50 protein-coding genes, 1 tRNA gene and 8 pseudogenes (1 of these 59 running past the window's edge) are annotated in these 57,281 nt (G+C 62.0%); 31 read left to right on the forward strand and 28 right to left on the reverse strand.

What is annotated here, in order from left to right; genetic code table 11:
- Positions 1-21: 21 nt before the first annotated feature.
- The 3 genes and pseudogenes from G7066_RS10320 to G7066_RS10330 all read right to left on the reverse strand — a co-directional run bounded on the left by G7066_RS10320 (position 22) and on the right by G7066_RS10330 (position 2,200).
- Positions 22-168, reverse strand: a complete 147-nt coding sequence (locus G7066_RS10320; protein WP_166330913.1) for a hypothetical protein — start codon at positions 166-168, stop codon at positions 22-24.
- A 1-nt stretch (position 169) separates the two neighbouring features.
- Positions 170-243: transfer RNA gene (locus G7066_RS10325), tRNA-Leu, on the reverse strand.
- Between the two features lie 122 nt (positions 244-365).
- Positions 366-2,200 (reverse strand): annotated as a pseudogene (locus tag G7066_RS10330) (phosphoenolpyruvate carboxykinase (GTP)).
- A gap of 128 nt (positions 2,201-2,328) precedes the next feature.
- On the opposite strand from G7066_RS10330, the pseudogene G7066_RS10335 reads away from it, so the two are divergent.
- A pseudogene (locus G7066_RS10335) lies at positions 2,329-3,800 on the forward strand (helix-turn-helix domain-containing protein).
- Positions 3,801-3,930: 130 nt separating this feature from the next.
- On the opposite strand, the gene G7066_RS10340 reads toward G7066_RS10335, so the two are convergent.
- From G7066_RS10340 to hisS, 6 genes are all read right to left on the reverse strand, one after another.
- The gene (locus G7066_RS10340) at positions 3,931-5,262 is read right to left on the reverse strand and encodes an NAD(P)/FAD-dependent oxidoreductase (RefSeq protein WP_166330915.1); all 1,332 of its coding nucleotides are present in this window, start codon (positions 5,260-5,262) and stop codon (positions 3,931-3,933) included.
- A 195-nt stretch (positions 5,263-5,457) separates the two neighbouring features.
- Positions 5,458-5,940 (reverse strand): DUF501 domain-containing protein, encoded by a 483-nt coding sequence (locus G7066_RS10345; RefSeq protein ID WP_166330917.1) that lies wholly within the window; start codon positions 5,938-5,940, stop codon positions 5,458-5,460.
- Entirely contained in the window at positions 5,937-6,470 is a 534-nt protein-coding gene (locus G7066_RS10350; protein ID WP_244302912.1) for an FtsB family cell division protein, read from the reverse strand. The genes G7066_RS10345 and G7066_RS10350 overlap by 4 nt, the downstream gene beginning before the upstream one ends.
- A gap of 23 nt (positions 6,471-6,493) precedes the next feature.
- Positions 6,494-7,774, reverse strand: coding sequence for a phosphopyruvate hydratase (gene eno / locus G7066_RS10355; RefSeq protein ID WP_166330919.1), 1,281 nt, complete (start codon positions 7,772-7,774; stop codon positions 6,494-6,496).
- 94 nt (positions 7,775-7,868) lie between these two features.
- Positions 7,869-8,303 carry a VOC family protein gene (locus G7066_RS10360; protein ID WP_166330921.1) on the reverse strand — a complete coding sequence of 145 codons (435 nt, stop codon included), beginning with the start codon at positions 8,301-8,303 and terminating at the stop codon, positions 7,869-7,871.
- Between the two features lie 57 nt (positions 8,304-8,360).
- Positions 8,361-9,674 (reverse strand): histidine--tRNA ligase, encoded by a 1,314-nt coding sequence (gene hisS, locus G7066_RS10365; RefSeq protein WP_166330923.1) that lies wholly within the window; start codon positions 9,672-9,674, stop codon positions 8,361-8,363.
- A 176-nt stretch (positions 9,675-9,850) separates the two neighbouring features.
- Here hisS and G7066_RS10370 point away from each other — a divergent pair, with 176 nt between their 5' ends.
- Positions 9,851-10,891, forward strand: a complete 1,041-nt coding sequence (locus G7066_RS10370) for a hypothetical protein (protein WP_166330925.1) — start codon at positions 9,851-9,853, stop codon at positions 10,889-10,891.
- Positions 10,888-11,247 carry a GntR family transcriptional regulator gene (locus G7066_RS10375; RefSeq protein WP_166330927.1) on the forward strand — a complete coding sequence of 120 codons (360 nt, stop codon included), beginning with the start codon at positions 10,888-10,890 and terminating at the stop codon, positions 11,245-11,247. The genes G7066_RS10370 and G7066_RS10375 overlap by 4 nt, the downstream gene beginning before the upstream one ends.
- A gap of 15 nt (positions 11,248-11,262) precedes the next feature.
- Here the strand turns inward: G7066_RS10375 and G7066_RS10380 are convergent, their stop codons facing one another.
- Entirely contained in the window at positions 11,263-12,015 is a 753-nt protein-coding gene (locus G7066_RS10380) for an IclR family transcriptional regulator (protein WP_166330929.1), read from the reverse strand.
- A 112-nt stretch (positions 12,016-12,127) separates the two neighbouring features.
- Between G7066_RS10380 and G7066_RS17035 the strand changes: the two are divergent.
- The 5 genes and pseudogenes from G7066_RS17035 to G7066_RS10400 all read left to right on the forward strand — a co-directional run.
- Positions 12,128-13,108: pseudogene (locus G7066_RS17035) on the forward strand (aminotransferase class V-fold PLP-dependent enzyme); the annotation flags it as partial.
- A gap of 241 nt (positions 13,109-13,349) precedes the next feature.
- Positions 13,350-14,060, forward strand: coding sequence for a dipeptidase PepE (pepE, locus tag G7066_RS10390; RefSeq protein WP_205881426.1), 711 nt, complete (start codon positions 13,350-13,352; stop codon positions 14,058-14,060).
- A gap of 35 nt (positions 14,061-14,095) precedes the next feature.
- Positions 14,096-14,524 carry a DUF1177 family protein gene (locus tag G7066_RS17040; protein WP_205881427.1) on the forward strand — a complete coding sequence of 143 codons (429 nt, stop codon included), beginning with the start codon at positions 14,096-14,098 and terminating at the stop codon, positions 14,522-14,524.
- Between the two features lie 11 nt (positions 14,525-14,535).
- Positions 14,536-15,003 (forward strand): DUF1177 family protein, encoded by a 468-nt coding sequence (locus G7066_RS17045; RefSeq protein WP_205881429.1) that lies wholly within the window; start codon positions 14,536-14,538, stop codon positions 15,001-15,003.
- 81 nt (positions 15,004-15,084) lie between these two features.
- A complete protein-coding gene (locus G7066_RS10400; RefSeq protein ID WP_166330933.1) occupies positions 15,085-16,722 on the forward strand; it encodes an OPT/YSL family transporter in 1,638 nt (545 codons plus the stop codon).
- Positions 16,723-16,735: 13 nt separating this feature from the next.
- Here the strand turns inward: G7066_RS10400 and G7066_RS10405 are convergent, their stop codons facing one another.
- The 3 genes and pseudogenes from G7066_RS10405 to G7066_RS10415 form a co-directional block, all read right to left on the reverse strand.
- Positions 16,736-18,358, reverse strand: coding sequence for a solute symporter family protein (locus G7066_RS10405; RefSeq protein WP_166330935.1), 1,623 nt, complete (start codon positions 18,356-18,358; stop codon positions 16,736-16,738).
- Positions 18,355-18,732, reverse strand: a complete 378-nt coding sequence (locus G7066_RS10410; RefSeq protein WP_166330937.1) for a DUF485 domain-containing protein — start codon at positions 18,730-18,732, stop codon at positions 18,355-18,357. The genes G7066_RS10405 and G7066_RS10410 overlap by 4 nt, the downstream gene beginning before the upstream one ends.
- Positions 18,733-18,777: 45 nt before the next feature.
- Positions 18,778-20,756: pseudogene (locus G7066_RS10415) on the reverse strand (AMP-binding protein).
- 103 nt (positions 20,757-20,859) lie between these two features.
- Between G7066_RS10415 and G7066_RS16235 the strand changes: the two are divergent.
- Positions 20,860-21,270, forward strand: coding sequence for a GAF domain-containing protein (locus tag G7066_RS16235; RefSeq protein ID WP_244302913.1), 411 nt, complete (start codon positions 20,860-20,862; stop codon positions 21,268-21,270).
- Positions 21,267-21,731, forward strand: a complete 465-nt coding sequence (locus G7066_RS16240) for a helix-turn-helix transcriptional regulator (RefSeq protein WP_244302914.1) — start codon at positions 21,267-21,269, stop codon at positions 21,729-21,731. Before G7066_RS16235 ends, G7066_RS16240 begins: the two co-directional genes overlap by 4 nt.
- 4 nt (positions 21,732-21,735) lie before the next feature.
- On the opposite strand, the gene G7066_RS10425 is transcribed toward G7066_RS16240, so the two are convergent.
- Complete coding sequence (locus tag G7066_RS10425; RefSeq protein WP_166330964.1) at positions 21,736-22,398, reverse strand: MazG nucleotide pyrophosphohydrolase domain-containing protein; 663 nt, start codon at positions 22,396-22,398, stop codon at positions 21,736-21,738.
- Positions 22,399-22,623: 225 nt separating this feature from the next.
- Between G7066_RS10425 and G7066_RS10430 the strand changes: the two genes are divergently transcribed.
- Positions 22,624-23,928: a GNAT family N-acetyltransferase gene (locus G7066_RS10430; RefSeq protein ID WP_166330966.1), complete on the forward strand. Its 1,305-nt coding sequence runs from the start codon at positions 22,624-22,626 to the stop codon at positions 23,926-23,928.
- Here G7066_RS10430 and mfd read toward each other — a convergent pair.
- The 3 genes and pseudogenes from mfd to G7066_RS10445 form a co-directional block, all read right to left on the reverse strand.
- Positions 23,921-27,562: a transcription-repair coupling factor gene (gene mfd / locus G7066_RS10435; RefSeq protein ID WP_166330967.1), complete on the reverse strand. Its 3,642-nt coding sequence runs from the start codon at positions 27,560-27,562 to the stop codon at positions 23,921-23,923. The genes G7066_RS10430 and mfd overlap by 8 nt on opposite strands.
- Positions 27,559-28,148: pseudogene (gene pth, locus G7066_RS10440) on the reverse strand (aminoacyl-tRNA hydrolase). Before pth ends, mfd begins: the two are co-directional and overlap by 4 nt.
- Positions 28,149-28,312: 164 nt before the next feature.
- A complete protein-coding gene (locus G7066_RS10445) occupies positions 28,313-28,903 on the reverse strand; it encodes a 50S ribosomal protein L25/general stress protein Ctc (RefSeq protein ID WP_166330968.1) in 591 nt (196 codons plus the stop codon).
- Positions 28,904-29,385: 482 nt separating this feature from the next.
- Between G7066_RS10445 and G7066_RS10450 the strand changes: the two genes are divergently transcribed.
- Positions 29,386-29,610 (forward strand): hypothetical protein, encoded by a 225-nt coding sequence (locus tag G7066_RS10450; protein WP_166330969.1) that lies wholly within the window; start codon positions 29,386-29,388, stop codon positions 29,608-29,610.
- A gap of 28 nt (positions 29,611-29,638) precedes the next feature.
- Here the strand turns inward: G7066_RS10450 and G7066_RS10455 are convergent, their stop codons facing one another.
- The 3 genes from G7066_RS10455 to G7066_RS10465 form a co-directional block, all read right to left on the reverse strand.
- Positions 29,639-30,799: a glycosyltransferase gene (locus G7066_RS10455; RefSeq protein WP_166330970.1), complete on the reverse strand. Its 1,161-nt coding sequence runs from the start codon at positions 30,797-30,799 to the stop codon at positions 29,639-29,641.
- Positions 30,796-31,206 carry a glycosyltransferase gene (locus G7066_RS10460; RefSeq protein WP_166330971.1) on the reverse strand — a complete coding sequence of 137 codons (411 nt, stop codon included), beginning with the start codon at positions 31,204-31,206 and terminating at the stop codon, positions 30,796-30,798. Before G7066_RS10460 ends, G7066_RS10455 begins: the two co-directional genes overlap by 4 nt.
- Before the next feature lie 220 nt (positions 31,207-31,426).
- Positions 31,427-33,028: a HEAT repeat domain-containing protein gene (locus G7066_RS10465; protein ID WP_166330972.1), complete on the reverse strand. Its 1,602-nt coding sequence runs from the start codon at positions 33,026-33,028 to the stop codon at positions 31,427-31,429.
- A 161-nt stretch (positions 33,029-33,189) separates the two neighbouring features.
- Between G7066_RS10465 and G7066_RS10470 the strand changes: the two are divergent.
- The 5 genes and pseudogenes from G7066_RS10470 to G7066_RS10490 all read left to right on the forward strand — a co-directional run.
- Positions 33,190-34,502, forward strand: a pseudogene (locus G7066_RS10470) (nucleobase:cation symporter-2 family protein); the annotation flags it as partial.
- Between the two features lie 95 nt (positions 34,503-34,597).
- Positions 34,598-35,826 (forward strand): annotated as a pseudogene (locus G7066_RS10475) (MFS transporter).
- 195 nt (positions 35,827-36,021) lie between these two features.
- A complete protein-coding gene (locus tag G7066_RS10480) occupies positions 36,022-36,804 on the forward strand; it encodes a DUF4349 domain-containing protein (protein WP_166330973.1) in 783 nt (260 codons plus the stop codon).
- Between the two features lie 4 nt (positions 36,805-36,808).
- Positions 36,809-37,480: a cyclase family protein gene (locus tag G7066_RS10485; protein ID WP_166330974.1), complete on the forward strand. Its 672-nt coding sequence runs from the start codon at positions 36,809-36,811 to the stop codon at positions 37,478-37,480.
- 115 nt (positions 37,481-37,595) lie between these two features.
- Entirely contained in the window at positions 37,596-38,951 is a 1,356-nt protein-coding gene (locus G7066_RS10490) for an aldehyde dehydrogenase family protein (RefSeq protein ID WP_166330975.1), read from the forward strand.
- Positions 38,952-39,013: 62 nt separating this feature from the next.
- Here G7066_RS10490 and G7066_RS10495 read toward each other — a convergent pair whose 3' ends face one another.
- From G7066_RS10495 to G7066_RS10505, 3 genes and pseudogenes are all read right to left on the reverse strand, one after another.
- Positions 39,014-39,403, reverse strand: coding sequence for a type II toxin-antitoxin system VapC family toxin (locus G7066_RS10495; RefSeq protein WP_166330976.1), 390 nt, complete (start codon positions 39,401-39,403; stop codon positions 39,014-39,016).
- On the reverse strand, positions 39,400-39,663 hold the full coding sequence (locus G7066_RS10500; RefSeq protein WP_166330977.1) for a type II toxin-antitoxin system VapB family antitoxin: 264 nt from the start codon (positions 39,661-39,663) through the stop codon (positions 39,400-39,402). Before G7066_RS10500 ends, G7066_RS10495 begins: the two co-directional genes overlap by 4 nt.
- A gap of 187 nt (positions 39,664-39,850) precedes the next feature.
- Positions 39,851-41,757, reverse strand: a pseudogene (locus G7066_RS10505) (FAD-dependent monooxygenase).
- Between the two features lie 131 nt (positions 41,758-41,888).
- Here G7066_RS10505 and G7066_RS10510 point away from each other — a divergent pair.
- The 4 genes from G7066_RS10510 to G7066_RS17935 all read left to right on the forward strand — a co-directional run bounded on the left by G7066_RS10510 (position 41,889) and on the right by G7066_RS17935 (position 44,635).
- Complete coding sequence (locus G7066_RS10510; RefSeq protein WP_166330978.1) at positions 41,889-42,608, forward strand: IclR family transcriptional regulator; 720 nt, start codon at positions 41,889-41,891, stop codon at positions 42,606-42,608.
- 172 nt (positions 42,609-42,780) lie between these two features.
- Positions 42,781-43,176, forward strand: coding sequence for a thiamine pyrophosphate-binding protein (locus tag G7066_RS17925; RefSeq protein ID WP_425280727.1), 396 nt, complete (start codon positions 42,781-42,783; stop codon positions 43,174-43,176).
- Complete coding sequence (locus G7066_RS17930; RefSeq protein WP_166328076.1) at positions 43,173-44,321, forward strand: thiamine pyrophosphate-dependent enzyme; 1,149 nt, start codon at positions 43,173-43,175, stop codon at positions 44,319-44,321. The genes G7066_RS17925 and G7066_RS17930 overlap by 4 nt, the downstream gene beginning before the upstream one ends.
- A complete protein-coding gene (locus G7066_RS17935) occupies positions 44,318-44,635 on the forward strand; it encodes a hypothetical protein (RefSeq protein WP_166328078.1) in 318 nt (105 codons plus the stop codon). Before G7066_RS17930 ends, G7066_RS17935 begins: the two co-directional genes overlap by 4 nt.
- Before the next feature lie 5 nt (positions 44,636-44,640).
- On the opposite strand, the gene G7066_RS10530 is transcribed toward G7066_RS17935, so the two are convergent.
- Both G7066_RS10530 and G7066_RS10535 read right to left on the reverse strand, forming a co-directional pair.
- Positions 44,641-45,042 (reverse strand): DUF1622 domain-containing protein, encoded by a 402-nt coding sequence (locus tag G7066_RS10530; RefSeq protein ID WP_166330979.1) that lies wholly within the window; start codon positions 45,040-45,042, stop codon positions 44,641-44,643.
- A 34-nt stretch (positions 45,043-45,076) separates the two neighbouring features.
- Positions 45,077-45,688 carry a TetR/AcrR family transcriptional regulator gene (locus G7066_RS10535; protein ID WP_166330980.1) on the reverse strand — a complete coding sequence of 204 codons (612 nt, stop codon included), beginning with the start codon at positions 45,686-45,688 and terminating at the stop codon, positions 45,077-45,079.
- A gap of 119 nt (positions 45,689-45,807) precedes the next feature.
- On the opposite strand from G7066_RS10535, the gene G7066_RS10540 reads away from it, so the two are divergent.
- From G7066_RS10540 to G7066_RS10575, 9 genes are all read left to right on the forward strand, one after another.
- Positions 45,808-46,809, forward strand: a complete 1,002-nt coding sequence (locus G7066_RS10540; RefSeq protein WP_166330981.1) for a phosphotransferase enzyme family protein — start codon at positions 45,808-45,810, stop codon at positions 46,807-46,809.
- A 12-nt stretch (positions 46,810-46,821) separates the two neighbouring features.
- Positions 46,822-48,090, forward strand: a complete 1,269-nt coding sequence (locus G7066_RS10545; protein WP_166330982.1) for an aspartate aminotransferase family protein — start codon at positions 46,822-46,824, stop codon at positions 48,088-48,090.
- Between the two features lie 97 nt (positions 48,091-48,187).
- On the forward strand, positions 48,188-49,150 hold the full coding sequence (locus tag G7066_RS10550; RefSeq protein WP_166330983.1) for an AraC-like ligand-binding domain-containing protein: 963 nt from the start codon (positions 48,188-48,190) through the stop codon (positions 49,148-49,150).
- A 183-nt stretch (positions 49,151-49,333) separates the two neighbouring features.
- On the forward strand, positions 49,334-50,176 hold the full coding sequence (locus G7066_RS10555) for a MoaF C-terminal domain-containing protein (protein WP_166330984.1): 843 nt from the start codon (positions 49,334-49,336) through the stop codon (positions 50,174-50,176).
- A gap of 41 nt (positions 50,177-50,217) precedes the next feature.
- Positions 50,218-51,402, forward strand: a complete 1,185-nt coding sequence (locus tag G7066_RS10560; RefSeq protein ID WP_166330985.1) for an ABC transporter substrate-binding protein — start codon at positions 50,218-50,220, stop codon at positions 51,400-51,402.
- Positions 51,403-51,457: 55 nt separating this feature from the next.
- Positions 51,458-52,333 (forward strand): branched-chain amino acid ABC transporter permease, encoded by an 876-nt coding sequence (locus G7066_RS10565; protein ID WP_166289591.1) that lies wholly within the window; start codon positions 51,458-51,460, stop codon positions 52,331-52,333.
- Positions 52,320-53,072, forward strand: coding sequence for a branched-chain amino acid ABC transporter permease (locus G7066_RS16245; RefSeq protein WP_244302916.1), 753 nt, complete (start codon positions 52,320-52,322; stop codon positions 53,070-53,072). Before G7066_RS10565 ends, G7066_RS16245 begins: the two co-directional genes overlap by 14 nt.
- Positions 53,072-54,082: an ABC transporter ATP-binding protein gene (locus G7066_RS16250; RefSeq protein ID WP_244302917.1), complete on the forward strand. Its 1,011-nt coding sequence runs from the start codon at positions 53,072-53,074 to the stop codon at positions 54,080-54,082. Before G7066_RS16245 ends, G7066_RS16250 begins: the two co-directional genes overlap by 1 nt.
- Entirely contained in the window at positions 54,079-54,774 is a 696-nt protein-coding gene (locus tag G7066_RS10575) for an ABC transporter ATP-binding protein (protein ID WP_166330986.1), read from the forward strand. Before G7066_RS16250 ends, G7066_RS10575 begins: the two co-directional genes overlap by 4 nt.
- Before the next feature lie 10 nt (positions 54,775-54,784).
- Here the strand turns inward: G7066_RS10575 and G7066_RS10580 are convergent, their stop codons facing one another.
- The 3 genes from G7066_RS10580 to G7066_RS10590 all read right to left on the reverse strand — a co-directional run bounded on the left by G7066_RS10580 (position 54,785) and on the right by G7066_RS10590 (position 56,917).
- On the reverse strand, positions 54,785-55,453 hold the full coding sequence (locus tag G7066_RS10580; protein ID WP_166330987.1) for a DJ-1/PfpI family protein: 669 nt from the start codon (positions 55,451-55,453) through the stop codon (positions 54,785-54,787).
- A 664-nt stretch (positions 55,454-56,117) separates the two neighbouring features.
- The gene (locus G7066_RS10585) at positions 56,118-56,405 is read right to left on the reverse strand and encodes a hypothetical protein (protein ID WP_166330988.1); all 288 of its coding nucleotides are present in this window, start codon (positions 56,403-56,405) and stop codon (positions 56,118-56,120) included.
- Positions 56,402-56,917, reverse strand: a complete 516-nt coding sequence (locus tag G7066_RS10590) for a 13E12 repeat family protein (protein ID WP_166330989.1) — start codon at positions 56,915-56,917, stop codon at positions 56,402-56,404. Before G7066_RS10590 ends, G7066_RS10585 begins: the two co-directional genes overlap by 4 nt.
- 236 nt (positions 56,918-57,153) lie before the next feature.
- Between G7066_RS10590 and G7066_RS10595 the strand changes: the two genes are divergently transcribed.
- On the forward strand, positions 57,154-57,281 hold the beginning of the coding sequence (locus G7066_RS10595) for an IS110 family RNA-guided transposase (protein WP_425280728.1). Its footprint extends 778 nt past the window's final position; the window shows 128 of its 906 coding nt (coding positions 1-128); it begins with the start codon at positions 57,154-57,156; the stop codon falls past the right edge of the window.

The following is a 57,281-nucleotide window of genomic DNA, read 5'->3' on the forward strand; positions in this document are numbered from 1 at the left end:
GCAAGCAACGACCGAACCTAGTTAGTGCTTCAGATCCCGATCCAACTCTGTTTGCCGCTGTGCTTTTGCCAGTGCGAGCCGTCGACGCCAAGCTCGCACCCTCATAAACACTCCCAGGGTGATCGCAAGAAGGATCGCGACGATCAGCACTATCTTGGCAACAAGCACGTCCCCCCACTGGGATTCGAACCCAGACTGGATCGATTTTAAGTCGACTGCCTCTGCCTGTTGGGCTATGGGGGCCCTATTGATTCTGTCAGATATTCGGACCCACTCGTAACCGATCCCGACAAAATAGTAGGTCCCGTCGTTGGGCAGAACGACGGGACCTACGGCTTGTGTGAGCGCCAGGCGCTCAGGTTGGCTTATTTACTCAGTCGCGCACGCAGTCCTGCAAGCTGCTCACCAAGCGCGGACGGAACACGATCACCGAACTGCGCGAAAAACTCTTCGGTAAGGTCGGCCTCTGCGAGCCAGGAGTCGGCGTGCACCGAGAACAGTTCCTCGAGGTCGGCCTCTGGTACCTCGATGCCATTGAGGTTCAGCTCTCCCGCGGCGGGAACGGTACCAATAGCAGTCTCGCGGCCGGTCACATCACCCTCGACACGGCGGATTACCCAGTCGATGACGCGCGAGTTGTCGCCGAAGCCAGGCCACAGGAAGCGACCATCGGCACCCTTGCGGAACCAGTTGACCTGGAAGATCTTGGGGCCTTGTCGCCAAGAGTCTCACCCATCTTGAGCCAGTGGCCCCAGTAGTCAGCCATGTTGTATCCACAGAACGGCAGCATCGCGAATGGATCACGGCGCAGCTCGCCAACGGTTCCCTCTGCCGCCGCGGTCTGCTCCGAAGAAACCGTGGCACCAACGAACACACCGTGCTCCCAGGAGAGCGACTGGGCCACAAGCGGCACGTTGGTGGCGCGACGTCCACCGAACAGGATCGCGTCAAGTGGCACACCATCCTGTTCGTACCAGTCCTGTGCGAGCGTCGGGGTCTGCTGAATCGGCACGGTGAAGCGCGAGTTCGGGTGAGCAGCAACACGGCCAGACTCGGGAGTCCAGTCATTGCCCTCCCAGTCAATCAGGTGCGAAGGAACCGCATCCGTCTTCCCCTCCCACCACACATCGCCGTCATCGGTCAGCGCAACGTTGGTGTAGATGGTGTTGCCCCACAGGGTCTCCATCGCGACCGGGTTGGTCGTCTCGCCGGTGCCGGGTGCTACGCCAAAGAAGCCTGCCTCGGGGTTGATCGCATAGAGGCGACCGTCTTTGCCGGGGCGCAACCAAGCGATGTCGTCACCGATAGTCTCGACCTTCCAACCAGGAATGGTCGGCTGCAGCATCGCGAGGTTTGTCTTGCCGCAGGCAGACGGGAACGCCGCGGAGAGGTGGTAGGACTTGCCCGACTCGGTGTTGGTGAGCTTCAGCAGCAGCATGTGCTCTGCGAGCCAACCCTCATTGTTGCCCATAACGCTGGCGATGCGCAGCGCAAAGCACTTCTTCGAGAGCAGCGCGTTGCCGCCGTAGCCCGAACCGTAGGACCAAACTTCAAGGGTCTCCGGGAAGTGTGTGATGTACTTCGTGTCGTTGCACGGCCACGCAACATCTTCCTGCCCGTACTCAAGCGGCATACCCACGGAGTGAACCGTGCGTACCCACTCACTGCCTGGAGTGATGCCGTCAAGCGCAGCCTGTCCCATGCGTGTCATGATCCGCATGTTGAGCACAGCGTAGGGAGAATCGGTGATCTCGATGCCGAGCTGCGTGATAGCACCACCGACGGGGCCCATCGAGAAAGGAACAATGTACATGGTGCGACCGCGCATCGCGCCATCGAAGTACGGGTTGAGCTCGGCCTTCATGGCCTCGGGTGCAACCCAGTTATTGGTCGGACCAGCATCGGCCTCGTTTTCTGAGCAGATGAAAGTGCGGTCTTCGACACGCGCCACGTCGGCCGGGTGCGAGCGAGCGAGGAAGCTGCCGGGACGCAGGTCCTTGTTGAGTGGGATGAGAGTACCCGCCTCAACCATCTCGGTGGTGATGCGGTTCCATTCATCTTGCGAACCATCGCACCACACGATTGCGTCGGGCTTCACGAGCTCAGCAACAGTGGTCACCCACTCCAGAATCTCCGGGTTGGTGGTGGTGGCTTCGGCGCGCACGAGATCTGCGATCTCGATGACCTGGTTGGTGCCCATTGACGTTCTCCTCGGGTATGAACCTTGAGTGGTAAGAATCGGTGTCATATCCATTCTCGGCACTCCCGAAGCTGCAAGTTTACCGATTCGGGTGTAAATATTTTAGCTTTTTGACATATAGTCAATTTATGGCACCTGAAGCAACCCCCTCCATTAGCGAGGCAGAAGTTGACCGTCTTTTGCTCGGAAAGCGGCTGCGACACTTCAGAACACGTTCGGGCTTAACTCTCGATCAACTCGGCGAAAAGGTCGGTGTTGTCGCGAGCCAGCTTTCCCTTATCGAAAACGGAAAGCGCGAGCCACGGCTGGGTCTTTTGCAGGGCCTCGCCCGCGAGTTTGGCATTGATCCCTCGGAACTACTGAAACACGAGGCTCCGGATCATCGCAGCGCTCTAGAGATCGAGCTCGAACGCGCGCAGTCAGCCCCGGGTTACGCCCGCTTAGGTCTACCCCACGTGCGTACGCCACGAACACTGAGTGACGACACCCTCGAGGCCATCGTTGGGCTGCATCGCGAATTGGCACGGCGCTCCCGAGCCGCCGCAACGACCTCAGAGGAGGCCCGGCGCGCAAACACCGCCATCCGCCTGCAAATGCAGGAGCGCGACAACCACATCCCCGAAATTGAGTTGCTCGCGTCTGACCTCATGCGGCGCATCGGTCACGGCACGGGAGCTGTCACTCACCGCCAGGTCGCGATGCTGGCGGAAATGCTCGGCTTCACACTCATCTTCGTCGATGACCTCCCGTCAAACACACGAAGTATTACAGATCTTGAGAACGGACGCATTTATTTGCCGCCCGCCTCGATCCCCGGGGCCACGGCCTACGCTCACTCGCGCTGCAGGCCATGGCGCACCGGGTGCTCGGCCATTCCGAACCGGCAAGTTATGCAGAATTTCTCGAACAACGACTCCAGATCAACTACTTTGCGGCGGCCTGTCTGCTGCCGGAGGCACGCGCGGTCGAGTTCTTGCAGCAGGCAAAGCGCAATCGAAATCTCGCGATTGAAGATCTTCGTGACGCTTTCGGGGTCACCCACGAGGCCGCGGCCCACCGCTTCACAAATCTCGCCACCAGGCACCTCGATCTGCGGGTGCACCACTACCGCGCCGATGGTGCTGGTTCGCTCGTCCGCGGCTACGCTAACGACGGGATGCCGTTTCCTGCTGATGATTCAGGCTCGATCGAGGGCGAAGTTCTCTGCCATAAGTGGGGTGGCCGATCCGCGTTCAATCGAACCAACCGCACGAGCGAGTTTTACCAGTACACCGACACCCCATCAGGCACCTTCTGGTCGAGTGTGCAGACGGGCGACGCAGAGCAGGGCCCGTTTGCGATTGCCTGTGGCGTCACGTTCGACGACACACGCTGGTTTCGTGGCCGCGACACTAGCGTGCGCGCGATGTCGACTTGCCCTGACGAGTCCTGCTGCCGCATGGCCCGCCCTGAGCTACTGACTCGCTGGTCCGGCAAGGCTTGGCCGAGCGCGCGCATGCACGCACACGTGCTCACGCCGCTGCCAACGGGCACCTTCCCCGGTGTCGACGACACAGACATGTACGAGTTCCTGTCGCGGCATGCACCCCAGGAGAATTAACCCGCTGTCTGGCCACTCTGTCGACGAAATCATGACTTCTCAGCGGGGTGGGCAGGGCGAGTGATGTGCCTAGAAACACGGAAACCCCCGCTGACCTAGAGGTCTGCGGGGTTCCGTCGTTCAGGATCGATTACGCCTTGGGTCGGCTCGCAAACTCCTCGAAGATGGCGCGGGGCTCTTGCACTGCCTCGATGTTCACGACATCGCGTGCGAGGAAGAAGTGCCCAACCCAGCCACCGAACACGCGCCACTTGCGCTCCCACGTGGGGATCGCGAGGCCGTGGTAGAAGCGGTGAGCGAGCCACGCGAAGTAACCACGCATCGCGAAGTTGCCCGACTGGAACACACCGGTGTTGAGGCCGAGACCGGCGACCGCACCCTGGTTCTTATGGTTGTACTCGCGTGCACCCTCGCCACGGAGGTCCGCAACGATGTTCTTGGCGAGCAGACGACCCTGGCGCACGGCGTGCTGCGCGTTGGGAACGCAGAATCCACCGGGGCCGGGGGTCGCAGAGATATCGGGTACCTGCGAGGTGTCACCCGCGGTCCAAGCACCAGCGAGCTCTTCGCCCTCTTCGGTGGTGATGCGCAGGTTCGGGCTCGCGACCACGTGGCCGCGCGGGCCGATCGGCAGGTCGGTGCCGCGCAGGAACGGACGGGGCATAACACCGGCCGTCCACACGATCAGGTCGGACTCGTAGTTCTCGCCGGTGGAGAGCTCGATCTTGCCGTCGACTGCCGAGGAGAGCTGCGTGTCGAGGTGAATGTTGACGCCGCGACGAGTCTGATCCTTGACGACCCAGTCAGCGGTCTTCTGCGCAACCTCGGGCATGATCCTCCCCATCGCCTCAACGAGGTGGAATACCGTCTCGTCGAAGGTGATTTCGGGGTAACGGCGCAGCAGCGAGGTCGCAAATGACCGCAGCTCAGAGATGGTCTCGATGCCGGCGAAGCCGCCACCGACCACCGTAACGGTGAGGAGACGGGCACGCTCGGCTGATCCAACGGGCAGCGAAGCAGCACGCTCGAAGTTGCCGACCATGCGGTCGCGCACTGCAACGGCCTCTTCGATGGTCTTCATGCCGATCGCGTTGTCGGCGATGCCGGCGATCGGGAAGGTGCGCGATACGGATCCGGTCGTCACGACGATCTGGTCGTACTCGAAGTCGAATGCCTCCCCAACATTGGGGGTGATGGTCGCCGTCTTGGTGGCGTGCGAGATGCCGGTCACCTTGCCAGCGATATTCGCGGTCTTCTTGAGGTGACGGCGGCGCGCTACAACAGCGTGACGCGGCTCGATCGAGCCAGCGGCAACCTCGGGAAGGAACGGCAGGTAGGCCATGTATGGCAACGGATCAACGATCGTCACCTCAGCTTCGCCTGCGCGAAGAAGCTTTTCGAGCTTCCAAGCAGTGTAGAAGCCAGCGTAGCCACCACCAACGATCAGAATCTTCTTCGCCACGAAGCGGTCTCCTTGATGCATATGAGCAGAATTGGTCCCGCGCCTGGAACGGGGACACAGCAATTGATGGACGCAGTTCGCCCAACCCGTTTATTCTAGACCGTTTTGGGGGCCGACCTTGCGCTTTCAGCGGTCCATACCGAAAAAACCGAAAGTTTCAACCAAGTTCCACACAAAAGCCGAGGTTTCTGCGCCCTACAGGCTCCAGCCACTTCGCTCCAGCGCAATATCTCCGATGGGATTCACGCCGGGCCCAGCGGCCAGGGCGTGCCCCATGAGTGCGTGCAGGCACTTGACACGGGTGGGCATTCCGCCAGCGCTCACGCCAGCGAGCTCTGGCACTTCACCCACGGTATCGCGGTCGGCGATGTACTGCTCGTGCGCGCGCTGATACTGCTCACGCATCTCTTCGTCTTCCGCGAGCATCTCGTTGAACTCCGTCATCATGCCCACGGCTTCGAGTCGTGACGCTGCGGCAACGGCCTCCGGGTGACACAGATAGTAAAACGTTGGGAACGGTGATCCGTCGGGAAGTCGAGACGCCGTTGCCACCACCGCGGGGTCACCGTTAGAGGTGCGCGCGGCGATCCCGACCACGCCTCGGGCCTCTCGACCAAGCTGTTCGCTAACGGCCGCGATATCGGCCGGGGTCGGGTCAGCATATGGTGGTCGGCTCATTGTTCGGGATCCTCGTTGGTGGTGTCGGTCGGGGTCTGTTCAGACGCGGGATCTTGCTCAGCGGTCTTGTCAGATTTCAGTTCTTCTGGCGTGGCCTTGGTGGTTGCGGCGGTCAAAAATGAACCGGCAAGACCGTGCGCCCAGTTGCTCTGCATGCGGGAGAGCTTGGCCTCTGTTGTTTCGGTGGATTCGACGGGCAGCACCGTGTCGTCAATGACGTTCAGCTGGGTCTCCCCCGGCAGCACGTAAAACAATCGATCGCGCGCTTGGGATCGCACGTAAACGGGATCTTTCCACTTCGCGCGTTCGGCATCGATGTCGTCAACGGCTTTCTGCCCCTGCTTCACGCTCTCGCGCAGATCAGAGAGTTCCCGCTGCTGCTGCACAAATGTTGACAGGCTCGGGCTCACAATCACCACACCCGCCACAAGCAGCAGCACGACGAGCACGGTGAAGCCGCTGAAGCGCAGACTCGAGAACCAGGTTCCGAAGTCTTCTCTCCAGCGTTTCACCGCGCCGTCGTTACTCATGCGTACTGCCTAGATGCCCTTGCTTACGCAGAGAATCGCGGGAAAGCACTGCGACCGGCGTACTTTGCGGCACCGCCAAGCTCTTCTTCGATGCGGAGCAGCTGGTTGTACTTTGCCACACGATCGGAGCGAGCGGGGGCACCGGTCTTAATCTGACCGCAGTCGGTGGCGACGGCCAGATCGGCAATCGTTACGTCTTCGGTTTCACCGGAGCGGTGCGACATGACCGCCGTGTAGCCTGAGCGCTGCGCGAGCTGCACAGCGTCGAAGGTCTCGGTGAGGGTACCGATCTGGTTCACCTTGACCAGGATGGAGTTCGCAACACCCTTTTCGATGCCGTCAGCGAGGCGGGTCGGGTTGGTTACGAAGAGGTCGTCACCAACGAGCTGAACCCGGCTGCCAAGACGATCGGTGAGGTGCTTCCAGCCATCCCAGTCGCTCTCGTCAAGGGGATCCTCGATCGAGACGAGTGGGTAGCGGTTCAGCAGGTCTTCGTAGTAGGCGGTCATCTCTTCGGCTGAGCGCTTCTGGCCTTCGAAGGTGTAAGCACCGTCTGCGTAGAACTCTGAAGAGGCGACGTCGAGCGCAACGGCCACGTCGCGGCCTGGCTCAAGACCGGCGCGCTTGATCGCCTCAACGATCAGATCCAGCGCCTCAGCGTTGGTTGGCAGATCGGGCGCGAAGCCTCCCTCGTCGCCGAGTCCGGTCGAGAGGCCCTTCTCGTTGAGCAGCGCCTTGAGTGCGTGGTACACCTCAACGCCCCAGCGCAGTCCCTCGGAGAAGGTCTCGGCACCCAGTGGCACCGCCATGAACTCCTGGATATCGACGCCGGTGTCAGCGTGTGCGCCACCGTTGATGATGTTCATGAGCGGCACGGGCAGCGTGCTCGCGTTGGGGCCGCCGAGGTAGCGGTAGAGCGGCAGTTCTGCCGAAGCGGCGGCTGCGTGCGCAACAGCAAGGCTGACTCCGAGGATCGAGTTCGCTCCAACGCGCTGCTTGTTATCGGTCCCGTCGACCTCCATGAGGATCTGATCGATGATGCGCTGATCATCGGCCGCGAAACCCTCTACGGCGGGTGCGAGCTCCTCGAATACCGCATCAACGGCCTTGGTAACACCCTTGCCGAGGTAGCGATCCTTGTCGCCGTCACGCAGCTCGTAAGCTTCGAAAGCGCCGGTGGAGGCACCGGACGGTACCGCCGCCCGCCCAACCGAGTCATCTGTCAGGCCAACCTCGACCTCAACGGTCGGGTTGCCTCGTGAATCAAGAATCTCGCGGGCGATCACTGCGTCGATAAATGCCAAGGTGCGCTCCTAGTAGTTAGTGCCTGTGTGTACTAAACCTGTTGGTCGGCACGACTACATCGCGCCGACCAACAGTTTAGCGGGCACCAAACACTCAGGGCAGTTGCGACTCCCAGACAGCCGGGCCCTGCTCGGATGCCACGGGATCCATGTACAAGAACTCGAGGATGTTGCCGTCGGGATCTTCCATTGTTCGTGAGTACATGAAGCCGTAGTCGGATGGTTCTCTCGGCTCGCTGCCTCCCGCGGCAATGCCAGCGGCCAGGATGCCGTCAACGTCTTCGCGAGACTCGCGAGACATTGCGAGGATCACCTGGGCCGAGGCACGTGGATCCACGAGCGTCTTGTCGGTGAATCCACCAAAGTGCTCGCGCGTGAGCACCATGAAGTAGATGTGCTCGTTCCACACGATGCAGGCCGCGTTCTCATCTGTGAACAGCGGATTGATCTCACACCCTAGGGCTGTGTAGAAGGCTTTGGAACGATCAAGGTCGGTCGTCGTAACATTGACAAAGATTTGTGTGTCCATGGTGGCATGGTGCCACCGCTCGAGGTCTACGTCAACGGGTCACGGTCACCTTCGCAGCTAATCGCTAAGTGGCCGGAACTCTAGCTCGCTAGTGCTCTTGGTCTCGGGGCGCACCGCGGCGAAGCTCGTAAAGCCCTCAGCCGCGACCCTGGCGAGCAGCGTCTTCATGTTCTTCTGTCGCTTTTCAAGTCGCACGCGATGCCCGCGAGCCACAAGCTCACGCTTAAGACTCACCAGGGTCACAAAATCAGCGTCCGGGTCGAACACCAGGGCGACCGCTTCCGGGCCCGTACCCTCGGGCAGGGTCAGCAGATCCACAACCCGCTCAAACCCGATCGAGAAGCCGACCGCGGGCACGTCTTGCCCCAGGAATCGACCCACCATGCCGTCGTAGCGGCCGCCCCCACCGACGGAGCTGCCCGATCCAGGGTGGGCGACCTCAAAGATGGTGCCGGTGTAGTAGCCCATGCCGCGCACGAGTGTTGGGTCAAAGCGAACCGAGACGCCCTCGGGAAGCGCACCTTCGAGAGCGGCTCCGAGCGCGGAGAGGTTTTCTACGCCCTCGTTCGCTGCGCCAGTCGGCAGCACAGCCTCGATCGCCTCGCCGGTGAGCGGGATCCCGCCTGTTCCCGACTCGGTGCCCTCGAGCGCGGGCTCGACGGCCTTGAGCACGGATCCAAGCTTTTCGGCAGCGGCAGCGTCGACTCCGCGCAGCTCTTCAACGACACCCTCGGCACCAATCTTGTCGAGCTTGTCGATGGTAATGAGCGCACCATCATGGGTCTCCGACGCGAAGCCGCAGTGAGCCAACAACCCAAACAAAATACGGCGATCGTTGACGCGTATCACGCAGCCGCTGAGTCCCAGCTCGGCAAGTGCCTGCGAGGTCGCGGTGACAAGCTCGATCTCGGCGAGCAGTCCCGCCTCGCCGATGATGTCGATGTCGGCCTGCACAAACTGACGGTAACGGCCCTTCTGCGGGCGCTCGGCACGCCAAACAGGCCCGATCTGGATCGAACGAAACACCGGTGGTAGCTCGGAGCGGTGGCTCGCGTAAAACCTGGTGAGCGGCACGGTCAGATCGAAGCGTAGACCGAGGTCGGCAAGCTGTTCTGGGTTACCCGATTCAACCGCAGCGGCGAGCGTCTCTGGCTTGATCCCGCGCTTGAGAATCGAGAACGACAGTTTTTCGTTGTCTCCCCCGAGCCCCGCGTGCAACCGCGAGTAGTCCTCTACCGTCGGGGTCTCAATCTCGTCGAAACCGTGTGCACGATACACACCCTTGATAATCCCGAGCGCGTGTTCACGGCGGGCCTTGTCAGCGGGCAGGAAATCGCGCATGCCGCGCGGCGGGTTTACGGGGTTTGCCATGCAGGCCATTCTTTCATGTGCGCGGGCGGGTTTCAGCTACGGACAATCTTGTATCACCACACTGACACAACTTGTGTTACCGTTTTGGTACAAGCATTTAATTGCCCCCGATCTCTCCGCACACGAAAGGTGCTCTGATGGACCTGCTTCACCAAGCGCTTTACATACTTCACCTCATGTTCACAATGTTTCCAATGGAAGTTGCGCTCACGCTCGGTGTCATCTTCTTCGTCATCTCGTGGGTCTACCCACGCAGCCTGGTGGCACTTCCCGGCGGTGAGCATGTCGACCGCAGGCGTCTAGGCACCCTCGTCTGGGCGGGGATCGCAGGACCGCTCTTTGTGGTTGCGGTAGCCACGGTGACAACGACGATTGCCTACAGCTACGGCTTTCCGGACCCAAGCGGTTTCGCCGGCTGGTGGCGCCGCCCAGCTCCGCTCCTTGCCGCCGCGCTTGTTGTGGCCGTTGCAGCCGTGGCGCTTCGCGGTGAAGTTCTCCCCACCCCAACAGAACGAGCGATCTCGCCACGTCGACGCTGGTGGAGTTTCACATCACCCCCGCTCTTGTGGGGCACGGCTTCAATCGCAGCGTTGCTCGCCCTCACGACCACTTGGCAAATCGCCATCGGACGCTCAGCTCCGCCCGGCGCAAACCAGTTTGGAATGGCGCCGGTAGAAAGCGATCTGCCCGTCTTCATGGCACTCTACGGTGATTATGGCTTCATTCCCGGAGCCGGTTGGCCGAACCACCTCCCCACCTTGATCGTGCTCCTACTCACCGCCGCCGTGTTCTCATTCACGCTTGGTGCCGATGCCAACCGAGCAATCTTTGCGCGCTCCACCGCAGTAGAAGTGAGACGCGAGCGTGAAGCTACCGCACGCCTGCTTACCCTCATCACACTCGGCGGCCTCGCCGCGACACTCGGCGCAGTGTGGTCCTTCACCGGCTTCATTGGGGAGATCATAATCATGATGGAGAGTCATGATGGCAGCAACAACTACCTGGGTGGCGACGTTGCACAGGCCGTTGTTGGCACAAGCTACCAGGGGATTGCTCCGTTCATGCACAAAGGCGGCTATCTTGTACAGGGCCTGGGCGTCGCCCTCTTGCTGAGAGTCACAGTGGATACCATGCGTTCGTGGGTCGGAATTCGATCGGATCAGCGACGGCGCGCAAGTGAAGCGCGCGAGGCTGCGGATTCGGGAGTGAACAGATGACTCCCGTCTCAGCAGCACCGCCCCACACAGCCGACAGCATCGCCGACCTGTTCCGTGGCGCAATCCGCTCAGGGCAACTTGGCGATGGCGAACGCCTCCCAACCGTGCGGCAGACAGCCCGCGACTTCGCGGTTGCACCGGGCACGGCTGCCAAGGCATACAAAACGCTTGAGCAGGAGGGCCTCCTCGTCACGCGCACTGCTGCAGGCACGCGGGTGGCTTCGGGAGCATCGCGGGCAGCGGGCCAGACGGTCGAGCGCGCGCGTGCGCTCGCGGAGTCAGCCCAACAAGACGGGGTGAGCATCGACGACGCTATCGCGGTGCTGCGCGCGGTGTGGTCGAACCCAGTTGACTGACTCCACTCAGCCCGCTCAACCCCGCCTACCAAGCAGCCTGCCAATAGCCTGCGCGGTCGCGCGGGTCTGCGCAATCAGCTGGTCAGTCACGTCGAGCGCACCCCGCCTCGAGACCGTGACGGAGCCGAGCGGGTCGTTGCTCAGCTGCACGGGCACCGCGAGCGCCGAGACCTGCTCATCGTACTCGCCCTGGGTGACGCAGTAGCCGTGTTCGCGGATCGCCGCGAACTCCACCTCCAGCGCCTCGGGGTTCATGCTGGTGAGGGAGGTGTACCGCGCGAGCGGTCGCTGGCTGGTGAAATGCTCTCGCATCGCTCTGGGCAGATAGGCGTAGTACGCCTTCGAGATAGCGCCGACATGCGCAGGGAAGAGCTCGCCCGCGATCGGATAGTCACGGTGCGGTCCCTCCGATCCGTCGACGGCGACCACAGCACGCATGTGCGCGTGGTCTGCAACTGCGAACGACGCGGTCAGCCCTGTTTCTTCTGCCAGTCGCTCGATTGCGGGCCGCGTGATGCTCGCGAGTGAGGCGGTGCTCTGCCAGGCACGAGCTAGGTGCAGGACCCCGATCCCGAGCCGGTAGACGGGCCGGTGCTCATCTCTGCGAAGAAACTGCAGTTTCGCGAGGGTGTGGATCGTGCGCTGGGCACTCGATGTCGAGCAGCCGAGCAGCTGCGCGAGTTCGGTCACACCGATCTCCCTGCGATCCGCCCCGAAAATCCGAAGGGCCTCGAGAGCTCGTTCGACGCTGTCGAGCGTTTCAGTCATGCCTCAATTATCCCGTATAGCGGGATAAGTATTGTGTGTGCCTCGGCCATGCCGAATTCTCGTAGGAACACGGCACCCCATCGGAGCCGGATCGAGAAAGTGACGGAATCCAATGACGGACTGGCAGACCCGGCAAACCGCGCACCGAGCGGGAACCGCACTCGGCGACGAGCACCTGTACTTCGACACCGCGGCCGCGGCTCCCCCGTCTGCTGCAGCGGTCGAGGCGGCAGTCGAGTATCTCGGGCAGACCTCCCGCACGGGTCCCTACCTACCAAGCCTCCGCAGCGCGGTCTACACCCGCGTGGAGAAGATCCGCGCCGAGGTCGCCGCCTTCGTGCAGGCCGCGCCAGAGGAGCTCGCCTTCACCCGCAACGGCACCGAGTCAATCTGCCTCGTGGCCAGGGGCCTCCGCTGGCGTGCGGGCGACGAGATCGTCGTGCCCGACACCGAGATGCTGAGCAACATCGCAATCTGGCGGCTGCTCGAACAGGAGGTCGGCGTGCGCGTGGTCACGGTCGAGGGCGGTCACACCGGCGTGCTCGATCCCGCGCGGGTGCGCGACGCCATCACGGATCGCACACGGCTCGTCACGTTCGCCGCACTGTCAAACGTCACCGGGGCCGTGCAGCCGGTGCGCGAGATCTGCGAGGTCGCCGCGCAACACGGGGTGCTGAGCCACGTGAACGCAGCGCAGGCCCTCGGCATGATGCCGGTCGGCTTCGAGGAGTGGCGCTGCGACTTCATCTCGGCCTGCTCGCGGAAGGGGCTGCGCGGGATCGAGGGGTCTGGCATCCTCGCCGTGCGCGAGCACCTGCTCGAGAGCCTCACCCCCACACTCGTCGGCTGGTGGAACGCCAGCGTCGACGAGAGCAGCGGTGAGATCCGTTTCCCGCACTCGGCTCGCCGCTTCGAGGCGGGATCGCCGAACGTTCCGGCGATCCTCGCACTCGGCGCAGCGGTCGAGACCGCGGCAGGGCTCGGCATCGAGGCAATCCACGATCGAGTGCGCGAGCTCACCCGCCACGCCGCGAATCGTCTGCGGAGTATCCCCGGCGCGCAACTCTACGGCCCGGACGATGACTCCAACCGCCTGGGGATCCTCCCTTCAACATCGACGGGATCGACCCGCGCGAACTCACCCTCGCGCTCGAGCGCCGCGGCATCGTCATCGAGGCCGGCCACTTCATGGCCGCGCCGATCCTCGCCGCCTACGGCATCGAGCGCATGGCCAGGGCCTCGCTGCACTATTTCAACACCACCGACGAGATCGACCGCCTGGTTCTGGCGATCGACGCAGAGAGAGGAACCCGCTAATGACCCACGCACTCCTAATGAGCAGCTCCAGGAAGGACGCCCTCGGCTATCTCGAGCACGCGTCCGACCAGCTGCGCACCGTGCTCGACGGCACCAGCCGCCGAGTGCTCTTCATCCCCTACGCGGCCGTCTCCTTCTCGTATGACGCGTATGAGACGCTCGCGGCACCGCCGTTCGAGGCGGTGGACGCCCAGCTAACGTCAATCCATCACCACAACGATCCCGTCGCCGCGGTCCGAGAGGCCGACGTGATCGCGGTCGGCGGCGGCAACAGCTTCGCGCTGCTCTCCCGGCTCTACGGCGCCGGGCTCGTGGACGAGATCCGGCGGCGGATGACCGAGGCCGGCACGCGCTACATCGGCTGGAGCGCCGGCACGAACGTGGCCACGCCCACGATCCGCACGACGAACGACATGCCGATCGTCGAGCCGCCGTCATTCTCTGCCCTCGGGCTCGTGCCATTCCAGATCAACCCCCACTTCATCCCGGGGAAGCCGCAGGGGCACAACGGCGAGAGCCGCGAGGAGCGCCTGGCTGAGTTCACCGTGATCAACCCTGGCGAGGAGGTGCTCGCACTCGTCGAAGGCAGCGCGCTCCACGTCACAGACGGACACGGTGAAATTCTCGGCGAGCGCAAGGCGCTCGTGTTCACGGGTGGTGCCCCCGTGCGCGACATCCGCCCCGGGCAGCGGTTTGAGCTCGGCGAGCTCTCGGGACCGGTCGGCTGATGGCGCTCCGGGAGATTCTCGAGGTCACCGACCTCATGGACGATCCGAGACTCGACGGCGAGCGCATCGCCGCCCTGCTGCGCGGCGCGAACGCACAGGACTGCGAGATCACAATCGAGAGCACGCCCTACGAGTCACCGGAGGACACGAGCCGGGTCTGCGATTTCCTGAAGGTCGTGATTCCGGGCGAGCACGGAGCAGCCTCCGGAGGCGACGCGCCCACCCTCGGCATCATCGGCAGGCTCGGGGCCCAGCAAGCCCAGCCCGGCCGCATCGGCTTTGTCTCCGACGCCGACGGCTCGATCGTCGCCGTCGCGGCTGCTCTCAAGCTCCTCCGACTCGCTGGAGCGGGCGCGAGGCTTGCGGGAGACGTCATTGTCACCACTCACATCGCAACGCACGTGAGCATCATCCCTCGCGAACCCGTCGATTTCATGGGCGCGCCCATCTCTTCGGGCGGATGAACGATTTCGAGGTGGACCCCCGGATGGACGCGATTCTTTCCGTCGACACTTCGAAGGGAAACCGCCTCATCAATCACCGGGGCGTCGCCCTCTCTCCGACGGCGAAGGCCGGCTACCTGCTTCCCGTGGCGCCCGACCTCGTCACGCTCCTCGAGTACGCAACGGGCGAACCGGCCCGCACCTTCCCGCTGGCGCAGCAAGACATCACGCCCTACGAGAACGGGCTGCGGCATTTCAACTCGATCATGCAGCCCACCGTGGCCACCGCGGCGCCCGTCGTCGGCGTCGCGCTCACGGCGAGGGCGACCGTGCCCGGCTCTTCCACGGGCGCGAGCTACGAGACCCCACTGCTCGATGCCACGCGGTTCGCCGTCGAGGTCGCGAAGCAGTTCACCGCTGAGCAGATGTCCTTCTTCGACGAAGAGGAGCACGCGACCCTACTCGCCCGCTATGGCGAAATGACCCCCTTCCAGAGATAACCCGACTCTCCCACCGCGCTCCACCGATTCCCCTTTTCCTAGGGGCGCGGTGAGAGAATCCCCTCAAGAGAGAAGAAAAACATGACCGCACCCACCGATGCGAAAGTTGGCAGTGTCGCCGCAGCGCATCCCCGAGCCTTCGAGCTCGGCACCCTGATCGTCTCCGCCGGGCTCAGTCTGCTTGGCGCCGTGATCGGCGTTCACCTCATCACCACCCTTGGAATTTCCGCGAACACCAGCGTGATTGGCGCGGTGATCGCGATGCTCATCGGCCGCATCTCATTCCTCGGCCTGAGCAAGTTCCGCAGCCCTCAACGGCAGAACATCGTGCAGTCGGCGATCTCCAGCGCGACCTTCGCCGCCGCCAACGGCCTGCTCGCTCCGATCGCAATTCCCTACGCGCTCGGCAAGCCAGAACTCGTCTGGCCGATGCTGATCGGCTGCTCAATCGGCATCCTCATTGACGTCTTCATCCTGTACCGCGCGTTCGGTTCCCGCTTCATGCCCGCGTCCGCCCCCTGGCCTCCCGGCATCGCCGCCGCGGAGACCATCCGCGCGGGCGCACAGGGCGGAAGACGCGCGCTGATCTTGGTCGGCGGTGCCGCCGTCGGCGTTATCGGATCCTTACTCTCCCTACCGATGTCAGCTGCGGGCGTCGCGCTCATCGGCAATATCTGGGCGTTGCTCATGTTCGGGATCGGCCTGCTTCTATCGCAGTACGCGCCCGCACTCTGGAATGTAAACCTCGGCGAAATGTATGTCGCCCACGGCGTCATGATCGGTGCCGGCGTTGTGGCGCTACTCCAGGTGATCTGGATCATCGCGGGGACGCGCACCAAGCGCGTCAAACTCGCTGAGACAGGAAGGATCGAGGCTGTCGCCCACGACGAGTCGCTGCAGTACACAATCAACGGACCCAAGCTCGGGCGGGCGCTGGGGCTCGGCTACGTGCTGTTTGTGCTGGGGGCGCTCCTCATCGCACTCATCGGCGGCGCAATGTCCGAGCTCACGGTATGGGGTCTCATCGGGTTCGTGCTGTTCGCCGGAGTCGCGGCGATCGTGCATGAGCTCATCGTAGGGCTGGCGGCTATGCACGCTGGTTGGTTCCCAGCTTTTGCCGTCACGCTCATTTTCCTCATCTTCGGTCTGATGCTGAACACTCCGATCGTGCCGCTCGTGATGCTCGTCGCATACTGCTCCGCGACGGGGCCCGCCTTCGCCGACATGGGCTACGACTACAAGACCGGCTGGATCCTTCGCCGAGAACAGCGCCCGTGGAAAGCATACGAGCTCGCAGGCCGACGAGAGCAGCTGAAAGCCTCGATCGTCGCGATCGCGATCGCGATCGGCGTCGTGGCCGTCTCCTGGCAGGGCTTATTCGCCGAGGGTAAGCTTCCACCGTCGTCGCAGGTGTTCGCCGACACAATCATGGCCGGTGTCTCCGACCCGCGGATCGCGCTTACAATGGCGCTGTGGGCGATCCCGGGAGCGCTCATCCAATTGCTCGGCGGATCGAAGCGGCAGATGGGCGTGCTGTTCGCCACCGGTCTGCTCGTAGCCACGCCGAACGCTGGCTGGCTGGTGCTAGCGGCGCTTGCCGCCCGGCTGGCGTGGATGAAGTACCGCGGCGAACGCGGCGAGCAGGAACTCGCGCTCGTGGGAGCGGGCATCATCGCAGCCGACTCGATCATGAGCGTCGGCAAGGTGGTGGAGTTCTGATGCCCGCGCCCCGCTAGTGCGCCACCGGCGGCTCCGCACCGAAGCCCGTGAGTTCTCGCACCTCCATCTCGGCCGCGAGCTTCTTCGACTCGATTACGGGATCAGTAACCGACCCCAACCACCCGAGGAAGAATCCGAGCGGGATCGAGACAATGCCGGGGTTCTTCAGTGGGAAGATCGCGAAATCGACGCCGTCGCCAAGCATCGCTGTCTCGTTGCCTGATACGACCGGCGAGAGGGCGATCAGAATGATCGCCGATCCGAGGCCACCAATCATGCTCCACACCGCACCGCGGGTGGTGAACTTGCTCCAGAAGAGCGAGTACAGGATCGTCGGCAAGTTTGCCGAGGCGGCTACCGCAAACGCGAGTGCGACCAGAAAGGCGATGTTCTGCCCCTGTACGCCGATACCGCCGAGGATCGCAACGGCGCCAATCACGAGGGTCGTGATCTTCGCAACCCTTACCTCCTGCTTCGGGGTCGCCTTACCCTTCTTGATCACACTGTTGTAGATGTCGTGGGCGTACGAGGCCGACGCCGTGATGGTGAGTCCCGCCACCACTGCGAGGATCGTGGCGAACGCTACCGCCGAGATGAACCCGAGGAGCAAGGGCCCTCCGAGCACGAGTGCGACAAGGGGCGCCGCTGAGTTCTGTCCGCCAGGGGCAGCGGCGATTGTTTCCGGCCCCACCAGTGCGGCCGCACCAAACCCGAGCACGAGCGTGAACAGGTAAAATATACCGATCAGCCAGATCGCCCACACAACCGATTTGCGGGCTTCCTTTGCCGTCGGCACGGTGTAGAACCGCATCAGCACATGAGGCAGACCCGCCGTGCCGAGCACCAGAGCAAGTGCGAGCGACACGAAGTCGAGGGGGTTCGAGCCGTACTGCAGCCCCGGCGCCAGAATTGCGTCCCCGTTGGCATTCTCGGGGTTTGCAATTGCTGCCTCAAGCAGCGCGTTGAAGCTGAAGCCGTTGAGCGCCAAGACCCAGAAGGTCATCAACCCGGCACCCGCGATCAGCAGCACTGCCTTGATGATCTGCACCCAGGTGGTGCCCTTCATGCCGCCGATCAGCACGTACATGATCATGACCACACCGACCACCGCGATCACAAGCGACTGCGCAGTCTGGTCTTCCAACCCGAGCAGCAACGACACGAGACCGCCTGCACCGGCCATCTGCGCGAGCAGGTAGAAGAACGACACCACGAGCGTTGTCGCGGCGGCGGCCATACGCACAGGACGCTGCTTCAGACGGAACGACAGCACGTCAGCCATCGTGAACTTCGCGGTGTTTCGCATCAGTTCAGCGACGAGCAACAGGGCGACCAGCCACGCTACAAGGAAGCCGATCGAGTAGAGAAAACCGTCGTAGCCATTGATCGCGATCGCACCGCAGATACCGAGGAAGGAGGCCGCCGAGAGGTAATCCCCCGCAATCGCAATGCCGTTTTGAGTGCCGGAGAACGACCGCCCGCCCGCGTAGTAATCGGCCGCGGTGCGATTGTTGCGGCTCGCACGCACCACGATCACCATCGTTACAGCAACGAACGCCAGAAAGATGGAGATGTTGAGCACGGGGTTTTGCTCCGCCGCTTTCGGGGCAAGATGCAGGATCGTTGCGGTGTTCATCGTGCGCCTCCGTCTGTTGCGGGCTCGGGCGCGCCGTCGCGCTCCAGCAGTTCAAGTTTTGCCCGCAGCTCGGTTGAGGCGGGATCCAGGTGCCGGTTCGCAAACCAGACGTACCACATGGTGATTCCGAACGTCGTCACGAACTGTGCCAGGCCGAGCACGAGGCCCACGTTCATGCCAAAAAGCGGCTGCGCCATAAAGTCGTGCGCGTACGCGGCGAGCACCACGTAGCCGAGAAACCACACCATGAACGCTGCGGCGACGGGGAACACAAAACGGCGGAACCGCCGCTTGTACGCCTGAAACTCTGGCCTCGCTTGAAAGGCTTCGTAGTCGATCGGGTGTGTTGGTTCACCCTCTGTGTTGTGTGTCATGTGGCCTCCTTGCCGCACGGGTGGATAGTAAATACTCGTTCGGGGCTAGCCCGAGGTGATGCTGATTTGTGTCGTTGCTGGCGCGCGAACCGTGCGCCCGAGCGCCTCGATCAGCGCATCAATCACACTCGGATCCTCGATGGTTGCCGGAATCTTGTATGGCTCGCCATCGACAATTTGCCGGATAGTTTTGCGCAGGATCTTGCCCGAGCGTGTCTTGGGCAGTCGCTCCACGATCGTGACGTCGCGAAACGCAGCCACGGGCCCAACATGCTCGCGCACCATACTCACGAGTTCGGCGGCGAGCTCTTCACGTTGCACCTGCTCTCCGTGCTTCAACGCAACAAACCCAGCAGCGTGCTGCCCCTTGAGCTCGTCGTGCACCCCGATCACGGCGCACTCGGCGACCGCGGGGTGCCGTGTGAGCACCTCTTCCAACGATCCCGTGGAGAGCCTGTGCCCGGCAACATTGATCACGTCGTCGGTGCGGCCCATGACAAACAGGTAACCGTCCTCGTCGAAGTACCCCGCGTCGCCCGAGGCGTAGTATCCCGGGAACGCGGCGAGATACGAACTGATGAATCGCTCGTGGCCACCCCATACATCAAGCATGGCTCCTGGTGCGAGCGGAAGCCTGATGGCAATGTTCCCCTCGACACCCGGCGCGGTAATGTCGTTGCCCTCCGCGTCGACGATGCTCACGTCAAACCCCGGCATGGGCACGGTCGTGGATCCGGCCTTTGAGGGCAACTGCTCGATGCCGAGCGGGTTCGCGCAGATCGGCCAACCGGTTTCGGTCTGCCACCAATGGTCAACGACCGGCACGCCCAGGCCGTCGTTGATCCAGTGCCAGGTTTCGGGATCCATTCGCTCGCCAGCCAGGTACACCGCTCTGAGCGAAGACACGTCGTGCTGTGCGAGTTCGCGCAGCTCGGGATCCTCACGCTTGATCGCCCGCAGCGCTGTTGGCGCAGTGGAGAGGATCTTTGCGCCATACGACGAAACGATTCGCCAAAACGCGCCGGCATCAGGTGTGCCGACGGGTTTGCCCTCGTAAAGCACGGTGGTGCCGCCCGCGAGCAGCGGCCCGTACACGATGAAGGAGTGGCCAACGACCCAACCCACGTCGGAGGCGGTAAAGATGGTGTCTCCTGGCCCAAAGTCGTAGATGCCGCGCATGGCCCACGACAGCCCCACTGCGTATCCGCCGCTGTCTCGCACAACACCCTTCGGGTTTCCGGTGGTGCCAGAGGTGTAGAGAATGTAGAGCGGGTGATCTGCAGGCAGCGCCACAGGATCAGCCGGGGCCACACCGCGTTCCGCGTCATCCCAGTCGATCCAGCGCGCGGTCGAGTCCCCCACGTAATCGGCCGCCGACCCCGGAACGGCATCGCGATCCCGAACGATCACCGTCTGCACGCCAGACGCCGCGCCTCCGCAGATTTCAAGCGCCCGCCGCACGAGCGGCAGATACTCCACCGCACGATTCGGTTCAAGACCGCCCGACGCCGTCACTATGACCTTGGGCCTCGCGTCCTGGATTCTGATAGCAAGCTCGTTCGCCGCGAATCCCCAAACACAACCGAGTGGATCGCGCCTATGCGCGCACAAGCGAGCATGGCGGTAACCGCCTCGGGTGTCATCGGCAGGTAGATGAGCACACGATCACCAGCTTCGACCCCCTGAGCCAGGAGAGCCCCGGCGAAGCGCGCAACACGCTCGCGAAGCTCGGAGTAGCTGATGCTGGCACGGGTGCCGGTCATCGCGGAGTCGTAGATGAGCGCCGTGTTGTCACCGCGTCCCGCGTCAATGTGTCGGTCAAGCGCGTTTGCCGAGACGTTCAGTTCGCCACCCGGAAACCAGCGCCACTCCGTCAGGCTGCGCTCCTCGAGAGCAACCTGTGGCGGCACGACCCACTCGACGGCCTCTGCAGCCTCGAGCCAGAAGCCCGCGCGATCGTCTTGACTTCGATCCCAAACCTCGCGGTATCTCCCCGCAGCAGAGGGGCGTGCGTGATCCAACATGCATTTCTCCTTTGAAATACCGATCGACATCAGTGTCAATGACTTGCGTTTCAAAGTTAGAGATTTCGGCTACCATCGTGATACCCCGAAAGTAGGTATTGCAATGAAGCAAGACACAATGACGGCAGAACAATTGAGTCTCGACACCGCTGTGCAGTCGTTCGCGCAGGCCACGGGATTTGACGTTACGTTTGGCGGGTTTGAACACCGAGGAGTGGCAACGGTCACCTCGCTCTTTGGCAACCAGACCCAGAGCCTGAGCGGCCTTGAGGTTGCACTCGGGCTCGGACTGGGTGGCCGGGCAATGCACGAGTGCCGCCCACGCCTCACCTCCGATTACGCCCGGTCTTCAAAGATCACCCACCACTACGACACGCAGGTGCTCACCGAGGGAATCCGCATGCTGTTCGCGGTGCCCGTGATCGTCGATGGCTGCGTTCGTGCCGTGCTCTACGGCGGGTCGCGTACTGCCTCAGCCCGGGAAATGCCCTCGTCAACGCGGCATCGACGGTGACTGGGCTGTTTGCACGAGATATCCGCGTTCACGACGAAGTGAACCGTCGTCTCGCCACAATGCCCAAGCGAGTCATCGAGCACCGTGAGATACCAGCTGGGACTCTCGAGGAATTGCGAGAGAGCTACGCCGAGCTGCGAGGCATTTCGGCGGAGGTGTCTGATCCAGCCCTGCGTGCAAAGCTTGCTGCGCTAGAGGATCGCTTGGCACGTTTGAGCAAGGGCGCGGGATCGACACACTCTGCGGGTGCGACACCATCGACGGGTGTGCAGCTCTCTCCACGAGAACTCGATGTACTGGCGCACGTGGCCCTCGGCGGCAGCAACATCGAGATCGGGCAGACGCTCGGGCTCACCGAGGCCACGATTAAGAGCTACCTGAAAACGGCGACCACCAAACTGGGGTGCTCAAATCGGCACGCGGCGGTTGCCGCGGCCCGTAAGGCAGGCCTACTGCCGTAGCGTGCTATTTCGACTCAACCGCGAGCTTTGCTAGCCGATCAACGGCGCGTCGGAGAGCACGATCAGGGTCGATCCCCGTCGCGTTCGCCCGCGAAACCAGCGCCAGCATCGCATCACCGAGTTGATCTTCCGCGTCTGAGTCAAGATCAGATGCCGCACCCACTGTCGGTTCGATGAGATTTGCTCGTTTGAGCCGTTCGACCACCTTCGCCGCGCGAGCAAGCGTCGGCATGCCCGCGGGTATCCCCTCCAATGGGCTGCGGGATCCCCTCGCCTCACCCGCAGCGTCCTCCTTCAGGCGTTCCCACTCCGCGTGCAGTTCTTCAACTGTCATGTAGCCACGGTCGCCAAAAACGTGCGGATGCCTCGCGATAAGTTTCTCGTTCAGGGCATCAGCAACGCTTCGCAGGTCGTAGCCCTCGCCGTCGCGCTCCGCAATCGCAGCGTGAAAAAGCACCTGATAGAGCACATCACCGAGCTCTGACCGCACCTCACTGGCCGGTAGTTCGCGTTCAACCGCGTCGACGAACTCCGCTGTTTCCTCTACGAGAAACGGCATGAGCGACTCGTGGGTTTGCACCTCGTGCCAAGCACATCCTCCGGGCGAGATCATCGTGCGCACAGTCTCGTAGGCCTGCATAACATGCCGGGCGTCATCGTTTGCCATGCCGTAAGCCTAATCAGTCAACCTACCCCAGACGCCGATTCAGGGGTCATTCATCCCGCTAGATTGCGGTTGCTACCAGTATCCCAACACAGTTATCTATATCGAGAGCGACTTTGCCGTGCTGGACCCCGCCGCGGAGTGGCAGCTGGTGTGCCGCCTCTCCGATTAGTTTCGGCATCAAATCGCTACGAGGCTATCGCGGCGTATGCGCTGCGATAGCCTCGTTTGCATGAGCGAGCAATCTGGCAGCGTGACAGCGGATTTGGGTCGGGAGCCTTGGACCCCAAGGACTGGTCTCGCCAGGCGCTGGCGCAGCACCCGCTCCGCACTGAGCGCCTCACAATTCGCCCGCTTGAGGCTTCCGACGCCGACGACGTCTGGCGGTATCAAAAGGATGCCGAGATCCTGCGGTATATCCCCTGGCCCGAACGGACACGCGCCGAGGCTCGCGAGCACACCGAGCGCAGGGCATCGTCGGGTGAGTTACTAAAGCAGGATGGCGACCACGTGTTCCTGGCGGTGGAGCTCGCTGCCGGGCCCGAGGCAGGTCGGGTCATCGGAGATCTGATGCTTCGGGTCTCAAACACCGTCAAGGCAGAGATTGAAGTGGGGTGGGTCTTTGCAAGCGACCAGCAGGGCAAAGGCTACGCCGCTGAGGCCTCCGCCGAGGCAATCCGACTCGCCTTCGAGCAGCTCGAAGCGCACCGAGTGGTGGCGCACCTCGACGACCGAAACACGGCCTCCGCGGCCCTGTGTACCCGCCTCGGTATGCGCCACGAGGGCACCGCGTTTGCGCAGGAGTGGGAGCCAGACGGGTGGGTGAACCTTGAGCTCTACGCCTTGGACCACGAAGAGTGGTCTTGCCTCGACTCGGGATCACCGCAGCCACGCGCGGCTTCACCGACTCCGGTGCCGCCAACCGTTGCCAGCGAGGGCGCGCCCTCGCCGTTTCTTCTCCCCTACGATTTCGCGGGGAACCGCACGCTCCCTCTGCATACCGAGCGGCTAGAACTGCGCGCCTATCGCGAATCCGACGGTGCTGAACTCTGGGCCCTCATGAGCGACCCGGCGATAACGCACTATCTGAGCACCTATCCCCGCAATCTCACAGAGACTTCTGCCCTGGCACACAAAAACGCGCACTGCCTCACCCTGGACCGAGAGGGCGATGCCGTGAAAGCCGTCATCGCAGCAGACGGTGTGTTCGCGGGACAGATAAAACTGCAGGTGGCCTCGGTTGAGCTGCACGTTCTCGAGGTCGGGTGGACCGTTGCCCCGTCGTTTCAAGGCCGTGGCTTCGCCCGTGAGGCGGCCACCGCGCTGCTCGACGTCGCCTTCGAGAAAATTGGCGCTCACCGCGTCATTGCCAACCTAGACCCTTGCAACCGCCCCTCAGCCGCTCTCGCGACACGACTGGGCATGCGACCTGAACAGGTCAGCCGCCTGGACTGGCCCGAGGCGAACAACCGCTGGGTAGATAACGCGGTCTACGCAATCACCGCCGCGGAGTGGCGAGCACGGGTCAAGTAACCGCTGGCGCATCCTCTTCTAGCAGCGTGGCAAGCACCCGACCGGTCCAGGCAGCCACGTCGCCCTCGTCGCCAACGTGGCGCTGACCAACACCGGCGAGCGGGCTACGAGACGAGGCGGTGCCGCCCGGCAGCGGAATCTGCAGGCTCTGGCTCGCCTCGGTGTAACGCGAGCCGGGATACATGCGATTCATACGCATCTTTCGTGAGTCGAGCAGCTTTACCGGTTCGAGGCGCAGCGCGGGGCCCGCGGCGACCACCTTGGTGAGTCCGAGTCGGGATGCCCGGCGACGCAGCGCCGATACCGCGGCGAGCCGCTGCACCTCTTCGGGCGGTTCTCCATAGCGGTCGGTGAGTTCCTCGAGCACCAGGGCAACGTGGTCTTCGGGGGCTTGCGGGTGCGACGCCGCCGAGAACTTCTGATAGGCCTCGAGCCGCAGCCGCTCACTCTCAACGTATTCCTCGGGAATGTGAGCGTCCACCGGCAGTTCAAGCACCAATTCGGTGTTGCTCTGCACATCTTCGCCTTTGAACGTGCTCACGGCCTCACCGATCATGCGCAAGTAAAGGTCAAACCCAACACCCGCGATATGGCCTGATTGTTCGCCTCCGAGCAGATTGCCTGCACCGCGTAGCTCGAGGTCTTTGAGAGCGACCTGCATTCCAGCGCCGAGCTCGTTGTTGGTGGCGAGCGTCTCGAGGCGTTCGTGAGCGTGCTCGGTGAGGGGCTTGTCGGGGTCGTAGAGGAAGTAGGCGTAGGCGCGCTCTCGGCTTCGCCCGACACGGCCGCGCAGCTGATGGAGCTGGCTCAGGCCGTACTTGTCGGCAGCGTCAATGATGATGGTGTTTGCATTTGCAATATCGAGGCCGGTCTCAATGATGGTGGTCGAGACGAGCACGTCGTACTTGCGCTCCCAGAAGTCTTGCACCACCTGTTCGAGTTGGTGTTCACTGAGTTTGCCGTGGGCAACCGCGACACGTGCCTCAGGCACGAGTTCCGCGATCTGGGCAGCGACCCTTGAGATCGAGGAGACCCTGTTGTGGACGAAGAACACTTGCCCCTCGCGCAGCATTTCACGCCGGATCGCGGCTCCGATCTGCTTGTCGCTTCGGGGGCCCACAAAGGTCAGAATTGGGTGCCGGTCTTCCGGTGCCGTGGCGAGCGTCGACATCTCGCGAATGCCGGTCACCGCCATCTCGAGCGTACGCGGGATCGGCGTCGCGCTCATCGCAAGAATGTCGACGTTTGTCTTCAGCTTCTTGAGCTTGTCTTTGTGCTCGACCCCAAAACGCTGCTCTTCGTCAATGATGACCAGGCCGAGGTCTTTGTAGAGAACGTTCTCGGACAGCAGCCGGTGTGTGCCGATCACAACGTCGACGGTGCCAGCGGCGAGCCCCTCAATGGTTTCTTTCGATTCTTTGTCGGTCTGGAAACGGCTGAGTGGCCTGAGCTGCACCGGGAACCCAGCGAAGCGATCCTGGAATGTTTCGAGGTGCTGATTGACCAGCAGCGTGGTTGGCACGAGCATGGCAACCTGTTTGCCGTCTTGCACCGCTTTGAAGGCCGCGCGCACGGCCACCTCGGTCTTACCGAACCCGACGTCTCCCGCGACGAGCCGGTCCATGGGGATCGGCTTCTCCATGTCACGCTTCACCTCGTCAATGGTGGTGAGCTGGTCGAGAGTCTCGGCGAAAGGGAAGGCTTCTTCAAGCTCATGCTGCCACGGTGTGTCAGACGAGAAGGCAAAGCCTTTTGAGGCCACTCGGGCGGAGTACAGTTTGACCAGCTCCACCGCGATGTCTCGCACGGCCTTGCGCGCCTTCTTTTTGGCGTTGGCCCAGTCGTTGCCGCCCATTTTCGAGAGCGCGGGGGCTTCGCCGCCAACGTAGCGCGAGAGTTGATCAAGCTGATCAGTCGGCACGTACAGCTTGTCTTTCGGCATACCCCGTTTAGTTGACGCGTACTCGAGCACCAGGTACTCACGCAAAGCCTTTGTCGCGTCGCGACCGATCCCGGTTGGCACCATACGCTGGGTCAATTCTACAAATCGCCCGATGCCGTGGGTCTCGTGCACAACGTAATCGCCAGCGACGAGCTTCAGCGGATCCACCACATTCTTGCCGCGACGCTTTGCAAGTTTCTGTCCAGTTGCTGCCTGACTCGAAACGGCGCGGCCGAAGAACTCTGCCTCCGAAACCAACAGTAGTTTCGCTTCGTCGCTCTCGAAACCGCTCGAAGCAGTACCGGGAACCAAGTAGACCACACCGTCTTCGAGCACTTCTGGCAACTCGGCGACCAGCCGAGCCGCGGCTCCCGCCTCAGAAAGCACATCCCTGGCTCGTTCAACCAGGCCGATCCCCCGTGCAGTAACAATGGCGTGCCAACCAGCAGCAAGCCTCTCGCTCAGCAGACTAATCGTAGCTCCGGTAGCTTCCACGCTTGAGGGTTTCAGAACGGGGCCGCCGTTCACATTGATGGTGACGAAGTCGACGTAGTTCACGTGCTCCTCGGTGTCAGCTGACTCACCCTCGTCACGCACGAAACTCGACACTGACCACCAGGGTCGCCCATTTGAGGCTTTACGCAGCTGCGACATCGACAGCATTCCGCTGTCGTCGACCGGGATAGGCGCATCCGCGCCAGCCGTCGCTGCGCTCCAGGCAGCCTCCAGAAACTCGCGGTTTGTTTCTGACAGGCTGACGGCTCGGCTAGCAACCCGCTCGGGTGATGCCACCAACACGGCACCACCCTCGGGAAGCAGCGACGTAAGTGGTTCAAGCCCTGGCACGAGCTGCGGCAGCAAACTCTCCATGCCTTCAACGGGCATTCCCTGGCTCATCTTTTCAAGCAGTGTGCTCAGCGCCGGGTAGCGAGGCAACATCTCAGCGGCACGCTCGCGCACTTCAGGAGTCAACAGCAACTCCCGAGCAGGCCACAGTTCAAGTTCGGTGAGCGGATCCCCTGCACTGCGCTGGTCAGCGACCGCAAAGCGTCGAATCTGGTCCACTTCGTCGCCGAAGAAGTCGACACGAGCGGCATGATCTTCAGTCGGCGGGAAGACGTCGAGAATGCCACCGCGCACCGCAAATTCGCCGCGACGTGTCACCATGTCAACTCGGGTGTAAGCGAGCTCAACCAGATCACGCGCAACAGTTTCGAGCGGATCGGAGGCTTCACCGGCTCGCAACACAATGGAGCGGGCTTCAACCGCGTGGGGCGACACCGGCTGCAGCGCGGCGCGCACTGAGGCGACCAGGATAAGCGGCCCCTCTTCTGCGTGGTCAACCGACTCGCGCAGAACCCGCAGGGCTGCGGCGCGGCGCCCTACAGTCTCGGCGCTGGGGCTGAGCCGCTCGTGCGGAAGGGTTTCCCAGGCAGGGAACTCAACTGTGGTTGCCTCGGGTATGAGCGAAGCCAACGCGCTGCGCAACGAATCGGCCTCACGACTGGTCGCAGCGATCACGAGGAGTGGCCCACGATCCCCACCTTCTCTGCGCCTGCGCACAAGGCCCGCAATGAGCGGTGCGCGAAGCCCGTCTGTGACGGCAAATTCTGCGTCACGCTCACTAGCGTCGAGCGCTCGGCTAAAGGACTCGGAGGTTTCAAGAAGTCGATCTACACCCCGCAGTGTCATTTTGCGCTCCGTCCGTGGAAGCGCTGCTGGGCCGCAAGCAGTCCCGCTGTAGTGAGTGCCTCGGTCGCATCGGCAGCGTCTTCGAGCAGCACCGCGAGTGCGGCGCGCTCAGATGTGCCGAAAGGGCGCAACACGTAGTCTGCCGGGTCTTGCTGCCCGGGTGGTCGACCAATGCCGACTCGTACGCGCAAAAACTCTGGGGTGCCAAGTGCCTTGGCGATGTCCCGCAGGCCATTGTGGCCGCTGTGTCCACCCCCTGCTTCAGTTTGATGCTATCGAAAGGAAGGTCGAGTTCGTCATGGATCACGACAACCCGCTCCGGTGGCACCCCGAAGTAGCGCGCGAGCGCTGATACCGGGCCACCAGACGTGTTCATGTAGCCGTTTGATTTGGCAAGGATCAGCTTCGGGCCGCCGGGAACCAAACGCCCCTCTGCGACCCGGGAGTTTGTGCGGTGAGAGGAGAACCGAGCGCTCATGCGCTCAGCAAGCACGTCAATCACCATCTGGCCGACGTTGTGTCTGGTCGCTTCATACTTCGCGCCGGGGTTACCAAGGCCGACAATCAGCCAGTTGTCACTCACCATGCGATCTTCTGCTTCCTTCTTCTTGCGCCAGAACATGTGATCCCTCCGTAATTATGATCGCAGGAGCCACCGACATTGACGATGCACAACCTCTTCAAACAGACAAACGGCCCGTCGTGTCGGCGTTGAAGCGCCAACCCGACGGGCCAGAAAGTGTTCGAGAACTACTCGGCGGCTGCCTCTGCAGCGGCCTCTGCCTCTTCGTCTGCGGAAGAGCCGCGCGGTACAACAACGTGCACAACAAGCTGATCAGCATCGTCGAGCAGCACAGCACCCTTGGGCAGCTCGATGTCGCCAGCGAGCACCTGTGTACCCTCTTCAGCGCCCTCGATGTTGACAACAACGTTCTCTGGGATAGAGGTAGCGGGAGCGCTCAGGCGCAGCGTGTTGAGCTCAAGCAGCGCGTTGGTGCCAGAGAATGACTCGCCCTCAACGTGAACGGGAACCTCAACGTCAACGAGCTCGCCCTTCTTCACAACGATCAGGTCGAGGTGCTCGATGATCTGGCGAACCGGATCCTTCTGCACGTCCTTCACGAGCACGAGCTCCTTGCGGCCCTCGATATCGAGCTCGATGATCGCGTTTGCCTGGCGGATGATGAGGCTCAGCGGGTGAGTCTCAACCGAAACGTGAACGGGATCGGTGCCGTGGCCATAAACAACTGCGGGGGTGCGGCCTGCTGCGCGCAGCTTGCGAGCAACACCCTTACCGAAAGCATCGCGGTTGGTAGCTGCCAACTTGTTGGTCTGGCTCATATTTGAATCTCCTTGACGGGCTCTCGCCCAATGAGGGCGGCACAGCCGCCAGGATTGGTGTCTCGCACTTGCGTAGAAACGCAGCAAGATGGCCCGCTGAGGCGTTCCGTCCCGCGTCGATAACGGGCTCGAAGGCCCCTCGCCGAAGTACAGCTATTCATCTTACACGAGATACTGAAGAGTTCGAGAACATCGTCGGTGGAACAACTTACGGAGTTTGTCGCGGCTTCTCCTGAGCTCGGCGTCGAGAGCGGCTTGATGGATTCGATTGGGTGCGCATCACCGAGACACAGTTGTTTGGATTGCCGGTACGCGCGAGGTACCTCGCTATCGATCCAGGTCTTGAGCACGGTGTGATGGTGGATCTCGCCAGCCGTGTTGATCCTCCGCCATTGGCAAACGGTGCTCCCCGTTGGGCATCAACCTTGAGCTCAACACGGACCCGACAGACCAGGCCGTGACAAGCAACCTCCCGACAACCCGTGAGGAAGCGAAATAGCGATGGCACAGTTCCAGACTTCTTCTACGCACTTGCGCAACGGCGCGAGCAACGCCTCCATGCCGTGCAAGAAGTAACGGCTCTATACAGCGCCCGCTTCGGCGAGGCTGCCGATGCTCGGCCGCTCGACATCACCCTGTTGCAGACGCTGAGCCAACTCATCAAGCGCTTCTCGGGTTCGCTGCGGCATTTCAAGCATCGCCCGTAAGCCGAGCCCGATCTCCGCGGCGGAGACCTCATTGGGGCAAGAGCCAAACCAAATCCGAGTCGTTCAAGAGCTTCAGCCCCGCAAACTGATCCGTGGAAAAAGGCAGCACGATCAACGGCACTCCAAAGTGGAGCGCCTCCGTGACACTATTGTTGCCCCCGTGCGTGACGGCGAGCGCGGCGGACTCCAGCAATGTGACCTGGGGCAAGAACTCTTCGATAAGCCAGTGTGAGGGCAACTCTCCCAGCATTGCAAGATCGGCCGAGCCGTAAGCAATGGCCGCCCGCACGTTCGCTTCCTTCAACGCAGTCACGACCTTGGCGAGCACATCTGCTCTCACCGAGAGAAAGCTTCCAAAACTGACGTACACAAAGGGCTCGTCGCTGGCCGACAGCCACTGAGTCACACGTGAATCCTTGCGGTCCGCGCGCACAGAGGAGCCAATAAAGGTGTGCGGCGGCAATAGGGCCAGGCGATCCCGCGACACCAGCTCTTTCGGGTAGTTAAACACCAGAAAATCTCCGTGTTCGGCAAAGGCGTCGTTTGATAGCGGCTTGCCGGGCGCGAGTTCTTCGAGCACGCGGTTCCATTCCGCGGTGAACGTTTGACTCGTTGCTTCTGTGAGTTTGCGTAGACCTTCGAGCTCCGCTGGGGTCGGTGAGAACGCGTTCGGCCACGCCGGTGGCAGTCCGTACACTTCCCCGGTTGCGGGAAGTGGGAGCGCAGTCGGGTGACCCAGTACGACGTCAACGTGCCGGATGTCTGCTGCCACAAGGGCCAGACGGGCACTGAACGCGAGGTGGTCAACAATGATGGTGTCTGGTTGCAGAGCTTCCACAATGGCCAGAACCTTCCGAGCGGTGGCAAGAGGCTCCCACATGAGATCGTTCATGCGGGCTTTCGCCTGGAAGGTCAGCGTCTCAATCATGCCCTCACGGGTTGCGGCAAAGAAGCCGCGCAACGCTTCGTCCTCACCGCGTGGCTGTTCCTCGGCGCGAATCACACCGGGGTTTGATCCTTGGCTCAGCTGAAGACCAACGTGCTCAAACCCGAAAGATTCAACGATTGCCTGGGTGACGGATCCTGTCGCCACCACCACTCGCTCGTCTCGATCTCGCCAGCGGCTGCCGAGAGCCGCAAGAGGGTACAGGTGCGAGGCATAGTCGGGGCTGATAATCAAAAGCGTCATGAGAAAACGTCCAGTTCTTGTTGAAGCGTCATGCTGTCGTGATGGGTGCCTGAGTACACTCCGACGAGAGCCTTGGCCATGGCTTCGACGGTGTAGCCCTGCTCTACAACACTGCGAGAACGTTGGGCGCGCTCATCGGTGCGCTCATCGGCGGCGCGGTCAAGGGCTTCACCAATCGCGTCACGGAGTTTCGAGGGCACCCAAGTGGAGGTGAGAAAGCCGGTGTGTCCGTGTTCAACATAGGTTGCCGGGCCTCCGCCGTCAGGGGCAACGACCAGCAATCCGGCCGCCATGGCTTCGAGCACCGCAAGGCCAAATTCTTCTTTGAGGCTGCCGCACACATAGACGCCGTTCGGGGCAACAAACCCAGGGAGTCCAAAGCGGGCGGCCGCGATCCAACGCGACACGACCCCGTTGGGTCGATGCCCCGACAGCACGAGCCCCCGGCCATGCGCTGTTCCGGCTCAATGATCTGGTGGATCCGATCCAGCTGGTCTTGCTCGTCAATTGAAGGGCGTAGCAAGTTTCCCCCGATCAGAAGCAGGTTCGCGCGCTCGCGCAGTTCTGATCCGGCCCATGCTTCTACGATGCTGGCGGTTCCCTTGACCCGATGGAACCGACCGACACTCAACAGCAGTGGCAACCCACGCCGCTCGGGCGGGAGCCCTGCAACAGTTCACGAAGCTCGCTGAGCGCGGAGCTTGGAGTGCCGCCCTCGGAGAAGCGCCGCGCCTCGTTCACAGCCTCATCCGTCAGGGACAGATCGATTCCCTCTGGAACAGTGGTGTGTTTACCTGGCGCCTTCGCTACGTCGATGCCCATGAGATCCCGCATGTCGAACTGCAGGTTTGGCCTAGGGAAATAGACGGTGTGAGCCGAACTCGCCACGAGCCGTTGCAAGAGGTTCACTCTGAACCAAAAGTGCTCGGTTTCGTCAACGGATCCAAAGTTTTCCCGGGTCAAGCGGCCCGAGAGATCCATGGTGTTGATGAGCACGTGAGGGTCGGGAGCCGAGGTAAAGACGACAGGAATGTTACTCGCACGAGCGACTTCAAGCGCCGCCAAGCTGCCCACATCGGCCATGCGAAGGTGGATTACGTCCACCCGGCCCGCGGCCCGAATCATGCGAGCAATGCCTCTGCGCGCGGTCACCCTCAGCGGCCAGGCGTTTGCAGCCTGTACAGGATCTTGCAGCAGCGGGATGCGTGCATAGACGTGACCAGCAAGGCCCTTCCGCAACACTTCAAGGTTCTGCGCCGCCTCATGAATGTCACCTCTTGAGAGCGTCAGCACGCGCGTCACAGGAACCCGCTCGACTCCCCCGAGGCTCACCTCATCTCCCAGGCGATCCGAGGTGCCAACGAGCGCGTCCCCCAGCCTCACCAACAGCGTCGCGATTCCGCCATTGTCTCCGTTCCCAGCGTTGCTCAGCTCGGGATCAATGTCTGCGTGGAGAAACAGTTGCGCTATGGTCAGTCCTCCTCCAATCTTGGTGCCAGCAGGATCGACCGCGCCGCCCCCATCTGATGCGTTCGAGGCGATCACTGCGGCTTTGATATCTGCAAGCGCAAGCTTGGCCACCTCAGCGAGAACTCCGTCGAGTTGCGTGAGCTGTTCAAGCAGCGCACACTCTGTGGGCGCAGGCACTTGGTCTCCGAGCGCGGAGACCGCCGCCACACGCGCGAGAAGGCCTTCCCCAACGTCACCTGCAATGCGCGCAAGCTGAACCGCCACTGCGGAGCCCGGCACCAAACCGAGTGTTTCCACGAGTCGAAACCGCTGTGCTGGGTCAACGACCTCGGCCAGGGCGCTCTCAAGTCGGGCAGCGACTGTAGCTGGGGCCGCTTTCGCCCACTCCTCGAGGGTGCGTTGAGAAAGCATGCCAGTGAATCCGCCGGTAACCACCATATATATGAGAGGCCCGACAGCTTCAATGCGAGGCGCTCGAGATCCAAGTGCCCAGACTGAGTGCTCACGCACAAACCCCTGCTCGTGAGTGAGCATGCCCATCAATGCTTCGTCGACCTCTGGGTCAGGAATGCACGCAAGGGCATGGATCGCAGCAATCGCCATCACCTGATCGCTGGATTCGACCGTCTGCAACAGCACTGGAATGTCACTTACGCTTCCAGAGCGGGCCGCCGTCGCTGCGAGTTCGTCTGCGGAGCGAAGCGCTTCTAACAACCGATCGGCCTTGCGAACAGCTTCGAGACGGTTGCGAACGCGCATATTTGATGGTCCTCCGAGAATCTGTACGTTTCAACAGGACGCCTAAAGCGTATACCGTTTGAGGCGGTCGCAAACTGAAACTCTGCAACATTCAAGCCGAACAGAGCAGAAAAGTTACAACGTCCCTAGGAACCAAAGCACCCAGCCGCTAGTGTTCAGTTGTGAGTACTGCGCTGCGAGATCCACGCACCCCACGTCCCGAAGACGAGCGACTTCCTATCGGACGCACCCTGGGCTATGGCCTACAGCACGTGCTCACGATGTACGGTGGGATCATCGCGCCTCCACTCATCGTTGGCAGCGCGGCTGGGCTAAGTTCAGCAGAAATCGGAGCGCTCATTGCGAGCTGTCTCTTTGTCGGTGGACTCGCCACAATCTTGCAGACCGTGGGCATCCCGTTCTTTGGCAGCCAGCTCCCGCTCGTGCAGGGCACCTCGTTTGCTGCAGTCGCCACGATGGTCGCGATTCTCGAGAGCGATGGCGGTGATATCCAGCGTGTATTCGGAGCAGTGCTCGTGGCCTCGATCGTGGGGTTCTTGATCGCTCCAGTCTTCGCCCGAATCATTCGCTTTTTTCCGCCCGTGGTGACCGGCGTGGTCATCACCATGATCGGGATCGCCCTCCTTCCCGTCGCCGCGAACTGGGCGATGGGCGGCAATGCATCCGCAAAAGAGTATGGAAGCCCGGTCAACATTGGCCTCGCGATGGCCACTCTTTGCTCTGCTCTGCTGCTCACCAGATTTGGATCGGTGGCAGTTCGACGACTGGCCATTCTGCTCAGTATGGCCTTCGGGACCCTCCTCGCGGCCCTTCTCGGCACTGCCGATTTCTCGAGAGTCGGGCAGGGGTCGTTCTTCGCGTTCCCCCAGCCACTGGCCTTTGGCTGGCCGGCGTTTGAAATCGGAAGCATCATTTCCATGATCGTGGTGGTGCTCGTGATTCTTACGGAAACCACTGCTGACATTGTTGCGCTCGGCCAGATCGTCGGCACCAAGGTCAGCAAACGCCGGATCGCTGACGGCTTGCGAGCAGACATGGCCGCCAGCATCTTGGCCCGTTCCTCAACACATTTACGCAAAGCGCATTCGCTCAAAACGTCGGTCTCACCGCCATTACCGGCGTAAAGAGCAGGTTCGTTGTGACGGCAGGCGGCGGGATCCTGGTAGTTCTGGGACTGTTCCCCATTCTCGGTCAGGTGGTGGCCGCCCTGCCGACCCCGGTGTTGGGTGGGGCCGGGATCGTGCTCTTCGGTACCGTTGCCGCATCGGGCATACGCACGCTGAGCAAGATCGGTTACGAAGGAAACTTCAACCTGATCATCGTGTCTGTCTCAATTGCCGTTGGCAGTCTGCCAGTGGTTCGGCCAGACTTCTACGATGGGTTCCCGACTTGGTTCGCGACGATCTTCGATTCAGGCATCAGTTCAGCAGCACTGGCGGCTGTGGCGCTCAACCTCTTTTTCAATGAGCTCAGACTCACCCGCGCAAAGTCGAGAAACACGTCGGGCTCCCCCGCAGACATCTCCAGATAATCCGCGCGTCGGGCCGCCCGCGCCCATATACTCGTCTGATGGGTATTTATCGTGAGCTGGGGCGAAATCCAGGCGTCTTTCGCGTACTTGTCTCGCAGCTGACCGCCCGTTTTCCCTTCGGGATGCTCTCGATCATTCTGCTGCTGCACATTCAACTCGCGTACGGAGACTACACCTCTGCCGGCATCGTGCTCGCAACACAGAGTGCAGGCCAGGCGATTTCGGGTCCAGTTGCCAGCAGGCTCATGGGCCGCTGGGGCATGCGCCCAGTTCTGACACTCACTGCGATCCTCTGTTCAGGGTTGCTTGTCACCATTGCAGTGGTGCACCTCCCCTCGTCATCGTCGCGGGTTTGGCCTTTCTCGTTGGCCTGACAACACCGCCCGTCACCCCCGCAGTGCGCACGCTCTACCCGAAGCTCGTACCGGGCAATCAGCTCACTGCCCTCTTCTCACTCGACGCTGCCGCGCAAGAGCTCATCTGGGTCGTTGGCCCAGTCGTTGCGGTGCTCGTTTCTTCGCAGTTTGGCACCGTAGTAGGCCTTTGTGTCGCTGCGGCATTCATGCTGCTTGGTGGTGCCTGGTTCATTCTGAGCCCGTCAGTCGGCTCAGTAAAGATTCCCCGCTCGCGGCGAGGCCTCGGCGCGATTCTGCGGCGCCCAACCGTTATCATCTCCACAACCATCGGGTTCTTCTTTGTTGCGTCATTCGCGGCGATTGAGGCGGGGATCGTCTCGGCGTTCACCCCTGCGGGTGAAGGTGCTGGGCACGGGAGCATTGAGTCCGGGATCGTGCTCGCACTGTTTGCAGGCGGCTCCCTTGTGGGCGGATTACTCTTCGGTCACCGCCCTCTGCGCCCTTGGTCACTCCTACTCAGAATTTCCATCGTTCTGATCGGTACCGTCCTGTGCCTCGTCAGTTTGAACATCTGGTGGCTCAGCGCCGTGCTGTTTTTGGGCGGGATCGGCACGGCCCCCACTTTCGCTGCCGTTTCAAGCATGGTCAGCTCGACGGTGAAGTTCTCTGAGACCGCCGAAGCATTTGGTTGGATCGGAACCGGTCAGCTCGTAGGAGTTGCGGTTGGATCAGCGTTTGCCGGTGTCGCCATCGACGCAGCCGGAGCACACGGCGCGATCCTTGTCTCCGCCGGACTCTTACTCGTCTGCGTGATTGTTGCGGCCTGCACTATGCGCTGGGTGCCGGATCTCAAAGACGGTCACATCGAACCGCTGCCCGAGACCGGAACACTTTCGATCCCGCTCCCCTAACGATTACACGTCATTTGGGGTGCGGGTCAGTGCCCCCAAATACAATGAGGCCATGAAACGACACGGCTCCATCCTCGCGCTCATCGCCGCATGTTTACTCGTTCTGCCACTCTCTGCGTGTGCCATGCCTCCCGGCACCGTGAGTGACACAGGGCCACAAATCCCGCGCCGGGGGCTGCGGCGGAGCCTGGCGCGTTGTCGGATGCTTCACCGAAGATGACAGACGCCGCCACTGAATCGGGCCAGTCAATCATTCAGAACGGCGACCTCACGATTGTGGTGTCCGATCCAACGAAGGCTGCAGACAAGGTGACCACCGTCGCAGAAAAGCTTGGCGGTTACGTCGAGTCTCAGACAGTTTCGAAGGCGACAGGAAGCGAACCCGCTTCAGCTACGCTGAGCGTGCGGGTGCCGTCGGCGAAAGTCGATGAGGCGTTTGACGCACTCGCGGAGGTCGGAGACGTCACCTCACAGAACCGCAGTGCGACCGATGTGACGGCAGAACACGTTGATCTTAAGGCCCGTGTAGCCGCTCTCGAAGACTCGGTAACACGCCTCAAAGAACTCATGTCGGGTGCGGCAACAACCGGGGAGCTGATCGAGGCAGAAACAGCACTCTCGCAGCGACAGCAAGAACTTGATGGACTCAAGGCCCAGCTGAAGGCACTCGAGGGCCAGGTCGACGAGGCAAGCATTTGGGTGAACCTCACAACAGAAAGTGTGATCCCGGGCGGCCCCTCAAACTTCTGGGACGGGCTGCTTGCGGGCATTGCGTCGCTCGGTACTGCAGGCGCGGGGGCGCTGGTGGTGCTCGGGATCCTGATTCCTTGGCTTGTGCTCGGTGGCGTCATCGCGCTAATTGTGATCGCGATCGTGCGATCGAGGCACCGGGCAAAGGCGCGTCGCAGTGCGGCCCAGCCGACCGCGCCCCTGCAAGAACCGCTCGAAACCACCCCGACAGCAAATGAGGCACCCTAGAACAATGCGTGTCATCGACCTTAGCCACCCTGTCACAACTGGCATGCCGGTGTACCCGGGCGACCCCGAAGTCAGCATCACTCCGGCGCTCAGCGTCGCCGAAGACACCGTCGCAGTTGCGCATCTTGTGCTCGGCTCTCACTCTGGCACGCACCTCGACGCGCCATCGCACTCAATCGAGGGCGGGCGAACGGTCGATAACATTCCGCTCGAACTCCTGCAGGGAGAGGCTCTCATTCTGCGAACGCGCGTCGGCGCGAACCACTGCATTACGGTCGCCGACCTTGACGCAGAACTGCCGGAGCGCCTCCCAACCATCGTCTGCATCGCTACTGGCTGGGATCAGCATTTCGCAGACCAGCAGGCCATCAATCACCCTTTTATTTCGCTTGAACTCGCGGCAGAGCTGTGGGAACGCGGAGGCCGGGTGCTCGGGATTGATGCACTCAGCCCGGACGCGAGCAGCGATCCTAACAGCGCAACTCTGCCGGTTCACGAGCTCTGGCTTGGCCGCGACGGGATTATTGTCGAAAACCTCACCCGGCTCACCGAACTCCCAGCAAAGGTGGAGGTGGTCCTCGCCCCACTGCGACTCGCGGGTGTTGACGGCTCGCCGATCCGCGCTATGGCGAGGATCACAACGGATTTCGCAGATTCATCGCCACTCGACGGCTGATATGGGCTGCTCCCCTCCAGAAATACACGGGATCCGGACGCTAGTGCTGTGACCGCTGGTGTGGGAGACTTGCTATACCCACCACCAGACGAAGTCACTAAGGAGTGAGTCATTTATGGGCACGTTTGCCGTAATTAACCCGGCCACGGGCGAGACCGTTGCCGAGTACCCTGACGCTACAGCGGCGGAGATCGAGGACGCGCTTGCCTCGGCTCAGAAGGCTTACAAGGAGTGGTCGCGCACCACGACCGTTGCACAGCGTGCAGCACTCGCGCAGCGCGCCGCTGAGCTCTTTGACGAGCGTAAAGATGAGCTCGGCGCGATCATCAACCGCGAAATGGGCAAGCCGCTCGATCAGTCGATCGGCGAGGCAGAGTTCTCGGGCGCTATCACCGCAGCCTTCGCGAACAACGCTGAGAAGTGGCTTGCAGACGAGCAGCTTGAGGTAGAAGACGGGCTGAAGAGCTTCTTCCGCTACCAGGGCACCGGCGTGATCCTCGGCATCATGCCGTGGAACTACCCCTACTACCAGGTCGCTCGCTTCGCAGTACCGAACCTGATTCTGGGCAACACCGTCGTGCTGAAGCACGCCGCGCAGTGCCCCGAGTCGGCTCTCGCGCTCGAGAAGCTGTTCCTCGACGCAGGCTTCCCGAAGGGTGCCTACGTCAACGTGTTTGCAACACACGATCAGATCTCCGACATCATCGCCGACGACCGCATCCAGGGAATCTCGCTCACCGGCTCCGAGCGCGCTGGTGCGATCGTCGCAGAGAAGGCTGGCCGTGCTCTTAAGAAGTGTGTGCTTGAGCTCGGAGGCTCCGACGTCTTCCTCGTGCTCGACACCAACGATCTCGACCACGCGGTTGAGCACGCAGTTGGCGGCCGCATGGAGAACACAGGCCAGGCTTGCAACGGTTCGAAGCGCATCGTTGTTATGGACAAGTACTTCGACGAGTTCTCAAAGAAGTTCACCGCGGCGATCGCTGGCCAGTCGTACGCAGACGGTGACTTCGGTCCCATGTCGTCGGCTGCCGCCACGAAGACCCTCGCGGGTCAGGTGCAGGGTGCGCTCGACCAGGGCGCCGAGGTGCTCGTGGGCAACAACACCCCCGAGGGCAACCTCTACACCCCGAGCGTGATCACAAACATCACCCCGGCAATGGACGTCTACAGCCAGGAGCTGTTCGGGCCCGTAGCGCAGCTCTACAAGGTTTCGAGCGATGCTGAGGCTATCGAGCTTGCAAACTCCTCGCCATACGGCCTCGGTTCCGTCATCATTTGTGACGACCTGGAGCGCGCCGAGCAGGTCGGCAACCAGCTCGACGTGGGCATGGTCTTCATTGGTGGCGCAGGCCTCGAGGGTGCTGACGTGCCCTTCGGTGGCGTGAAGAAGTCGGGCTACGGTCGCGAGCTCGGCAAGGTTGGCATGCTTGAGTTTGCCAACAAGAAGCTCTTCCGCTTCGCTGGCTAAGCACTAATAACTAAGTGGGGCCCGGGATCTAGTTGGATCTCGGGCCCCAGTCGTCCCCAGCTTTATTTGTGAACAACCATCACATCGGTGTGCACGAAGTCATCGCCAACGAAGAGCAAGGGTTCTCCCTGGGCTTTGGCAAGAGCATAGGAATAGGCGTCACCCAAGTTCAGTTTCGCCCGATGTCCGCTGCCTCGTCCAAATTGTTGATACGCAGCGGCTGCGAACTTCGCTTGTTTAGTGTCAAACGGAATAATTTGCACACTGAAAACCCGCAATAAATCGTCCACGAGACTCTGCTGCTCTTGGGTACGCGCCAAGACTGCACAGGTTTCCACGTAGCTCGCGGCAGACATACTTGGCGCAGGTTCTGCGACCAACACTTCCACAAGAGCTTCGAATCCCGGCTCCTGACGAAGCACTGCTACAACCACTGACGTGTCAATAATCACGCAGGAAGCCCCGTCTTTGGATCATAAAGTTCTTGCTCCGCACGACGGGAACTCGCAATGGCTTCCGGCGTGAAGATACTCTGAGCCCGCGCAAGCAATGCTCTAATCGCTGGCCCACGCGTGCCCCAGTCATCGGTTTCAAGTTCGTGGAGACGGCGTTCCACGGCGTCATCGACGGCAGCGGTCTGACTCATGCCAGTGAGCGCGGCCAAGCGTCTCACCTTCGCGTGCGTCATTTCATTCTTGATGTTCAAGGACATACCCTGATTCTACCTTTTGGATCCATTGCGGTCTACCCTCGAAATAAGCGCCAGGATCTACCGTCAGCGTGGACACGCTTTCGTCCACTCTGGCGTTCCATGACAGTATCGGGTCATGAAACAACAGATCTGTGCATAACCCACAGGCAATGCTGCCTGTGGGCGAAGCGGCCAACCCCTTTGAGCCTTAGCGCTCCAGGAACGTCTGAGCAAAGAAGTCAGACAACTCCTGAGTCGCCGACAGCGGGAAGATGCCCGCGACGTAGTGGTCGGGGCGAACGACCACAACGGCACCGTCGCGACTCACACCGCGTTGCTCGAAGATGTCGTCATCAGCCTTTGCAGCGTAGATCTTTTCGTAGTCAACGAGCTGGAACGGGCCCGACAGCGGCAGGAACACCTTCGACACTTTCGAGATATCAACGGAGTGGTGATCCTGCTGGTACACGGCCTTCACATCGAACACTGAATCAACGTCGGCACCGAGCGGTGTGAAGCGTTGCAGCGGCGAGTCCTTCGAACCGAGCATCCACTCGGCCCACTGATCCAGCGCCTCGCCACCCACATCTGCGAAGGCGTAGACACGATAGCGACCGTCTGCGCGGTGGTGGTGCCCAATGTGCACGTCGACCGCGTCAGAAACACGGGTTGTAATAACAGACTTGAAGCGCTTGCCGATCGGGAAGCCCGTTGCCAACTCCTGGTGAGCACCCGGTCGCGTCAGCATCGACTCCGTGTACTCAGTCATGAACCCGGCTGGGAACTCCGCCGTCTGCACGTAGAACTCTTCCAGCTGCTTGGGCGAGTCAAACTCCTCGGGCTTGCGCGCCATGAGTCCCGACCACTCGCGGTCGAAATCGATGAGGTTCTGCGCGGTCACGCGGCGCTCGTCCGAGTAGGTCCGCAGCAGTGACTCCGGACTGCGCCCCTCAAGCACATACCCGAGCTTCCAGCCGAGATTCCAACCGTCCTGCATTGACACGTTCATGCCCTGACCCGCCTTGGCACTGTGCGTGTGGCAGGCGTCGCCCATCAAAAAGACGCGTGGTTTGCCATCGGGCGACGTTGCGGCATCGTCGAAACGGTTGGTGACACGATGGGCCACCTCGTACACACTGTGCCAGGGCACGTTGCGCACATCGAGGGTGTAGGGGTGCAGGATCGCGTTCGCCTGCTGAATGACCTCTTCGAGCGAGGTCTCACGCACCTTGCCACCGTCGTTCTCATCAACCTCACCAAGATCGACATAGATGCGGCAGAGGTGGTTGCCCTCGCGCGGGATGTGGAGGATACTGCCCGCCTCAGAGTGAATGATGCACTTCTTGCGAATATCGGGGAAATCTGTGACCGAGAGCACATCCATGACACCCCACGCGTGGAAGGACTGGTCTCCCTCGAGCGCACCCCCGATTGAGTGACGCACGGCTGAGCGAGCACCGTCAGCGCCGATCACATACTTCGCCCGCACGGTGATCTCTCCGGCGTCGCCGCCCCCCGCGGCACGCTCGGTGTTGATGCCAGCGCCACTGTAACCGGAGACCCGACGCAGTGTCACCTCGACGGGATACTCCCCTCGCCCGTCACGTTGAGCCCAACAAACTCGTAACCGTAGTCAACCTCGCCGCGCGCGGGTGAGTATCGCGCGTACTGCGCGAAGTAATCGATCACACGTGCCTGGTTCACAATCAGGTGAGGGAACTCACTAATCCCCGTCGGATCATCGGGTGTAACAGAACTGCGCACGATGTTTTCGGGCTGCGCGGGATCGGGGCTCCAGAAACAGGTCTCGGTGATCTGGTAAGCCTCTTTGATGATCTCTTCTGCGAAGCCAAATGCCTGGAACGTTTCCACACTGCGCGCCTGGATCCCGTCGGCCTGCCCCAGCACGAGACGACCGTCGCGGCGCTCAACAACGCGCGTTACAACGCTCGGAAACTGTGCCAACTGGGCCGCGGCCACAATACCTGCCGGACCCGAACCGACGATGAGCACGTCAATCTCTGCGGGTAGGTCGCTCGGACGGTCAAGGCCTACGCCAGCGGCCGGTTCGATTCGGGGATCAGTTGACACGTATCCGTGGTGGTGGAACTGCATTGTTACTCCTTCACGCGGGGAATGTTGTTCACTATCTGAATAGCAAGTCTGAATATCGCACACTCAGCATAAACGGCGGCGCGCGATCCCACAACACCCATTCTGCTCCTGGTATCGGGAAGAATAGTGACATGACCGAATCTCGCGCTGAGGGACAAGCCACCGCTGGCTCCCAGACGCTGTCCCGCGGACTCCAGGCCCTGGAACTACTCGCCGATGCGGAATCACCCATCTCAATCAGCGAGTTCGCAGAACGACTCGGGGTACATCGCTCAAACGCCTACAGGATCCTGCGCACCCTCGAGCAGCACCGCTTCGTTATTCGCGACAGCGCAGGTCTCATTCGCCTCGGCCCCAAAGTCACCGCACTCGCCCGTGGAGTTGCACCCGCGCTGCACACCGCCGCAATGCCCGCCGTCACTGAACTCGCCTATACAGTTGGCATGACGGCATTCCTCACCGTGCTCGATGCCAACGAGGTTGTCACACTCATGACCGTCGAACCGACCAACGTCGAGGCGACCATCGCACGCGACCCAGGCGTCAGCCACACGGTCGACCGCGGTGCTCCCGGGCGAGCCATCGAATCTTCACTGAGCGCCATCGAGCGCGAAACTCTGCTTGGCAGCCCTGAGTTCAGTGAAGCCGTGCTCAATACAAAACAGCAGGGCTACGCTGTAAGCCGCCACGAGGTGGTGAACGGTGTCAGCAGCGTGGCAGTCCCGATCCGCATTCCGGGCGAACCACCCGCGGCAATCGCGATCGTGCACTTCAACCTGCCGGATCCGCTCGACGAGGTCGTCGCCAAACTCAAAAACGCAGCCGAGCGGATCGCGCAAAACTACCGCTGATATCTTTCACGTCAGTGACACGCTACCCGTAAGATGTAATCGTCCAGCACGGTCGGCTCTCGCCCGATCTGGCCGGCAAAGGCGCTCGAAAAAGGGGCGCTGCTGCTTGGGTAGTGAAACCCAGCGAGACATACACGGATCCAAACCACTCTCATTCAATCAAGGACCTGTGATGTCAGCACCATCAACCAGCACCCTCACCCACGCCGTCGCTCAAGCGCTTGCCCGGCACACCACGCACAGCTTCGGGCTCATGGGCAACGGCAACGCTCACCTTATCGAGCACTTCGCCGAGGTGGGCATTTCGTACACTGCCGTGCGCCACGAGGCCGGCACCGTTGCCGCAGCGGACGCCTTCACTCGCGTTTCGGGCCAGCTCGCCATTGCGACAACCACTTACGGCGCCGGATTCACCAACACGCTGACCGCCCTCGCCGAGGCGGCCCAAGCCCGCACTCCCATGCTGGTGGTGGTCGGTGAGGCACCCAGCGACGGCCCTCGCCCTGGGACGTTGACCAAGAGCTGCTCGCCGCGGCCATCGGGGTGCGCACCCACATGCTCTCTGTGACCAACATCGATCGCACGGTGGATCGTGCTGTGTCGTACGCGCTGCGCAGGCGGCGCCCGGTGGTGCTCGGCATCCCCTACGACCTCGTTTCCGCCGAGGTCGTGACCCCCGTCGTTACAACGGGTGCGATCAGCACGGCGGGATCAGGCGATGCCGGCACACAGGGCGGGATCGACCTCAACGACCCGGCCACCATGGCGGCGCTCAGCGCCTCGGTCGCAGATATTCCGAACCCGGTAGCACCTGCTGCCACGGCAACTCCTCGCACCCCACGCCCGTCTGGTGTGGCGGGCCACCAACTGAAATCCGCAATCACTGCACTCAAGGAGGCCGAGCGCCCGCTGATCCTCGCGGGTCGCGGTGCCCACATTTCCGGCGCGGCCGCTGAGTTGAATGAACTCGCAGACACCCTCGGTGCAGTCACCGCCACAACGGCCCTCGCGCGCGGCATCTTCTCTGCCGAGCAGTACGATCTGGGGATCACCGGCGGTTTTGGTCAGGATCGCGCAATGGCCGTGATCACAGAGGCTGACGTTGTGGTTGTTGTCGGTGCCAGCCTCAACCAGTTCACCATGCGCTTCGGTGAGCTATTTGGGCCGGGAACGACCGTCATTCGCATCGACGACGACCAGGTGAACCCACCGAAATCAAAAACTCCGATCACCCATCTTCTGCTGCAGGGTGACGCGAAGGAGCTGCTGGGGTCGCTACTCGACCCGCTCACCGAATCAGACGTGGCGTCCAGCGGCTGGCGCGAGCGCGTAGCCGGCCTGGAACCCGGAGGCGCCCTGCGCACACGCAGCGACGGACTCGAGCAGCACCCGGACGGCCTCTGCACTGACGGCCGGCTCGATCCACGCAGTGTCGCCACCCGCATCGGCGAGCTTCTGCCTGCGGATCGCCACGTGACGACCGATGGCGGACACTTCATCGGCTGGGCCAACATGTACTGGCCGGTCACATCACCCGAGCGCATGATCATGGTCGGCACCGCCTATCAGACCATCGGGCTCGGGTTTCCAACGGTTGCGGGCGTTGCTGCCGCGGCAGCCGGGACAACCGTCGTGTTGAGCACGGGCGACGGTGGCGGGCTTATGGCGCTCGCGGATCTCGAAACCGCGATCCGCACGGCCCCAGCTGCGTGATCGTCGTCTGGAACGACGGCGCCTACGGAGCCGAGGTACACCTCTACGGCGCGATGGGGCTCGACGAGACCCCCATGCTGATCCCCGACGTCGATTTTGCGGGCATGGCATCGGCGCTCGGCGCTCTCGGCATCACCGTGCGATCGCTTGCGGATCTCGACGCGCTCGAAGAGTGGGTGAGCTCAGGATCAAGCGGCACGATCCTGCTCGACTGCCGTGTCTCTCGCAGTGTTGTGGCCGAGTACCAGCGCGAGATTCAACGCGTCAACGGGGTCGAGGTCACCCTCGTCGAGACTGAATCCCCCGCCGACTAAATCTCCTACTGCGCCGAGCGGGTGTCTTCGGTGATGGCGCCCGCCAATACCTGACCACCGCTCGTGAGAAGCGCGCGACGCCAAGGCAGCACCCCGTCGATCTCGATCTGGATCGACATGCTGAGGATCGTTCGGATCACAACGATGAGGCCCAGCACAGCTGCAACCTCAAGGCTCGGGGCCGAGAGTGTGTGGATAATGTCGGCTGCGACGAAGATTTCAAGACCAAGCAGGATCGAACCTCCGATCGAGGTGCGGAGAGTCTGGTAGGCCGCCTTGCCGCCCTTCCCACGACTCAGCGCGCGCACAGCAAGCACGGCCGCGATCCCGAACCCGACGACCACAACGACGACCCCGATAATTTCAATCACCGAGACAACGCCCGCAGACAGCTCTTCAGTCTCCATGGCCCCAGCGTACCGCGAAGCTCGCGGCGATAAATCAGGCGGCCAGGCCTCGCAGCAGGATTCCGAAGGCAGCGTGTGCCTGGTGGGGATCTTGCTGGCCCGCCGATACTCCCGCTGCAGCCTCGCGCAGTGCACCCACGAGGAGCAGCGCGACCGCAGCCACGTCGATCGCCGGGTCCACTTGGCCACTGCGCTGTGCAGCAGTCAGCGTCTCCCGGATCATGGCCGCACTTGCTCCCGAGCCGATGCCACGTTCGACCCCCGAGACAATCAACGTTGGGCCGGACACGTTGTAGAAGTGACCGATATTCGGGTCCGCAGCCAGCCGAAACATCTCACGAGCGTGGGCCGCAAGCTGTGCCTGCCAGTCTTCTGCCGCCGAAACCTCAGCGCGGGTGCGCTCCGCGAGTTCACTGCCGAGCCGGGCATAGGCAGCACGCAATAGTTCGTCTCTGCCACCGGGAAAGTGAGCGTAGATGGTGCCCCGGGAGATGCCAGAAACGGCCGATACCCGCTCGATAGTGGTGTCGGCGAGGCCAACATCTCGAATCACAACGAGCGCCGCGTCAACGAGCTCGGTTTGGGTGCGCTGTCGTCTGCGATCGCGCAGGCTGAGGGGCGCAGCACTCTCAATGCCGATGGTCATGCACCTCAGTCTAAGTGCAACAGCACAAAACTTACACCGCAAGTTCAAATACTATACTTTGAGTATAGATTTTGCCCGCGATGCGTGTTAGCGTATGTGCATCGACCGAAAGGAATGGCATGGTCAACGTAGATCTCGCAGCCGCCGAGGAGCTCGCCCGAGAGGCGCTCACCACGTACGGCATCACCGCTGATACGCCCCTCCAGCTCCTCAAAAACCGTGAGAACTTCGTGTTTTCCCTCAGCAGCAACGGCAGCCAGTACGTGCTGCGCGTGCACCGCCAGGGATACCACTCAGACGCCGAGCTCGGCTGCGAACTCGACTTCGTGCGTGCGCTGCACCGCGAAGGCGTTGCGGTTCCCGGGTTCTGTGAGGCACCCGATGGCCGCGGATTCTGCACCGTCGGGCACAACCACCCGGCCGGAGTACACCAGGTCGACCTTCAGTTACTGATCCCCAACCAGGGCAACTTCGGCGACGAGCGCACTGCCGTCGATGGCACAGCCACTATCGACGCGGCTGATTTCGCCGAGCTCGGTGGACTGATTGCGCAGGTGCACGAAGCAACGGATCGCTCAGGGTATCGAATGGCCGTGCCGCGCGATGACTGGGATCTCGACGGCCTCGTCGGAGAAGCGCCCGCCTGGGGCGATCCGCTGCAACTTGCCGAGCTCGCCGGTGAGGATCGTCAGATCGTTCAGTCGGGCATCGCCCGGATTCGCGAGGTGCTGGGCGACTACGGCAGCCCCACGCATCGTTTTGGCCCAATCCACGCGGATCTGACACCCGAGAACGTGCTGCGCACCGAAGCGGGCCTCGTGCTCATCGATTTTGACGACTTCGCGGCGGGCTGGCACCTTTTTGACCTCGCAACCGCGCTGCACTTTTTTGTGCCGCACCCCCGCTACGCAGAGTACAAGAAAGCCCTCTTCGCTGGCTACGAGGCCATTCGCCCCCTCGACGCCGCCGACCACGAGGTCTTCCCGGCAATCCTGCTCGCCCGTAGCCTCACCTACCTGGGCTGGGCCTCGGATCGCCGCGGCGAGCCCACCGCAGAGTGGCTTGCCTCAGACGTACTGCCATACACCGTGCGCCTCGCTCGTGAACTTCTTGCCAACTAAAGGACGCTGCACATGACCTCCAATGCCGAACTGATCGCACGTCGCAACACCACGATCGGCCCCTACTCCCCGCTCTTCTATACTGAGCCCCTACAGATGGTGTCGGCCAAGGGGGTGTGGCTCACCGAGGCGAACGGCGACCGCTACCTTGACGGATACAACAACGTACCTCACGTCGGCCACAGCAACGACCGGGTTGTTCGCGCCCTGTGCAAGCAGGCGGCGACCCTCAACATCAATACGCGCTATCTCAACTCGCGCATCGTTGACTATTCTGAGCGGCTACTCAGCACGTTTGGGCACGGTCTCGATCGGGTGTTCTACGGCAACTCGGGGTCTGAGGCGAATGAACTTGCGCTCAGGATCGCGAGACAGCACACCGGCGCGACCGGCCTGATCGTCTCCGACTACAGCTATCACGGCACCACCATCTCGCTCGCAGAGATGACCACGGGACTCAAAACCCGCGAGCCGCTCGGCGCTCACGTGCGCACGCTCAGGATCCCGGACCTCGACCGCGATCCGCGCCCCGAGGCGGAGGTGCTCGCCGACACCCTGGCCGAGCTTGACACGGCCATTGAGTCGCTACAGGAGGCCGGTTTTGGCGTCTCGGCCTGCCTCTTCGACCCGCTATTCTCGACAGAGGGCATGCCGCGGTTACCCGAGGGGCTGGTGCCAGCAATTGTTTCCCGCGTGCGTGCTGCCGGCGGTCTCGTGATCGCTGACGAAGTGCAGAGTGGGTTTGGCCGCACCGGCACCCACCTGTGGGGGCACGATCACGCCGGCATGATCCCGGATCTCGTGACGATGGGCAAGCCGATGGGCAACGGGCACCCCATGTCTGCGGTAGTCACGAGCGAGGCCATGCTCGACGAGTTTGGCTCGCACAATGAGTTTTTCAACACCTTCGCCGGTAATCCGGTCTCGGCAGCGGTCGGAGAAGCCGTGCTGCTTGAGATGGAGGAAGAACAGCTCATGCAGCGAGCAGCCACCCTGGGCGAGCGCGCCCTCGTGTCGTTCCGTGAGTTCGCGGATCGCCACGACTTCGTGCGCACGGCGAAGGGCTCCGGACTGTTTCTTGGCCTTGATTTTGCGATTGACGGCGAGCCCGCTCCTCAACTTGCCAAGCAGGTAGTTGAGGCCATGAAGAAGCGCAAAGTGCTGATTTCACGGATCGGTCGAAACGAGAGTGTGTTGAAGGTTCGTCCACCCCTCGCGTTCGGCCCGCAAGAGCTTCCCCTGTTGCTTGAGGCGCTCGACGGCGCACTCTCAGAGGTTTAGGTGTAGTCTCTCGGCAAAGGTGTGGGCTTATTACGAGCACAATTCTTGACCATCACCGCACAGTCGCGGTGAAGGATCACAATTCGAGGTGATACGCATGCAAACAGCACAGTCTCAAAACCTTTCACGATTGACCGCTCCCCCTGCGCAGGCCGACAGCCTCGCCGCGTTCCGCAGCCAGGTCTCTGCGTCGTTTGTACCGCTGCGCATCAGCACTGAGCGGCCGGAACCGTTTGCAGCCCGCATGTCGTCCGCAGACGCCGACAGTGTGGTCTTCACCGAGGTAGTGGCGCGCCCCCACCTCGTTGAGCGCACACCCGAGACGATTGCGAGCGGCGGCAGCGGCTACTACAAGGTGAGTCTGTTGCTGTCGGGCAGCAGCATCCTTGTTCAAGACGGCAAAGAACTCATCATGCGGCCCGGAGACCTGTCAATCTACGACACCTCGCGCCCCTACTCGCTGTTGTTCGGCGAGGAGTTTCGCAACCTCATCATGATGTTTCCAAAGGACCGGCTGGAGCTACCGATCCCGTTCACAGAGCAGCTCACCGCCGTATCACTCGGACAGCAGCACAACGGGCTGGCGCAGATCCTGACCGCATTTTTGTCGCAGTTTCCCGCTCAACTCACGGCGCTCGACACCCGCGTGCGCACGAAACTCGCGCATACCAGCCTTGATTTGCTGGGCACCATGCTGTCGAGCATCCTCGATGCTGACCCGGTGCAGCGCGACCCGCATCAGGTGCTGCTGCAGAAAATCTACTCCTACGTCGACCAGAACCTTTCGTCGCCGACGCTATCGCCGGGCAGCATCGCGGCCGCACACTACATTTCAACGCGGCACCTGCACGCGCTCTTCCGTCAGGCAGACACGACCGTCTCAACCTGGATTCGCGAGCGACGACTCGATCGCTGCCGCACCGACCTGCTGGATCCGGTGCTCGCAGACCGCGCGATTTCATCGATCGCCGCCCGCTGGGGTTTCACCGACGCGGCGCACTTTAGTCGTGTGTTCAAGGCGGCCTACGGCGTCTCACCAAGCGAGATTCGACGCACATAAGTAACCCTTCCGTAACACTGATTGACGAGCAGGGCACGATCCTTGTCTCAGACGGAACTGAGCACTCCACTCGGGCGCACAACTCCTTACAGTGAGGAGTGACGCTCAAGCACCGACGCTTGCCACATAAGATTCTTCGGAGTTCGGGTGTCATACCTTCAAACTCCGAGAGGATCTGGGCCAATGACGACCCTGAACATTGACACCCCTACAGCCGAGGCCATCGCAGCTGACACTGTTGCTGCGGACCCCAACGAGTGGCGCAGTTACGACGAGTTCGCTGCCGGCATTGACACCTTCCGCCTTCCCAACGTTGATCTGGCAGGCACGACGCTCTCACTCACACTCGATGATGGCACTCGGATCGACCTGGCCTTCGACGCCGACACCGTTCGCTGGAGCGCACGCGGCAGCATTTCTACCGATGGTGAACTCAGCGATCCCTACGACGCCGTGCGTGTGCGAGGCGACGTTGTGTTCGTCAATCTGCCGATCGAGTCGCGAGAGCGCGAAGCCATCACGATCGTGTATTCAGATTCGACGCACCGTGCGCTCGTCTCGCGCTCCGAGATCGCTGAGGTCGCAGTTGAGGGCGAGCCCCAGGTCGGCCAGACCTTCTGGTCGGGTGTCACCGACCGTGGCGAGGCCACGGGCGAAGTACCTGGCCCTTCCCGCGACCTGATCGGCAAGCGGAACCTCTACCGCTACAGCCCACACCACCTCTACGAGCACGTCTACATCTCAAGCGAGCGGTACGCCTGGCAGTGTGTGCAGGGTGTGCAACGCGGGCACGGCGACATGGACATGTCGACCGTATGGAAGTTTGCGGACGGTCTCTACCTGTTCTGCTTCCGCGAGTTCCGCATCGCCGTCGCGAGCGTCTGGCTGCATGACCTCGGATATCAGCTCATGACCACGGGCATCTTCCTCGGGATCAACGGCGACGGTCATGCCGAGCACTCGCGCGCTGGCGGCCACATCTATCCCATCGGGTCCGTCGACTACCCCGACGTGCAGCCGGTCTAAGACCCCAACCTTTTACCTTGAACCATCTGAGAGGCAACACCATGAAAAAACGAATTGTTAGCTTCGCCGCGATGGCCGCGGTCGCGGCTCTCGCGCTCTCCGGCTGTGCCGGTAGTGATGACGGTGGCGGCGAGGGCGCCCCCATCAAGATCGGCTCCGTGAACACACTGAGCGGCGCGGCGACGTTCCCCGAGGCGTCAGCCGCGGCGAAGGCAGTGTTTGATCGTGTGAACGCCAAGGGCGGCGTAAACGGTCACAAGATCGAGTACAACACCGTCGACGACAAGGGCGATCCCGCATCGGCAACCGCCGCAGCACGCGAGCTCGTTGGCAGCGACGAGGTTGTCGCCCTTGTGGGCGGTGCCTCGCTCATCGAGTGCGAGATCAACAAGGACTATTACAAGCAGGAGGGAGTCTACTCGATTCCCGGCATCGGCGTTGACACCGGCTGCTTTGACTCGCCCAACATCGCACCGGTCAACATCGGCCCGTTCAACGACATGACACTCACGCTGTTGAATGGCTCGGAGAACCTCAAACTCGACAACATCTGCGTGCTGCTCGAGATCGCAGGATCAACCAAACCCGCGTACATGGCAGGCGTTGATCGCTGGACCAAGATCACAGGCAAGAAGCCGCTGCTCATCGATGACACTGTTCCCTACGGCGGCTCGGACTACACGCCGTACATCGTGAAGGCGAAGGAGGCGGGCTGCAAGGCCATCGCCGTCAACGCGATCGAGCCCGACGCTATCGGCCAGGTCAAGGCCGCGCAGGCGCAAGGCTGGGACGACGTCACGTTCTTATTCTTGACAAGCGTTTACAGCGACAACTTCGCGAAGGCCCTCGACTGGACCGGTGCCGGCGCGCACATTCCCGCCGAGTTCTACCCCTTCACCGAGGACAGCGACATCAACGCCGACTGGAAGTCGCTGATGGAGGAGAACAAGATTCCGCTGACCTCGTTCAGCCAGGGCGGATACCTCGCGGCAACGAACTTCTTGAAGGTCGTTGAAGGCATGAAGGGTGACATCACACGGGAGACCGTCGCGAAGGCTCTGAAAGACATGGAGCCGATCGACAACGATATGGTCGCAAGCCCCTACCAGTTCTCGAAGGTCGCGGCTCAAGAGTTCGAGCCCGGCGCATGGCCCGTTGTGCTGAAGTCGGGCACAAACGCCTGGAAGAAGTCCACTGAAGACTGGCTGATGGTTCCGTCGAAGTAACTAGGATCACCATGCGTTCACCTATTCATATTCACTCTCGCAGAAGGGCACCGCTGTGAGCGGCGGCGCCCTTCTGCAGGGCGCTCTCGCCGGGCTCGCGGCGGGCGGACTCTACGCGGTTCTCGCTGTCACGCTCACGCTGATGTCTCGGCTCGTGCGCGTCGTCAACTTCGCACAGGCCGCAACCGGCATGTTCGCGGCCTTCTCTGCCGTCTGGTTTGCGAGTGAGCTCGGGCTGCCAACCTGGCTCGCCACCATTATTGGTGTGCTGGTCGGGGCGCTGCTCAGCGGCATTATCGGGTGGATCGCAGCAACCTGGCTCGCTGAGGCGACGGTCACGCTGCGTTCCGCGATGACCGTGGCGCCTCTGCTCCTGCTGATCTCGCTGTCGTTCATTATCTTTGGCAATAAACCGCAGCCGTTTGCTCCGGTGCTCTCGGGCCCGGCGTTTAAGGTTGCTGGTGTTGTAGTGAGCTGGGTGACCGTCGTGATGGTGGTTCTTGCGATCCTCGTGGCCGTTGCCTGTTCACTACTCTTGCGCCGCACCACGATCGGCACCAAACTTCGTGCCCTCTCGGAGCGCCCCACCACCGCCGAGCTGATCGGCATCGCGGCAAAGCCCCTCTCAATTGGGGTGTGGGCCGTCACCGGCGCGATCTCAGCGATCACCATCATGGTCATCGCCCCCTCGCAGTCAAACGACGCCATCAGTCTGTCGATGCTCATCATCCCAGCTTCGGCGGCCGCACTGCTCGGCGGCTTCAAACGACTCGACCTGGCTGTTGTCGGCGGTCTCGCACTCGGCATGATCACGGGCATTGTCGCCCAGATTCCCGATGTTTCGTTCATCCGCAATTTCATCCCGTTCTTCTTCATTGTCATCTTGCTGCTGTGGTCACAGCGTAAGGAGGTGTGGGATGCTGCTCGCTAATCGTCGTCTTCGCGCGACGCTCCCCATCATTATCGCGGTTGTTGGGCTCGGACTCGGTTGGGCCCTCAGCGTTGGGCTCTCGGGCTACTACGTCTTCCTTGGCATCAGTGCCATCACCGCGATCATTGCGGTCCTCGGCCTGGGAGTGGTGACGGGATCCGCCGGGATCATCGCGCTCTCTCAGCTGACCTTCGCTGCCATCGGCGCGTGGGTTGTTTCTTGGATGAGCTACAACGAAATGCCCGGTGGATTCGCCGTCTGGCTACTCGCGGGTGGCATCGCAGGAGGGCTCGCAGGGATCCTGATCGGATTGCCAGCGCTGCGCTTGCGAGGCGTGAACCTCGCCGTTGTGACGCTCGGCTTCGCGGCCGCGTTTGACGTGATGCTCGTGCAGATCCAGTTCCCCGGTTCGGTTGACGGTGTTGCCGTCGAGCGCCCCGCCCTCTTCTCGAGTGACCGCGAATACTTCTTCTTTGCCCTCATCGTGCTGGTGATCTGCGCCCTCGTGGTGTCGTGGCTGCAGCGCAGCCGCATCGGCAGCAGCTGGAAGGCCGTGGCGTTCTCCGAGCGCGGCACCGCTGCGGTTGGCCAGAGTGTCAGCATGGCGAAACTCTCGGCGTTTGCGGTGAGTGCGGCGCTCGGTGGGGTTTCGGGCGGCCTGCTCGCGGGTCAGGTGCAGCTGCCCTTTGCGTCAAGCTTCTCCCCCTTCAGTCGCTTGCGCTCTACATCCTCGCGGTGATGAGCGGGGCCTACCTGATCGACATGGCCATCTTTGGTGGAGTCCTTTGGGTGCTCGTTCCCGAACTCCTCAAGAAGTGGGGTGTGCCGCAGGACTGGGGTTTTGTGGTGTTCGGTTTGCTCGGGATCCAGGCCCTCACCAGTGGCTCGAACCTCGGTGAGGGCATCCGCGGCATCTTCCGTGCGCGCACGAAGAAGCGCAAAGAAGCCGAGTCTGCGCTTATCGCCGGTGACGTTGGCACGAGTGTGCTCGATGTGTTTGCTGTGCCCGAGGCCGCCGAGCCCGTTCCCGCCGATGCTCCGCCGGTGCTTGAGGTGTCGGGCCTGGGTGTGCAGTTTGGTGCGCTCAAAGCGCTCGACGATGTCTCACTGCGGGTGCGCCCGCGATCCATTATGGGCTTGATCGGGCCGAACGGTGCCGGCAAGTCGACCTTCGTGGACGCGGTTAGCGGGTTCTTGCCGCAGCACACCGGCAAGGTGTTGCTCGAGGGTGAAGACATCACCCGGAAGACCCCCGCCGCGCGGGCTCGCCACGGGCTGCGCCGCACGTTCCAGCAGGATCGTGTGCCGCCGCAGCTCACTGTCGAGTCGTACGTGCGCTTCGTGACGCGCACCCGCATTGACTACGACGAACTGAGCGATGCGCTCACGTTCTTGGGGTGCCCGTCTCCTGAAGAGCGGCTCAGCAACGTTGATGTTGGCACGCGCCGCCTTATTGAGGTCGCCGCAGCCGTGTTGGCGGGCCCCAAGGTGCTGATCCTCGACGAGCCAGCCGCCGGGCTGTCGCACGAGGAGCATCTGCTGTTTGGGCAGCGGCTCTCGCGGATCCCGTCGCGCTTCAACACCGCCATCGTCATCATCGAGCACGATCTCGACCTCGTGCGCACGGTGTGCACCGAGATCACCGTGCTCGACTTTGGCAGGGTGCTCGCGCAGGGGCCGCAGCAGGAAGTACTCGACAACCCGGCCGTGATCGCGGCCTACATGGGAGACGCGGAGATGAGCTCATGAGTGGACTGCAGCTTTCAGGCGTGAGTGTGAGCCGCGGAGCGGGACCCGTTATTTCGGAGGTGAGCCTTTCTCTTGAGGAGGGCAAAATTCTCGCTCTCGTCGGGCCAAACGGCGCCGGTAAAACGAGCTTGTTGGAATCGGTGTCGCGTGTGATCCCTCACACTGCCGGTGATGTGCTGCTCGACGGCCAATCAATCTCGAAGTGGGGTCGTGTGCAGCGATCCCGCGCCGGCATTGCGCACATTGAGCAGGGCCGAGCCATCTTTCCTTCACTCACGGTGCGTGAGAACATCATGCTGACCGCCCGGACGGAACCGGTTTTGCGGGAGGTGCTCGCTTCGTTCCCCGAGTTGGAAAAGCGGATCGACTCGCAGGCGGTGCTGCTCTCCGGTGGTGAGCAGCAGATGGTGGTGCTCGCGCGGGCGTTCGCGTCAAAGCCGCGCTTTCTGCTGATCGACGAGATGTCGCTGGGGCTCGCGCCCGTAGTGTTTATGCGCATTTTGCCGGTGATTCAGAGCATCGCCGCATCGGGTGTTGGTGTGCTGTTGGTCGAGCAATTCACGCACCTCGCACTCGGCATCGCCGACGAGGCCATGGTCGTGTCGAGCGGGCACGTGAGTTACCCGCAGGGACCGGCCAAGGCGCTCGAAGACGACGCCGAGTTGCTGCGACAGGCGTATCTGGGAGGGTAGTTGGGCTCGCTCAGGCCTTCTGCCAGGCGTTGGTGGCTTCCATGAGCTCGTAGAAGTGCATCTCCTCCCCCGTGAGATTGAGTTGTTCCCAAGCGTTGGTGATCCTCTCAGGGTAGAGACCAGTGAGCCGCATCACCTCGGCGGTGAACGCAACAGGATGAATACCACTTGCGGTTGTGATGCCCTGGTCGGTGACCACCGGTGCTGCGACGTAGTTGTCGCCGCCCGCGTAACCTGACATGTCGAGGTAGACCGCTGCGTTCGACGTGTGCTTTCGGTTGTCGAGTAGGCCGCCGCGCGCCATCAGATACGTTGCCCCGCAGATTGCTGCAACGGGAACGGAACGGTCCAGGAGCTTCGCCACCGTTTCGAGCAGACGCTCGTGACCTGCGTCGTAGCGATTACCTCCGGGGATGACCAGGGCGGCGAGGGGTTGGTCTGCGTTGCCGTCGGTGTTGTCAGTGCTGTCGGCCAGGAGTACAAGCTCGGCGAGGTCCGCCGTGGGTCGCACGGGCAGCCCGCCCAGCGATTTCACCTCGTCAAGTCCATCACCGACAAACATGAGCTTGAAGCGCCCGGGTTTGGCTTCTTCGGCCTGCGCAATTTGTGTGGTGAGGTAGGCGTACTCCCAGTCCGCCATGGTCTCGGTTACGTACAGGGCGATGGTGCTGGGTTGCATGGGTGGCTCCTTTTGTTGGGGTTTTGCTTGGCTTGACGTGGTTTGGCTTGACCTGGTTTGGTTTAGCTCTCAGAACGGCTCATCACTAGATGAAACGGCCGCTGTAAACATGACGCGGCTCGGAGGCGAGCTCTTTCGGACTCGCCCTGTCGGCGATATCCAGGTGAGCTCCCCCTCTTTTTGATGGGTGACTTGCCACCCCGAGTTGTGTTTCAGAACGTGGTGACCGCGGCACAGGTGCGCGAGATTATAGGTTGCGGTTGGGCCACCGAGCGCGGCGTCAACAGTGTGATCGAGGTCGCACCGCGACGCAGGAACCTGACAGCCCGGGAATCGGCAGCGCTGATCCCGAACTCGAAGAAGCCTTCGCATTTGCTCGGAGGGGCGGTAGCGGTTTACCGACAAGATTTGGGCGGTGTCTTCTTGAACCGCATTGCCCGTGGCGGAGGTTTGCCCCACGTTCACAACATCCCAGAAATCTGCCGAGCCGAGAAGCCATCTGGCCGAATCATAGTCGACTGGTCCGTAGCCTTCGAGCACCGGAGGAAAGGCTCCATTGGCTTGCCCCGGCGGCCCTTAAGCGCGGACTCATGAACCACAAGTTGCACTTGCGCCTTCACGGCTCCAGCCGCCGCAAACTCTTCGCCCGACTTCCCTCGGAGTACTAGATCAGCCAAAATGTCGGCACGAAGTTCATCTCGCGATCTCTGCGCTGATGCATGCTCCGATATCGCCTCAGAAGAAGCGCTAGCCCCTCAAGCGCGCGGCTCATCCGTGTGAGCCGGTCGTAGATCGCATACGCCTCGGCTGCGGGAAGATGCGCGATCAGATCTGCCATGCCGTCGTCGTGCTCGCGCACGCTCACCCGACATCGTTTGCGCGCCTCTGCATGGCGCTCATCCAGCGAAACCTCGGTGAACTGCTCAGCCAACCGCCGTGCGATTGACTTCAACCGAGAGGGGTCTCCTCAACGGCAAAAGCAAGAACCGCGTTCTCGTAGTCAGCGCGACGCCCTACAGTGCTCGAATCGTCACCCGACCCAATCACGTTTCCTGCGTCGAGAATGACCTCGGCGTGACGGTAAGAAATATGAGCATCTGCTAGCGCTTCGCTCACCCTCGGGTACGCACGATGCAAAAGTTCAGCCTGGCTCAGCTGTCGGTCTACCCCACGCTCGCCAACCCCAAGCACCATTGCGACTTCTGCGCGAACCGCGCGATACGCAAGTTCCCCGCTCTTTCCAGACGGGGTATCGGCACCCAACCCGTCACTCTCAGCAACGGCAAGTTGATACACCTCGGAGAGGATCGCGGTCCGCTCCGCCTCAAGCTCGCGCAATGTTTGTTCGGTCGTCTCAAGACGGTTCATCAGAACACCGAGTGCAAGAACGTAAGGGCTCTGCTCGTCGAAAACTCGACGCACAGACCCCAAAGATCCCATTCCCTGATTCGTGTTGCTGGACATGCCCCAAGCTTCCCAGGGACCTCTGACGTTGATACTGGTAATGCCCCGTTCCAGGGCTGACTCGCCCACTGACTGGCCCCGTGCCTTCAATTTGATCTGTCGTCCAGGAGCGGGGGTTACAGGACCCAGCCAGGCGAGCATGACCTCATAGGAGCCTGGTCAAGAGGCCTCTTCAACGTCCTGTCTGCCCGCCCGGCCGGTTGCCTCCCAACAGAAACCGGAAAGGCAGAACCATCATGACAAACATTGCTGAACCCTGCGACATCTACGCCGGGGTCGATACCCACGCCGACACACACCACGCGGCCGTGATCGATCAGAACGGGAAACACCTCGCAGACGCGCAGTTCCCCACCACGCCCGC

This window comes from Leucobacter coleopterorum, from assembly GCF_011382985.1.
Lineage (GTDB): Bacteria > Actinomycetota > Actinomycetes > Actinomycetales > Microbacteriaceae > Leucobacter > Leucobacter coleopterorum.

What these genes read in the sequence shown, in the direction of transcription:
- G7066_RS10345 (WP_166330917.1), bottom strand. Translation starts at nt 5,940, where the DNA reads ATGAGCCGACCACCATATGCTGACCCGACCCCGGCCGATATCGCGGCC.
- G7066_RS10350 (WP_244302912.1), bottom strand. Translation starts at nt 6,470, where the DNA reads ATGAGTAACGACGGCGCGGTGAAACGCTGGAGAGAAGACTTCGGAACC.
- G7066_RS10360 (WP_166330921.1), bottom strand. Translation starts at nt 8,303, where the DNA reads ATGGACACACAAATCTTTGTCAATGTTACGACGACCGACCTTGATCGT.
- hisS (WP_166330923.1), bottom strand. Translation starts at nt 9,674, where the DNA reads ATGGCAAACCCCGTAAACCCGCCGCGCGGCATGCGCGATTTCCTGCCC.
- G7066_RS10370 (WP_166330925.1), top strand. Translation starts at nt 9,851, where the DNA reads ATGTTCACAATGTTTCCAATGGAAGTTGCGCTCACGCTCGGTGTCATC.
- G7066_RS10375 (WP_166330927.1), top strand. Translation starts at nt 10,888, where the DNA reads ATGACTCCCGTCTCAGCAGCACCGCCCCACACAGCCGACAGCATCGCC.
- G7066_RS10380 (WP_166330929.1), bottom strand. Translation starts at nt 12,015, where the DNA reads ATGACTGAAACGCTCGACAGCGTCGAACGAGCTCTCGAGGCCCTTCGG.
- pepE (WP_205881426.1), top strand. Translation starts at nt 13,350, where the DNA reads ATGAGCAGCTCCAGGAAGGACGCCCTCGGCTATCTCGAGCACGCGTCC.
- G7066_RS17040 (WP_205881427.1), top strand. Translation starts at nt 14,096, where the DNA reads ATGGACGATCCGAGACTCGACGGCGAGCGCATCGCCGCCCTGCTGCGC.
- G7066_RS10400 (WP_166330933.1), top strand. Translation starts at nt 15,085, where the DNA reads ATGACCGCACCCACCGATGCGAAAGTTGGCAGTGTCGCCGCAGCGCAT.
- G7066_RS10405 (WP_166330935.1), bottom strand. Translation starts at nt 18,358, where the DNA reads ATGAACACCGCAACGATCCTGCATCTTGCCCCGAAAGCGGCGGAGCAA.
- G7066_RS10410 (WP_166330937.1), bottom strand. Translation starts at nt 18,732, where the DNA reads ATGACACACAACACAGAGGGTGAACCAACACACCCGATCGACTACGAA.
- G7066_RS16235 (WP_244302913.1), top strand. Translation starts at nt 20,860, where the DNA reads ATGAAGCAAGACACAATGACGGCAGAACAATTGAGTCTCGACACCGCT.
- G7066_RS10425 (WP_166330964.1), bottom strand. Translation starts at nt 22,398, where the DNA reads ATGGCAAACGATGACGCCCGGCATGTTATGCAGGCCTACGAGACTGTG.
- mfd (WP_166330967.1), bottom strand. Translation starts at nt 27,562, where the DNA reads ATGACACTGCGGGGTGTAGATCGACTTCTTGAAACCTCCGAGTCCTTT.
- G7066_RS10445 (WP_166330968.1), bottom strand. Translation starts at nt 28,903, where the DNA reads ATGAGCCAGACCAACAAGTTGGCAGCTACCAACCGCGATGCTTTCGGT.
- G7066_RS10455 (WP_166330970.1), bottom strand. Translation starts at nt 30,799, where the DNA reads ATGACGCTTTTGATTATCAGCCCCGACTATGCCTCGCACCTGTACCCT.
- G7066_RS10465 (WP_166330972.1), bottom strand. Translation starts at nt 33,028, where the DNA reads ATGCGCGTTCGCAACCGTCTCGAAGCTGTTCGCAAGGCCGATCGGTTG.
- G7066_RS10485 (WP_166330974.1), top strand. Translation starts at nt 36,809, where the DNA reads ATGCGTGTCATCGACCTTAGCCACCCTGTCACAACTGGCATGCCGGTG.
- G7066_RS10490 (WP_166330975.1), top strand. Translation starts at nt 37,596, where the DNA reads ATGGGCACGTTTGCCGTAATTAACCCGGCCACGGGCGAGACCGTTGCC.
- G7066_RS10500 (WP_166330977.1), bottom strand. Translation starts at nt 39,663, where the DNA reads ATGTCCTTGAACATCAAGAATGAAATGACGCACGCGAAGGTGAGACGC.
- G7066_RS10510 (WP_166330978.1), top strand. Translation starts at nt 41,889, where the DNA reads ATGACCGAATCTCGCGCTGAGGGACAAGCCACCGCTGGCTCCCAGACG.
- G7066_RS17925 (WP_425280727.1), top strand. Translation starts at nt 42,781, where the DNA reads ATGTCAGCACCATCAACCAGCACCCTCACCCACGCCGTCGCTCAAGCG.
- G7066_RS10530 (WP_166330979.1), bottom strand. Translation starts at nt 45,042, where the DNA reads ATGGAGACTGAAGAGCTGTCTGCGGGCGTTGTCTCGGTGATTGAAATT.
- G7066_RS10535 (WP_166330980.1), bottom strand. Translation starts at nt 45,688, where the DNA reads ATGACCATCGGCATTGAGAGTGCTGCGCCCCTCAGCCTGCGCGATCGC.
- G7066_RS10540 (WP_166330981.1), top strand. Translation starts at nt 45,808, where the DNA reads ATGGTCAACGTAGATCTCGCAGCCGCCGAGGAGCTCGCCCGAGAGGCG.
- G7066_RS10545 (WP_166330982.1), top strand. Translation starts at nt 46,822, where the DNA reads ATGACCTCCAATGCCGAACTGATCGCACGTCGCAACACCACGATCGGC.
- G7066_RS10550 (WP_166330983.1), top strand. Translation starts at nt 48,188, where the DNA reads ATGCAAACAGCACAGTCTCAAAACCTTTCACGATTGACCGCTCCCCCT.
- G7066_RS10555 (WP_166330984.1), top strand. Translation starts at nt 49,334, where the DNA reads ATGACGACCCTGAACATTGACACCCCTACAGCCGAGGCCATCGCAGCT.
- G7066_RS10560 (WP_166330985.1), top strand. Translation starts at nt 50,218, where the DNA reads ATGAAAAAACGAATTGTTAGCTTCGCCGCGATGGCCGCGGTCGCGGCT.
- G7066_RS16245 (WP_244302916.1), top strand. Translation starts at nt 52,320, where the DNA reads ATGCTGCTCGCTAATCGTCGTCTTCGCGCGACGCTCCCCATCATTATC.
- G7066_RS16250 (WP_244302917.1), top strand. Translation starts at nt 53,072, where the DNA reads ATGAGCGGGGCCTACCTGATCGACATGGCCATCTTTGGTGGAGTCCTT.
- G7066_RS10575 (WP_166330986.1), top strand. Translation starts at nt 54,079, where the DNA reads ATGAGTGGACTGCAGCTTTCAGGCGTGAGTGTGAGCCGCGGAGCGGGA.
- G7066_RS10580 (WP_166330987.1), bottom strand. Translation starts at nt 55,453, where the DNA reads ATGCAACCCAGCACCATCGCCCTGTACGTAACCGAGACCATGGCGGAC.
- G7066_RS10590 (WP_166330989.1), bottom strand. Translation starts at nt 56,917, where the DNA reads ATGTCCAGCAACACGAATCAGGGAATGGGATCTTTGGGGTCTGTGCGT.